Source organism: Actinoallomurus sp. NPDC050550, from assembly GCF_040655075.1.
In the GTDB taxonomy this organism is placed as follows: Bacteria; Actinomycetota; Actinomycetes; order Streptosporangiales; family Streptosporangiaceae; genus Actinoallomurus.
Window position 1 is genome coordinate 1 of sequence record NZ_JBFAJC010000013.1, and the last position, 56,157, is coordinate 56,157.

Genomic DNA, 56,157 nt, shown 5'->3' on the forward strand with positions numbered 1-56,157 from the left:
GACCAACCCCGAAAGATCAGCCCAGCCAAGCGAGGACCAAAAGGCACTGGCTTTTAGCACACTGTTGAGTTCTCAAGAAACGGACACACACCGTCCGGAACCCGACTCTCGCCGGACCCCGTCTGGGGCAACCCTTCTATCTTACCGTTCCCGCTCCGTTTGTCAACCCCCAGATCCGAAGATCTTGAAACCGACAAGCAAAAAGCCAGAACAGGCCCCTCCAGACAACAGTCACCCCGACCGGCGAACCGGCCGCAGCAGCCACATCCAGAAGTTCCCCTACGGGCCGACCACCGCTCTCAGCAATGTTCCGCATCCCGTCTCAGGGCGACCACACCATGCTACCTCGCTCGGACCGTGGTCCGAACCAGAAGCACTCAGTGTGGGTTCCCCCTGGGCCGGCCACCTTCCGGCGTCCCGCTCCCCTGGGGGCGAAGAGAACATTACGGCCACCGGGAAACACCGTCAAATCGGCGGGCTCGATCGCGTAGGCGCAGATCGCAATCCGAGTCGATCTCTTCGTCATCGACTCAGAGGATTCGACGATTCGCAAAAAGCGTGCTCCCGGATCACCGGGATCTCTGCTCGGAACTGCTGTCGATCGCCGAGGCGATCGCCCCAACAGTCGCAGGCATCGCCGGGATCGCCCACCTCGCCCGCGTTCGTGGTCAACCGACGAGCGTTCCGGGGATATTCCCGGCGGCTCGATCGGGCGCTGGTGCCCAGGTTCCCCGTCCGTGTGGGAGCGGCCACGAGGCCAGTGCTTCTCGGCGGTCCGAGCGGACCGGTTCACATCCCGAGCTGTCCGCTCCCCGGTGTCGTCAGGAAGGGGCGGCCCGGCACGATCGCGCCGGAAGCGCCCTGCCCCCGGCACCGCGGACGGCCGGTCCCATAGCTCCGGCAGGCCTCCGAACGACAGGGTCCGCCGACGATCGCGCCGACCCCACGCCAAGCCACACCAAGCCACGTCAGGTCGCGGAGAGCGGCGTGGGCGGCGCCCGGCCAACCCGGGTGCCGCCCACGTGCGTTGGTTACGAGTCGACCGTCACTCCGCCGATGTTGCGCTTGCCGCGCCGCAGGACGAGGAAGCGGCCGTGGAGCAGGTCGCTCTGGTCGGGCACTGCCGCCTCGTCGGTGACCTTGACGTTGTTGACGTAGGCCCCGCCCTGCGCGACCGTACGGCGTGCCTCGGACTTGCTGCCCACCAGGCCCGTCGCCGCGAGGAGGTCCACGACCGGCGGCAGCGGTCCGGAGGCCGTTGTGGACGGCACCTCGGCCAGCGCGCTGGCCAGCGTGCGCTCGTCCAGCTCGCCGAGGTCGCCCTGGCCGAACAGCGCACGGGACGCGGCGATCACCCGCTGTGTCTCCTCCGCCCCGTGGACGAGCGTGGTGAGCTCCTCGGCGAGGGCTCGCTGTGCGGCGCGAGCGGCAGGGCGTTCGCTGGTCGCCTTCTCCAGCTCCTCGATCTCCTCGTGGCTCCGGAAGCTGAAGTACTTCAGGTACGTCACGACGTCACGGTCGTCGGCGTTCAGCCAGAACTGGTAGAAGGCGTACGGCGAGGTCAGCTCGGGATCGAGCCAGTAGGTCTCGCCTCCGGCCGTCTTGCCGAACTTCGTGCCGTCGGCCCGTGTCACGAGCGGGGTCGTGAGCGCGTGGGCGCTTCCGCCCTCCACCCGGCGGATGAGGTCGACGCCGGCGGTGAGGTTGCCCCACTGGTCGCTGCCGCCGGTCTGCAGGCGGCAGCCGTACCTGCGGTACAGCTCGAGGAAGTCCAGGGACTGCAGCAGCACGTAGCTGAACTCGGTGTAGCTCATTCCGGTGGTGTCCAGCCGCGACTTGACCGTCTCCCGCGCGAGCATGCGGTTGACGGGGAAGTGCTTGCCGATGTCGCGCAGGAACTCGATGGCCGACATGGGCCCGGTCCAGTCGAGGTTGCTGACGATGAGGCCGCGGTCGTCGGCCAGGTCGACGAAGCGGGAGACCTGCCTCCGGATGCGCTCGACCCAGCCGGCGACGACCTCCTCGGAGTTGAGCGTACGCTCGGCGCTCTTGCCGCTGGGGTCGCCGATGAGTCCGGTGGCGCCGCCGACCAGCCCGATCGTGCGGTGGCCCGCCTGCTGGAACCGGCGGAGCGTCAGGAGTTGCATCAGGCTCCCGACGTGCAGTGAAGGCGCGGTCGGATCGAAACCGCAATAGAGCGTGACCGGCCCCGAGGCGAGCATGGCCCGCAGTTCGTCCAGGTCGGTGGACTGTGTGATCAGGCCTCGCCAGGCGAGATCGTCCAGTATGTCGGTCACGTTCTTCCTCGTCTCGTACGTACGTCCGGTCCCTTCCAAGGATGCCGGACCGGTTCGGCATCAAGGTAACGGGTCGTCCGGTGGGTCTCCCACCGATTTGCCGCCAGGCACCGCCGCGCCTGGCCGACCTCTCAGGCCGGGAGGCCCTCGGCGTCCGCGACGGCGGCGAGCAGACCTTCGAGCGTGGCGCGCTGTCCGGCGTCGAGCGCGGCGGTCTCTCTCGTCACCGACGCGGCGCTGACCCGGGCCGGGAGCATGCTCCTGCGGCCCCGACCACCGTAGCTGCGCGCCGATCGCGCAGCGGCCCGCCACCCGCGTCGCGATCCGGGACTCACGTAGCGATCCGCCACCCACCGGCACTCACATAGCGATCCGCCACCCGCGTCGCGATCCGTCGCTCACGTAGCGATCCGCCACCCGCGTGGGATCCGCAACCCGCGTCGCGATCCGGCGCTCGCGTCGCAGTCCGCTGGGCGATCGACCCGTCGCGGCGGGCCGCGGACGGCCTAGCGGCGCGTCTCCGGCGTCGGCCGCCGGCGGGCCGTGTGCAAGCGGTACGCGGAGACGCTCGGATCCCCGTCGATCCAGAACCGCCAGGGCACGTCCTTGGCGCTGGTCACCCCCGTACGGGGCCCGGTGCGCACCTCCGCCGACGACGTCCCGGGCAGCACGCGCAGAGGGCTCTCCGGGTCACAGACGTCGGCGCCGTAGAGAGCCCGGTCGATCGCCAGGGCCTCGCAGAGCCGGGCGGGGCCCCGCGCTAGATCGCGGACCGAAGAGCGCGGACGGCGGACCATGGCCAGCTCCCGGCCCTCGATGATCTCACCGGCGCGGATCAGGACGGCCGCCGCGGTGCCCTCCCCCAGGCACACGAGGTTCACGCAGTAGTGCATGCCGTACGTGAAGTACACGTACGCGTGGCCGGGCGGACCGAACATCACGGCGTTGCGGTCCGTCCGGCCCCGGAAGGCGTGCGAGGCCGGATCGAGGGGGCCGGCGTACGCCTCCACCTCCGTCAGGCGCACCGCGACCGTCCCCTCCGGCGACGAGCGTTCGAGGACGCAGCCGAGCAGGTCCGGTGCGACCTCCTCGGGCAAGCGGTCGAAGAACGCGCGCGGGAGCGGAGCGCTCATCAGATTCCCGAGGCCGCCCAGGCGGCGTGGCCGTCGACGAGCGAGCGCAGCGTCGTCAGCTGCTCGGTGACGCGCTCCGGAGAGGTGCCGCCGTACGCCTTGCGAGCGGCGAGCGCGCCCTGGACGGAGAAGACGTCGCGTACGTCCGGGGTCAGGTGCGGGGAGACCTTGGCCAGCTCGTCGTCGGTGAGGTCGCCGAAGTCCTTGTCGTTGACCTGGCACCACACGACGAGGTGGCCGACGACCTCGTGCGCGTCACGGAACGCCACGCCCTTGCGGACCAGCAGCTCGGCGACGTCGGTGGCGAGGGCGAAGCCCTCGGGCGCGAGGGACTCCAGGCGTTCGGTGTTGACGCGCATGGTGGCGATCAGGCCGGACACCGCGGGCAGGACGAGCAGCAGGGTGTCGACGGCGTCGAACACGCCCTCCTTGTCCTCCTGCAGGTCGCGGTTGTAGGTGAGCGGCAGGCCCTTCAGGGTGGTCAGCAGCGCGGTGAGGTGCCCGATGAGCCGGCCGGACTTGCCGCGGGCCAGCTCGGCGACGTCCGGGTTCTTCTTCTGCGGCATGATCGACGACCCGGTCGCGTAGGTGTCGTCCATCTCGATCCAGCGGAACTCCTGGGACGCCCAGAGCACGACCTCCTCGCCCAGCCGCGACAGGTGGACGCCGATCAGCGCGGCCGCGGCGAGGAACTCGACGGCGAAGTCGCGGTCGCTCACGGCGTCCATCGAGTTGGGCGCGGCGGCGGTGAAGCCCAGCTCCTCCGCGACCGCCTCCGGGTCCAGCGGCAGCGAGGACCCGGCGAGCGCGCCGGAGCCCAGCGGGCTGATCGCGGCGCGCTTGTCCCAGTCGCGCAGCCGGTCGACGTCGCGGGCGAATGCGTGCACGTGCGCCAGCAGCTGGTGCGAGAACAGCACCGGCTGGGCGTGCTGCAGGTGGGTCATGCCCGGAGCCGCGACACCGAGGTTGTGGTCGGCCTGGGCGATCAGCGCGGTCTCCAGCTCCACGAGCCGGGACACGACCTGCCGGACGTGGTCCCGCAGGTAGAGCCGCATGTCCGTGGCGACCTGGTCGTTACGGCTGCGGCCGGCGCGCAGCTTGCCGCCGAGGGCGCCGAGCCGTTCGAGCAGGCCGCGCTCCAGCGCGGTGTGGACGTCCTCGTCGGCGACCGTCGGTCGGAACTCGCCGGCGCGGCAGGCGTTGTCCAGGTCGTCGAGCGCGTCGAGCATGCGGCGCAACTCGTCGTCGGTGAGCAGGCCCGCGCGGTGCAGGACCCGGGCGTGGGCTCGCGACCCCAGCAGGTCGTACGGGGCGAGCCGCCAGTCGAACTGCACGCTGACCGACAGGCGGGCGAGGGCCTCGGACGGACCGCCCTCGAACCGGGCGCCCCACAGCCTGGTCGGCGTCTTGTGCTGCTGGTCGTCCGTCACGCTGTTCTTCTCCCCTGGAAACTGTCGGCAGGCGTCCGCGACCTGACCGGCCGCCGATGCGAAACTACTGCATGGCGGCCCGGCCGTGTCGGCGGGTGCCGCCCGGGCCGTCGGGCCCGGAGCATTGATGATGGACATGTGCCGGCCGGTCCCGCGTGGCCGACGGCGGCCGGGAGACCGACCGGCCGAGGTGGTTCAGCCGAGTCGGCGGTCCCGCTTGGCCGCGATCTTGCTCGGCAGGCTCCACAGCTCGACGAAGCCCTTGGCGAGGCTCTGGTCGAACGTGTCACCGGTGTCGTACGTGGCGAGGTCGTAGTCGTACAGGGACGCGGCGCTGCGCCGTCCCGTGACGACCGCCCGGCCGCCGTGCAGGGTCATCCGGACGTCGCCGGACACGTGCTTCTGGGCCTCGCTGATGAAGACGTCGAGCGCCTCCATCAGCGGCGAGAACCACAGGCCGTCGTAGGCCAGCTCGCTCCAGCGCTGGTCCACGCCGCGCTTGAAGCGGGCGAGGTCGCGTTCGACCGTGACGTTCTCCAGCTCCTGATGGGCGGTGATCAGCGTGATCGCGGCCGGTGCCTCGTAGACCTCGCGGCTCTTGATGCCGACCAGGCGGTCCTCGACCATGTCGAGGCGGCCGACGCCCTGGGCGCCGGCCCGCTTGTTGAGCTCGGCGACGAGCCGGTACGGGCTGAGCGCCCGGCCGTCCAGCGCGATGGGGACGCCTTCCTCGAAGGTGATGATCACCTCGTCGGCCTCGCGCGGCTGCGCCGGGTCCGACGTGTAGGCGTAGACGTCCTCGATCGGAGCGTTCCAGATGTCCTCGAGGAAGCCGGTCTCGATGGCGCGGCCCCAGAGGTTCTGATCGATGGAGTACGGCGACTTGGACGTGACGTCGATCGGCAGGCTCTTCTCCTCGGCGAAGGCAATGGCCTTGTCCCGCGTCCAGGCGAAGTCACGGGCGGGCGCGATCACCTTGAGCTCGGGAGCGAGGGCCGACAGGCCGGCTTCGAAGCGGACCTGGTCGTTGCCCTTGCCGGTGCAGCCGTGTGACACCGTCGTCCCGCCGTACTCCTTCGCGGCGGCGACGAGGTGCTTGACGATCAGCGGGCGGGACAGCGCGGAAACCAGCGGGTACCGGTCCATGTAGAGGGCGTTGGCCTTGAGGGCGGGGAAGCAGAAGTCCGCCGCGAACTCCTCCTTGGCGTCGACGACGACCGCTTCGGCGGCGCCGCAGGCGAGAGCGCGCTCCCGGATGACCTCGAGGTCCTCTCCGCCCTGCCCGAGGTCCACGGCGACGGCGACGACCTCACCGCCGGTCTGCTCGGCGAGGTACGGGATGGCGACGGAGGTATCGAGACCTCCGGAATACGCGAGTACGACGCGTTCGGTCATGACGATGGCTCCAGTATTCGAAAGTCTGACGCTGACGGCGGGCGCCGCCTGAACGGCGCCCTGGGGGTGCCCGGTGGATCTCCGACCGGACACCCCTAGGCTCGTCGCTCGGCCTTCTCGGGGGCCGCCGACATGATCGGGGCGGTGCTGCGGGGGACCTGGACGGTGCCGCCGTCGGGGTCGGCCGCCGGGTCCCAGGAGGAGTCGGTGGGCGCGCCGCCCACGCCGCCGCGCGCGACTCGTGGGGCCCGGTCGTCCGGGCGCCGCTCGGTCAGCGCCAGCAGCGCGGCCGCGAGTTCGTCGCCGCCCGCGGGGTCACGCGCGATGACGAGGACCGTGTCATCGCCGGCCACGGTGCCGAGCACGGTGGGCCAGTCGGCGTGGTCGATGGCCGAGGCGAGGAACTGCGCGCCGCCGGCCGGGGTGCGCACGATCACCAGGTTCGCGGAGGCCTCGGCGGAGACCAGCAGCTCCTGGGCGAGCCGGGCCAGCCGGCCGCCGAACGTCTCGGCGGCGCCGGTCCGGGCCCGGCGGATGCGCTCGCCGCCCTCCCCCGGCACCGCGTAGATCAGCGTGCCGTCCGCGGCCCGCAGTTTCACCGCGCCGATGTCGACGAGGTCACGCGACAGGGTGGCCTGGGTGACGTCGACGCCGGCGTCGGCGAGCAGCCGGGCCAGCTCGCTCTGGGAGTGCACGGCGTTGCGGCCGAGCAGCTCGATGATCCGCGACTGCCGCGCCGTCTTCGTCAGCGGTGTGGTCATGACGTCGCCCCCAGGATTCCCGGCAGGGCCGTGACGAAGGAGGCGGCCTCGTCCGGCGTGATGATCAGCGGTGGGGCGAGCCGGACCGCCTGGGGCGCGACCGCGTTGACGAGGAAGCCCGCGTCGCGGGCGGCGGCCTCGACGGCGGCGGACTTGGGCTCGGTGAGGACGATCGCCCGCCACAGCCCCCGGCCGCGTACGCCCGCCAGGAGCGGATGGTCGATCGCTTCGATGCCGGCGGCGAGCTGGTCGCCGACCTTGGTGACGTGCTCGAGGAGGCCCTCGCGCTCGATGGTGTCCAGCACGGCCAGCGCGGCGGCGCAGGCGACGGGGTTGCCGCCGAACGTGGAGCCGTGATCGCCCTTGCCGAACGCCGTGGCGTACGGGCCGAAGCCGACGCAGGCGCCGATCGGCAGCCCACCGCCCAGCCCCTTCGCCAGGGTGATCACGTCGGGCCGTACGCCCTCGTGCTGGTGCTGGAACCAGGTGCCGGTGCGGCCGATGCCGCTCTGGATCTCGTCGAGGACGAGCGCCGCTCCGGTCTCGTCGCAGATCGCCCGCGCGGCCGCGAGGTAGCCCTCCGGCGCGGGGATCACGCCCGCCTCGCCCTGGGTCGGCTCGAGGAAGACGGCCGCGCAGTCGCCGGTGACGGCGGCCCGCAGCTCGTCGACCGAGCCGTACGTCACGAACCGTACGTCGGTGGCGAACGGGCCGAACGGCTCGCGGATCGACGCCTTGCCGGTCAGTGCCAGCGCACCCATCGTCCGGCCGTGGAAGCTGCTGTCCGCCGCGACGACGTAGCTACGGCCGGGACCGACCTGCCGCCGGACGAGCTTGTAGGCCGCCTCGTTGGCCTCGGTGCCGGAGTTGGCGAAGAAGACGCGCCCGTCGCCGCCCAGCAGCGCGAGCAAGCGCTCGGCGAGCAGCACCTCCGGCTCGTGCAGGAACAGGTTGGAGGTGTGCGCGAGGGCGCCGACCTGCGCGGAGACCGCCTGGACCAGCGCCGGATGGCCGTGCCCGAGCGCGGAGACCGCGATGCCGCCGATGAGGTCGAGGTAGGGGTTGCCGTCGGTGTCCCAGACCCGGCAGCCCTCGCCGCGGGCGAGCGCGAGCGGCGGGACGCCGTAGTTGGGCATCAGCGCGGCCTCGAACCGTGTCCGCAAGTCGTTCATGCCGGCACCACCATGGTTCCGATTCCCTCGTCGGTGAAGATCTCCAGCAGCAGCGCGTGCGGCACCCGGCCGTCGAGCACGTGGGCCTGCGGGACCCCGCCGCGCACCGCGCGCAGGCAGGCCTCCATCTTGGGCACCATGCCCGCTGACAGTTCGGGCAAAAGTTTCTCCAGGTCGTCGGCGGTGATCTGGTCGATGACCTCCGAGGGGTCCCCGGAACCGTCGGCCGGCCAGTCGGAGTACAGACCCTCCACGTCGGTCAGCACGATCAGCTTGCTGGCCTGGAGGGCGGCGGCCAGCGCGCCCGCCGCGGTGTCGGCGTTGACGTTGTAGACCTCGCCGTCCTCGCCGCGGGCGATGCTGGAGATCACCGGGATGCGGCCGTCGTCGAGGAGGCTGCGGACCGCTCCGGCGTCGACGTCGACGATCTCGCCGACCTGGCCGATGTCGATCTGCTCGCCGTCCACCACGGCGGCCTTGCGCTCGGCGGTGAACAGCCGGGCGTCCTCCCCCGACATGCCGACACCGAACGCGCCGTGCTGGTTGAGCAGGCCAACGACGTCGGGGCCGACCTGGCCGACCAGGACCATGCGGACGACGTCCATGGTCTCCGGCGTGGTCACCCGGAGACCGGCCTTGAACGTGCTCTTCAGGCCCAGCCGGTCCAGGTGCGCGTTGATCTGCGGGCCGCCACCGTGCACCACCACCGGGCGCAGCCCGGCGTACCGGAGGAAGGCGACGTCACGGGCGAAGGCCAGCCGCAGGTCGTCGTCGACCATGGCATGCCCGCCGTACTTGATCACGACGGTCTTGCCGTGAAACTCCTCCAGCCACGGCAGCGCCTCGATGAGCGTGGCGGCCTTCTGCAGGGCGGCCTCGCTGGCGGCCGTGCGGATCTGTGGTTTGGGGCTCATGAGGAGTACGCCGAATTCTCGTGCACGTAGTCGGCGGTGAGGTCGGTGGTGTGCACGGTCGCGGTGTGAGGGCCGGCGCTGAGGTCGACGGTGATGGTCACGTCGCGGGGCCGCATATCGACCTTGGAGCGGTCGTCGCCGAAGGATCCGTTGCGGCACACCCAGACGCCGTTGATCGCGACGTTGAGGCGGTCGGGGTCGAAGACGGCCTCGGTGGTGCCGACGGCGGACAGCACGCGGCCCCAGTTGGGGTCCTCGCCGTGGATCGCGCACTTGAGCAGGTTGCTGCGGGACACCGCGCGCCCGACCAGGACCGCGTCGTGGTCGTTGGCCGCGCCGACGACCTCGATCGCGATCGCCTTGGTGGCGCCCTCGGCGTCGAGCAGCAGCTGCCGGGCGAGGTCGGCGCAGATGTCGGTGACGGTCTCGGCGAGCTCGTCCTCGGACGGGCTGACGCCGCTCGCCCCGCTGGCCAGCAGCAGGACGGTGTCGTTGGTGGACATGCAGCCGTCGGTGTCGAGCCGCTCGAAGGTCACCTCGCAGGCCCGCCGCAGCACCCGGTCGAGGGTCGCCTCGTCGACGTCGGCGTCGGTCGTGATCACGCAGAGCATGGTGGCGAGGGCCGGCGCGAGCATGCCCGCGCCCTTGGCCATGCCGCCGACGGTGTAGCCGCGGGTCGCCCGGCGGAAGGCGATCTTGGCGACGGTGTCCGTGGTCCGGATCGCGTCGGCCGCCGGCAGGCCGCCGTCGCGCGACAGCTCGCGGGCGGCCTTGTCGACGCCGCTGAGCAGAGCGTCCATCGGCAGCCGCTCGCCGATGAGACCGGTGGAGCAGACCGCGACCTCGCCGGCCGAGTCGCCGAGGACGTCCGCGACCTTCTCGGCCGTCTGGTGCGTGTCCTGGAAGCCCGCCGGGCCGGTGCAGGCGTTGGCCCCACCGGAGTTGAGGATGACGGCGCGCACGTGGCCGCCGCGCAGCACCTGCTCCGACCACAGCACCGGCGCGGCCTTCACGCGGTTGCGGGTGAAGACGCCGGCCGCCGCGCGGGACGGACCGTCGTTGACGACGAGGGCGAGGTCGCGCTCACCGCCCTTCTTGATGCCTGCGGCGAGCCCGGCCGCTCTGAATCCAAGGGGGGCGGTGACGCTCACGGGGCGACTCCGATCATGGTGAGACCCATTGCTTCTGGCAGACCGAGGGCGAGGTTCGTGCTCTGCACGGCACCGCCGGCGGTGCCCTTGGTCAGGTTGTCGATGGCGGCCACCGCGACGACGCGCCCGGCGCGCTCGTCGAGGGCGACCTGGACGACGGCGGTGTTCGCGCCGAGCGTCATCGCGGTCGCGGGCCACTGGCCCTCGGGCAGGAGGCGGACGAACGGCTCGTCGGCGTAGGCGGCGGCGTACGCCTCCCGCAGGCCCTGGGCGGTGACGCCGGGCGCGGCCCTGGCCGAGCAGGTGGCGAGGATGCCGCGGCTCATCGGCGCGAGGGTCGGCGTGAACGACACGGTGACGGGGTGCCCCGCCACCGCGGACAGCTGTTGGGTGATCTCCGGGGTGTGGCGGTGGACGCCGCCGACGCCGTACGCGCTCATCGAGCCCATGACCTCGCTGCCGAGCAGGTTGGGCTTGGGTGCCCGGCCCGCGCCGGAGGTGCCGGACGCCGCGACGATCACGGCGTCGGGCTCGGCCAGCCCGGCGGCGTACGCGGGGAACAGCGCGAGCAGCGACACGGTCGGGTAGCACCCCGGCACCGCGATGCGCCGCGTGGCGCGGAGCCGCTCGCGGTTGCCGGGCAGCTCCGGCAGGCCGTACGGCCAGGTGCCCGCGTGCGCGCCGCCGTAGTAGTGCTCCCAGTCCGAGGCGTCGGCGAGCCGGAAGTCGGCGCCGCAGTCGACGACGAGCACGTCGTCGCCCAACTGCTCCGCGATCGGCCCGGACTGGCCGTGAGGCAGGGCGAGGAAGACGATGTCGTGACCGGCCAGGGCCTCGGGTGTCGTCTCGGCGAGGATCCGGTCGGCCAGCGGGTGCAGATGCGGCTGGTGCGCGCCGAGTGGTGTGCCCGCGCTCGCATTCGCGGTCAGCGCGCCGATCTCGAGCTCGGGGTGCCCGGCCAGCACACGCAGCAGCTCACCTCCCGCATAGCCGCTCGCTCCGGCGATCGCCGCACGCGTGCCCATCGTCTCCTCCTCCGTGGCGCTGTGTTAAGTATGCATTTCGCTGCATCATCATGCAAGCGCCTTTCCGGTTCCCGGGAAACCGCTAAGGTCCCGTCCATGCGCCGGATCGCCCTGCTCTCCCTGCCCCTGGCCGCCCTGCTCGCCGTCACCGGATGCGGCTCCGGTTCCACGCCGAAGGCCGCCAAGACGACGGCGGCCGGCCAGGCCGACTGCGGGAAGGTCGACGCCGCCGGCGGCGCCCCGGCGTACCTCAAGGTGACCAAGGGTTCGGCGTCCTGCGCCGAGGCGGTCTCGGTGTACAAGGCGTTCTTCGCCGAGATCGCCGAGGGCAAGGCGCCGGGCCAGGGCAGCGGCGGCGAGCTCTCGGTCCAGGGCTGGTCGTGCGTCATCTACCCGCCCGACCAGATCCAGCAGAACGGCCGCGGCGCCGACTGCACGAAGAGCGGCGCCACCGTCACCGCGTTCCAGAAGGCGGGCTGACCCCGCGTCGGGCCCGCCCCGGCCCTGACGCTCACGGAAGCTCACCCCCGGTCCTGACGCTCGCGGAGGACTTCCCGGCGAATCTTCAACGGCGTATATCTGGGTATGCCGTTTTGCCCCGATATATACATGTTTTGAGGGAGATTCGCCGTGGCTCACCACACGGAACTCGAGCGCAAGTACGACGCCGACGCCGACTTCGTGCTTCCCGACCTGCGGGAAGCCCGCGTAAAGGTCGGCGAACCCGCCACGCACACCCTTCAGGCCCGGTACTTCGACACGGAGGACCTGCGGCTCGCCGCCCACGGGATCACGCTGCGCCGCCGGCGCGGCGGCGATGACGCCGGATGGCACCTCAAGCTGCCGGCGGGCAAGAACACCAGGCGAGAGATCCAGCTGCCGCTCGGCGACGGCGGTGAGCAGGCTGTGCCCGCGGAACTCGCCACGCTCGTCACCGTCCGCACGCGCGGGAGGCCGCTCGTGCCCGTGGCCGAGGTGGAGACCCGCCGGATCGAACGCCCCCTCCTGGGCAAGAACGGCCGGGTGCTGGCGAAACTGGCCGACGACACGGTGCACGCGCACCCCTTCGGCGGGAGCGGCGGCGAGGTCCGCCTGATGGCGTGGCGCGAGATCGAGATCGAGGCCGTCACCGCGTCCGACGACTTCCTGTCGGCCGTCGGCGACCACCTGCTCGGCGCCGGCGCCCGGGAGTCGGCGGCCCGATCCAAGCTGGCCCGCACGCTGGAAGCGGTCCCCTCCTCCGACCGGCGCGCGGACACCCGCACCGCCGGAGGGGTCCTCGTAACCTATCTCGCCAAGCATTTCGACAAGATGCTGGCGTACGACCCGCTCGTCCGCCTGGCCGACCACGACGACGACACGGTGCACAGGATGCGCGTGAGCGTACGGCGGATGCGCAGCCTCCTCCGCACCCATCGGCGCATGATCGATCCGGCCCGCGTCGCCGGCCTCGACGCCGAGCTGAAGTGGCTGGCCGACGTGCTGGGCGAGGTCCGTGACCTGGAGGTGCTCCGCGCGCGGTTCGAGCGGCGCCTGGCGGACCTGCCCGACGCCGATCAGCGGCCGACGTGGCTGGCCGCGATGGCAGCGGAGGAGCTCCGCGCTCGCGACCGGCTGCGCGCGAGCCTGTTGGCACCGCGGTACCTCGCTCTCCTCGACGCGGTCGACGCCTTCCTGGCCTCCCCGCCCCTCATCCGCGGACACGCCCGCCGACCGACCCGGCGCGAGACGGCCAAGGCCGTCGACAAGGCCTGGCGGACGATGCTGCGCCGCCATGCCCGCTCCGCCGAACTGCCCCCGAGCACGGCCCACGACGTCGCCCTCCACGGCACCCGTAAGGCCGCCAAGCGGGCCCGCTACACCGCCGAGGCCGCCGTGCCCGCCCTGGGCTCCCCCGCGAAGAAGCTGGCCCGCCGCGCGGAGCGGCTGCAGGAGGTGCTCGGCGCCTACCAGGACGGCGTGGTCGCCGCCGAGCGGCTCGGTGATTTCGCCCGCCGGCCCGGGACACCGGCCGCCGAGGCCTTCACCGCCGGCCGGCTCGCCGAGCGGGAGGAACACGATAGGGAACGCGAGCTGCGGAATCTGCCCGCCGCCGTGAAGAAGGCCGCCAAGCGCGGGCCGCGCCGCGCCCTCCGGAAGAAGTGACCCGCGCGGGCCCACCTCCGTCTTCAGGCCGCGACCGCCCGGTCGACGTCCCCGGGCGTGTCCGGTGGATCCACCTCCGGCTGCGCGGCGACTCGGGTTGGCCAAGGCTTCTCCCCGATTTCCCCCATGCGCCGTGGAGCGTTGCTGATCGCTTGAGAACACTGTCCTGCCCCGCTGATCCGACCCCGAGGCAGGCCATTCATGACCGACATCAACCGTCGACGATTCATGCAACTCGCCGGTGGGACGGCCGCGATGACCGCGCTGTCCACGAGCATCGCCCGGGCCGCTGAGGTCCCCGCGGCCCGTCGCACCGGCACTCTGCGGGACATCGAGCACATCGTGGTCCTCATGCAGGAGAACCGGTCCTTCGACCACTACTTCGGCACGCTGCGCGGTGTGCGCGGATTCGGCGATCCGCATCCCGTGACGCTGCCCAGCGGCAAGCCGGTCTGGAACCAGTCCGACGGGACCAAGGACGTCCTCCCGTTCCACCCGGACGCGACCGACCTCGGCCTGCGGTTCCTCCAGGACCTCGACCACAGCTGGAACGGCGGGCACGCCGCCTGGAACGGCGGCGCGTACGACAAGTGGGTGCCGGCCAAGACCGCCACCACGATGGCGTACCTCACGCGTAAGGACATCCCGTTCCACTACGCGCTGGCCGACGCCTTCACGATCTGCGACGCCTACCACTGCTCGATGATCGGCCCCACCGACCCGAACCGCTACTACATGTGGACCGGCTACACCGGCAACGACGGCACCGGCGGCGGCCCCGTCCTCGGCAACGACGAGGTGGGCTACTCCTGGACGACCTATCCCGAGCGCCTGGAGAAGGCCGGGGTCTCCTGGAAGATCTACCAGGATGCCGGCGACGGCCTCGACGGCCCGGGCTCCTGGGGGTGGACGAACGACGCCTACATCGGCAACTACGGCGACAACTCACTGCTCTACTTCAACCAGTACCGGAACGCCAAGCCCGGCGATCCGCTCTACGACAAGGCACGGACCGGCACCGACGCCAAGCACGGCCAGGGATTCTTCGACATCCTCAAGGCCGATGTTCAGGCCGGCCGGCTGCCGCAGATCTCGTGGATCGCCGCGCCCGAGGCCTTCACCGAGCACCCGAACTGGCCCGTCAACTACGGCGCCTGGTACATCTCCCAGGTCCTGAACGCGCTGACGGCCAACCCGGACGTGTGGAGCAAGACGGCGCTGTTCATCACCTACGACGAGAACGACGGCTTCTTCGACCACGCCGTGCCGCCGTACCCGCCGTCGTCCTCGGCGCAGGGCCGTTCGACGGTCGACGTCGCCGGCGAGATCTTCCCGGGTTCCGGCCAGAGCGTCGCCGGTCCGTACGGCCTGGGGCAGCGCGTCCCGATGTTCGTCGTGTCGCCCTGGAGCAAGGGCGGCTGGGTGTGCTCCGAGGTCTTCGACCACACCTCGATCATCCGGTTCATGGAGCAGCGCTTCGGAGTTCACGAGCCGAACATCTCGGGCTGGCGCAGGGCCGTCTGCGGCGACCTGACCTCGGCGTTCGACTTCGGCCACACCGCCGCCCGGATGCCCGCGCTCCCCGACACCAGCGGCTATGTCCCGCCGGACCGCGACCGGCACCCCGACTACATTCCGACCCCGCCGGCGAACCCGGCGCTGCCGAAGCAGGAGCGCGGGCTGCGCCCCGCCCGGCCGCTGCCGTACGACCTGGCCGCCGACGGCCGGGTGGGAGCCGACGGTCTGGCGATCGACTTCGCCGATCACGGCGAGGCGGCCGCGACCTTCTACGTCACCTCCACGACCCACGCGAACGGGCCCTGGACCTACACCGTGGGCGCGGGCCGACGGCTCTCCGCGACGTGGAGCGGGACGGGCGCGTACGACGTCCGGGTGCACGGTCCGAACGGCTTCTTCCGGCGACTCGCCGGTCACGGTGGCAGTGCCGGCCCCGAGGTGGCCGCGCGCCACGACGGCGGCCGTGAGGAGGTCCAGCTGGTGCTGACCAACGGCGGCAAGGACCCCGTACGGCTCACGGTCAAGGACGCCTACGGCAACGGGCGCACGGCCACGTACCGGGTCCAGCCGGGCGCACGCGTCGTACACGTGGCATCGGCGGGTCGCAGCCACGGCTGGTACGACCTGTCGGTCGTCTCCGACCACGACGACACGTTCCTGCGGCGGCTGGCCGGCCACGTCGAGACCGGACGCCCGAGCACGAGCGACCCCGCGATCGCCACGAGCTGAGCACGGGGACACCCCGGCCTCGCCCTCACTGCCGCCGAGCGTCGTGGGCGAGGCCGACCGGGTCCGCTGATCCCTCGGCGACCGATATCGCCGGCATCTCGTGCGCGGGCCGATGTGACACGACCGCGCCGTGATCACGCTTGCGTGATCACGGCGCGGTGTTGGGGCGTATCCGGTGGATCTCCGTCCGGATGGCTCCTGGGTCAGGCTCCGCGAAGGACGGCGCCGACCCGCTCGGCCGCCGCGGCGACGGCGGCGTCCCGGACGGCGGTGGTCTCCTCGGCCGTGAGCGTACGGTCGGACGCGCGGAACCGGAGCGTGTAGGCGAGCGACTTGTTCCCCTCGCCGACCTGCTCACCGGTGTACACGTCGAAGAGCCGGATCGACTCGAGAAGGTCCCCGGCGCCCTGCGCCTCGACGCCCGCCCGGAGCGCGGCCTCCACCTCGGCGGCGGGGACGGGCCCGGCCACGGTCAGGGCGATGTCCTGGGTGGCCACCGGGTACGTCGCGACGTGCGGCGCGACCACGGTGCCGGACGCCTTCGGCTCCAGCAGGCTCAGGTCGAGCTCCATGGCGCAGGCGCGGGACGGCAGGTCGTACGCCTTGGTCACCCGAGGGTGCAGCTCCCCCGCGTGGCCGACGAGGGTCCCGTCGGCGAACAGCGCGGCGCAGCGGCCGGGGTGCCAGGGCGCGTGCTGGTCCGCCTTGACCTCCAGCTCGACGCCCGCCTCGGCCGCGACGATCCGGGCGGCCTCGATGGCGTCGGCCCAGGTCGCCGGGCGGCCCTCGCCCCACCAACCGGCCGGCTCCCGGGCCCCGGCCAGGACCGCGGCGACGCGCAGCGGCTGGTCGGGCAGCGCCGCCTGGATGGCGGCGAGCTCCTCCGCCGTGGGCGCGCGGTCGACCGGCGGCCGCGGCGGGGTCGGGGCGTCCGGACGGGGCCGGTAGACGAGGCCCGTCTCAAACAGGGCGACGTCGGCGAAGCCGCGCCCGACGTTGCGGCCCAGCGTGCGCAGCAGCGCCGGGAGCAGCGTCGTGCGGAGGAGCGGCTCGTCCTCGGTGAGCGGGTTGGCCAGCCGCAGCGCGCGCCGGCGGGCGTCGTCGGCGGGCAGCTGCAGGGCGTCCCAGTCGCCTGCGGACACGAACGGGTAGTTGATCACCTCGTCGTAGCCGGCCGCGGCCAGGGCCCGGCCGACGCGGCGGCGCAGCCGCTGCGCCGGGGTGAGACCCCGCCCGGCGACCGAACGCGGGGCGCGCGCGGGGATGTTCTCGTAGCCCTCGAGCCGGATGACCTCTTCGGCGAGGTCGTTCGGGTCGCGCAGGTCGGGCCGCCAGGACGGCGGCGTCACGGTGAGGACGTCGTCGTCATCGGGGACCCACCGGCCCGGCATCACAATGACCTCGCAGCCGACGTCACGCAGCCGCTTGACCACCGTGTCACGGCCGTACGCGACGCCCGCGACGCGGTCCGGGTGGCCGGCCGGGATGGTGATCGTGACGTTCTCCGCCGGCGCCTCGGCGTGCGTCACGCCGGGCAGCACCTCGGCGCCGCCGAGCTCGGCCAGCATCCGCGCGGCCTTGTACGTCGCCACCAGCGGCAGGTCACGGTCGACGCCGCGCTCGAAGCGGTACAGCGCCTCGCTCCTGAGCTTGTGGCGGCGGCCCTGCCGCGCCAGGTCGCTCGCCGAGAAGTGCGCACCCTCGATCACCATGTCGGCCGACTTCTCGTCGATCTCGGTGTGCAGGCCGCCCATCGTGCCGGCCATCGAGATCGGGCCCGACCCGTCGGTGATCAGAACGTCGTCCGGGTGCAGGTCCCGTACGACGTGGTCGAGGGTCTCCAGCCGCTCGCCCGGCTCGGCCCGGCGGACGACGATCTGGCCGGTCAGCTTCGCCCGGTCGAACGCGTGCAGCGGCTGGCCCAGCTCGAGCATCAGGTAGTTGGTGACGTCGACGGCCAGGGACACCGAGCGCATACCGGCGCGGGCCAGCCGGACCCGCATCCACAGCGGCGACGGCGCGTCCGGCGCGAAGCCGCGCACCTCCCGGAGGACGAAGCGGTCGCAGCCGGTCGGGTCCGCGATGCTCGCCGGGTACGACTCGCCGGTCTCGGCCGGGAGCTCGACGTCGGCGGGGTCGCGGAACGGCACGTCGTACGCCGTCGCGACCTCGCGGGCGACGCCGCGGATCGAGGCGGTGTAGCCGCGGTCCGGCGTGATCGCGAGGTCGAGCACCTCGTCGCGGAGCCCGGTCAGCTCGACGAAGTCGGCCCCGAGGGGCGTGTCCGCCGGCAGGATGAGGATGCCGGGACTGCTCTCGGCCAGGCCGAGCTCGGCCTCGGAGCAGATCATGCCGTCGGACACCCGCCCGTACGTCTTGCGCGCGGCGATCGCGAACCCGCCGGGCAGCGCGGCGCCCGGCAGCGCGACCGGCACGCGGTCGCCGGCGACGAAGTTGGTCGCGCCGCAGACGATGCCGCGCGGCTCGCCTTCGCCGACGTCGACCTGGCAGAAGCGGATCGGCTTCTTGAAACCGCTGAGCTCCTCGATCTCCAGGACCTGCCCGGTGATCACGCCGGTCACGTCGTGCCCGACGGCGTCGACGGACTCGACCTCCATACCGGCGGCGATCAGCTTCTGGGCGATGTCACGCGCGGTGACCTCGGCGGGCAGCTCGGCGTACTCCCGCAGCCACGAAACAGGGGCGCGCATCAGATCTCCATCCCGAATGCCTGGGTGAAGCGCACGTCACCCTCGAACATGTCGTGCATGTCCTCGACCCCGTGCCGGAACATCAGCGTGCGCTCGACGCCCAGGCCGAACGCCCAGCCGCTGTAGCGCTCCGGGTCGACCCCGGCGGCGATCAGCACGCGCGGGTTGACCATGCCGCAGCCGCCCAGCTCGATCCAGCCCTCCGACCGGCAGGTGCGGCAGGGCTCGCCGCCGGGCTCGGCCGAGGCGCCGCGGCAGACGAAGCACTGCATGTCGACCTCGGCGGACGGCTCGGTGAACGGGAAGTAGTACGGGCGGAAGCGGGTCTTGAGCCCTTCGCCGAACATCCCCGTGACGAACGCGCCGATGGCGCCGCGCAGGTCGGCCATGGTGATGCCCTCGTCGACGACCAGGCCCTCCATCTGGTGAAAGACGGGGCTGTGCGTCGCGTCGAGCTCGTCGGTGCGGAAGGTGCGGCCGGTGCAGACGACGTAGACCGGAAGCTCACGGGTCAGCAGAGCGCGGATCTGGACCGGCGAGGTGTGGGTCCGCAGAACGAGGCCCGAGTCCTCCGACTCGACGAAGAAGGTGTCCTGCATCTCCCGCGCCGGGTGGGCGGGCGGGAAGTTCAGCGCGTCGAAGTTGAACCACTCGGCCTCGACCTCCGGCCCCTCGGCCAGTTCGAAGCCCATGGAGACGAAGACATCGGCCATGCGCTCGGCGATGGTCGTCACCGGGTGCCGGGCGCCGCGCGGCGTGCGGTCCCACGGCAGGGTTACGTCGACGGCCTCCTCGACGAGGACGCGCTGGTCGCGCTCCTCCTCCAGCTCGACCTGACGCGCCTTGAGCGCGTCGGAGACCTCACGGCGGGCGGTGCCGACGCGCTTGCCGGCCTCGGCCTTGGCCTGCGGCGGCAGGGCGCCGATCTCCCGGTTGGCGAGCGCGAGCGGCGAACGGTCGCCGGCGTGGGCCAGACGGACCTGCTTCAACTCGTCGAGGCTCGCGGCCGCCGCGATCGCGGCGAGCGCCTCGTCGCGCGCGCGGGCCACCTCGTCCGGGTGGAGCGCGGTGACCTCGACGGGGTCATATGACTTATTAGGTGCGGACATGTTCGGATTACTCCAGCAGTGGCGGAACGGCGATCGAGTCTAGTCGGCGCACGGCCTCCAGCCCGGGATCCGGGCCATTACACGATCATGGCGGACCCGTGCCGGTCGGGAAGCCCGCGGCGCTCTCAGGCGAAGTCTGGAGCCCCTGCGGGCAGGCTAAATCGGAACTCGGCGCCGCCGCCGGGGGCGCGCCGCACGTCGATGGTGCCGCCGTGCGCCTCGACGAGGCCCTTCACGATGTAGAGACCGAGGCCGGTGCCCCCGCGGGGCTGGCCGTGGCCGCGCCAGAACTGGCGGAAGACGCGCTGGGCCGCCTCGGGCGGGATGCCCTCGCCCTCGTCGCGCACCGCGACGACGGCTCCCCGCGTGCTCGCGTCCGGCTCCACCACGATCGTCACAGTACCAGCACCGTGCCGGACGGCGTTCTCCACGAGGTTGCCGAGGATCTGGTCGATCTTGTCGGGATCGAGCCACATCTCCGGCAACTCGCCCGGCACCTCCAGTACGAACCGGTCCGGCGACTCACCCGCGGCCACCCGGCCGGCGATGATCTTGCGGGCCTCCTCGACCACGTCGACGACCTGGCGGCGCATCTCCAGCCGGCCCGCCTCGATGCGGGAGACGTCCAGCAGCTCGGTGATCAGCCGGGTCACCCGGTCGGCGTCGGAGTTGACCGTCTCGAGCATGACGCGCTTCTGGTCGTCGTTGAACCGGTGCCACTTGGCCAGCAGGGTGGCGGTGAAGCCCTTGACGCTGGTCAGCGGCGACCGCAGCTCGTGCGCGACAGTGGAGACGAGGTCCGCTCGGCCGCGCTCGTGACGGGCGCGCTCGGCCGCGTCGCGCAGGGCGACGGTGAACGAGCGCACGGTGCCGTCCCGCTCGCGGTCGTAGGACGCGGTGACGAGCAGCTCGGGCCCGTCGCCGAGGTAGAGCGGCCGCTCCGGGTGACGGGTGCGGATCGCCAGACCGCCGTACGGGTCGAGGCACTTCCACCAGTCCCGGCCGTCGGCGTCGCGCAGCGGCAGGACGTCGGTGAAGTCGCGGCCGAGCGCCCTGGCCTTCGGCATGCCGGTCAACCGCACCGCGGCGCGGTTGAACACGACGACCCTCCGGTCGGCGTCGGCCACGAGCAGCCCGTCGGGCAGCGAATCGGGGCAGACCCCGTACGACGCCGCCCGCCCGGCGGAGGGCTCAGAGCCACCTGGAACCGGTCCGCCCACGACCCCCGCCACCTCCCCCGGCTCCATATTTACCGCGACAGCCTGACTCTAGTGCGGACGGCGGAAATCCCGCCACGCCGGAGTTGTTAACGTCCGGTGTTCCCGGCATGTCGCCTAGTACGAGTCAGTGCTGAAACGCCTCGTCGACGGTGTCATATGTGGGGAACAGCGCGTCGAGCCGGGTGATTCGCAGAATCCTCCGCTGAGCGGGCCGCACCCCCGCGAGACAGAGCGTGCCGCCCTTCTCCCGGAGCCGGTTGCCCACCGCGACCAGCGCGCCGAGCCCGGCGGCGTCACAGAAGCTCACGGCCCCGAAGTCGACGACGAGGTGGATGTGGCCGCTGTCGGCCAGCCTCAGGAGATCCGCGCGCAGCCGCCCCGCCGTCTGCACGTCGATCTCACCGCCGATCGCAACGACCGCGACGGCGCCGGCGCGCCGCACCACCGTGGCGGCCATCGCGCGGCCGGCCATCTGGCACCGGTGTGCGCCCCCGCGCGCCATCGGAGACCTGCTCGAGAGCCGCTCGCAGCTCATCGCCGATCGTCGGCGAGGCAGCGGAATGCCCTTTATGTTCGTATTCAACCGTTTTGCCCCGTTCATCGGAATCTTCGTTGATACCGTGACGGCCGCCCCGAAGCGCGAACCGCCGTCCGGCCGGTTCACCGATCCGGCACGGCGGAATCAACAGCATCGATCATGTCGGCTTTTGTTCGATTGAACGAATCGGGACGCCGATTTGTTACAGCGGGAAGACATCCTTGTTGCGTTCGGTATCGGATGCCTGCTCCCATGGCCGCAATCACCTTTTGCCGCCGGGCCGGATGGCGAGCTACGTGCGATCCGGGTCTCAGGAGGGGGTGCCGGAACGCTGTGCCCGGGCCGAGGCGTACAGGCACACGGCGGCCGCGGTGGCGAGGTTGAGGCTCTCGGCCCCTCCGTAGATGGGAACGCGCACGACCTCGTCGACCGCGCCCAGGATCTCCTCCGGCAACCCCCACGCCTCGTTGCCGAACACCCAGGCCGTGGGGCCGGCGAGCGTTCCCGAGTCGAGCGCGGCGTCCAGGGAGCACGTGCCGGCCCCGTCCGCCGCCAGGACCCTCAGGCCGGACTCCTTGAGCGCCGGGATCAGCATGTCGAAGCGCGGCCCGACCACGACCGGCAGATGGAACAGGCTGCCGGCCGAGGCGCGCACGCACTTGCCGTTGTACGGGTCGACGGAGGCATCCGTGAAGATCACCGAGTCGGAGCCGGCGGCGTCGGCGGTGCGCAGGACGGTGCCGGCGTTCCCGGGATCGCGAACGTGCGCCAGCACGGTCACCAGACGCGGAGGCGGCGCGAGCACGCCCTCGAGGTCGACGTCGACGAACGCGCAGACGGCCAGCAGGCCCTGCGGGGTGACGGTCTGGGCGAGTTCGGCCATGACCTCGCCGCTCACCCGGAAGATCGGGACGCCGGAGCGCTCCGCCTGGACGACCAGGTCGTGGTGGCGGTTCTCCGCCTCGGCGGTGGTGAACAGCTCCGCGAGGACGCCGTCGAGCGCCAGGGCCTCCCGTACCGCCTGGGGGCCCTCGGCGAGAAACCGCCGCTCGCGGCGGCGGAACGCGCGTTTGGCGAGCCGACGAGCCGCCTTCACCCGTGGTGATCGAGTGGAGATCAGGTCGCGGCCCGCCATCAGCGTCGTTATCTGCGCGGTCAGGCGGCCGCGCTGCCCTCGGCGGGCAGCGCCTTCTTGGCCGTCTCGACGAGGACCGTGAACGCCGCGGCGTCGTTGACCGCGAGCTCGGCGAGCATGCGACGGTCGACCTCGACGCCGGCCTCGCGCAGGCCCTGGATGAACCGGTTGTACGTCATGCCGTTCGCGCGGGCCGCCGCGTTGATCCGCTGGATCCACAGGCGACGGAACTGGCCCTTGCGGTCCTTCCGGTCACGGAAGGCGTACGTCATCGAGTGGAGCTGCTGCTCCTTGGCCTTGCGGTACAGCCTGGACCGCTGGCCACGGTAGCCACTCGCCCGCTCGAGGACGACCCGGCGCTTCTTGGCGGCGTTGACCGCCCGCTTCACGCGTGCCACGTCTTGAACTCCTTCGTGGAGGCCGTGCCTTGTGAGCTCCGGCCGGTCGTTCGACTAACGGGTCTGCCGGCACCGAAGGGGTGCCGGAGCCCGGCGATCAGGTGGTGCCGGGCTTACTCGCCGAGCAGCTTCTTGATCTTGGTCTCGTCGTTCTTGGACACCACGACCGCTCCGTCGAGCCGGCGCGTGCGCTTCGTCGGCTTGTGCTCGAGCAGGTGGTTGCGGTTGGCGCGGCGGCGCATGACCTTGCCGGTGCCCGTCAGCTTGAACCTCTTCTTGGCACCACTGTGCGTCTTCATCTTCGGCATGGTCGCCGACGTCTCCCTAAGTCCGAGCGCCTCGATCCGGGCATACGGCGGCTCCACGCGGAGCGCCGTACGCCTGAGAGGCGCGTGTGCTTACCTCTTCGCGAGACGACCCCGCTCGGTGAGCAGGGTCGTGGCGGAGCGGGCCCGGTCAGGCCGGGGAACCGTGCTCCTCCTGCTGCCGTCGCGCACGACTTCCCGTCGCGGTGCGCGTTTCGGCCTTTGCCTCGCTCTTCTTCTTGTGCGGTCCGAGGACCATGATCATGTTGCGGCCGTCCTGCTTGGGACGGGACTCGACGAAGCCGAGCTCCTCGACGTCCTCCGCCAGCCGCTGCAACAGCCGGAACCCCAGCTCCGGCCGGGACTGCTCGCGGCCACGGAACATGATCGTGACCTTGACCTTGTCACCTGCCTTGAGGAACCGCTCGACGTGGCCCTTCTTCGTGCCATAGTCGTGCGGATCGATCTTCGGCCGGAGTTTGATCTCCTTGATGACCGTGTGCGCCTGGTTACGTCGCGCATCGCGGGCCTTCATCGCGGACTCGTACTTGAACTTGCCGTAGTCCATGAGCTTGGCCACGGGCGGCCTCGCGGTCGGGGCGACCTCGACGAGATCAAGGTCGGACTCCCGGGCAAGGTCGAGTGCCTTGGCGATCGGTACGATGCCGACCTGTTCGCCGTTCGGACCGACGAGCCGGACCTCGGGCACGCGAATGCGCTCGTTGATACGCGGTTCGGCGCTGATGGGACCTCCTTGGGGCTTCCGAGCTGTCCTGACCGGCCATGCCCTGGGCTCTTCATAGGAAAAGCCCCGCATGACTCGCATGCGGGGCCATCGCCATTACCGGACGCCCCGGCGGCCGGAGCCGACGAGGCGGGCACGCCTGAAACGTGCCTGACCGGAACCCATCAGCCTCTCGTCTCCCGAAGGAGCGCAGCCGATCAGGTGGGAGATGACCTCCGCTTGCGCGCCCGGCGCGTACACGCCAGGCCAGTCAAAGGTCAAAGATATCAGCTTTCCGGCCGTACGTCGAAAGCGCGCACGTCGAACGCCGCGGTGACCTTCACCGGCTCCGCGAGCGCGGCGATGCGCGCCCGCAGGATCTCCGGTTCGGTGTGCCGGGCGCTGGGGCCCATCGTCACGAGCGACGCGACGTCGGCATGAGTGAGGGACAGCGGAAGGTCCAGGGACCAGGCGCCCGCGGGGGCGAAGCGCTCACCGACCGAGTCGGCCACGCGGTCGGCCTTCCGCTCGTCCACGGACAGCAGCCCGAGCCGTTCGATCAGCTCGCCCAGGTGGTGCGGGGCCGGAGTGACGACGATCAGCGCGCCGTCCGCCCTGAGCACCCGGTGAAACTCCGCCCCACTCCGCGGGGCGAACACGTCGATGAGGACCCCGACCTCGCCCGTGCGCACGGGCAGCGGACGCCAGACGTCCCACGCCAGGGCGCCGATCCGCGGATGCGCCCGCGCGGCGCGGCGCAGCGCGTGCTTGGAGATGTCGAGGGCCACGCCGGGCCGTCCGGGCAGCCGGTCGAGCACGGCCGCGAGGTAGTGGCCTGTGCCCGCGCCGGCGTCCAGCACGCAGCCCTCGCCCGGGTCGAGGGCCGCAGCACGCTCGGCGACCAGCTCGGCGAGCGGGGCGAAGTGGCCGCCGCCGAGGAAGTCCGCGCGGGCGGCGACCATCTCCGGGGTGTCGGCCGTGCCGAGGTGCGCCTTGCCGGTCAGCAGGTTGGCGTAGCCCTGCCTGGCGATGTCGAACGCGTGCCCGGCCGGGCAGCGCAGGGCCGTCGCCGCGACGGCCAGATCGCCGGCGCAGATCGGGCAGCGGAGGTACGGGACGACGTCGGCGAGCACCCTCCCATGATGGTGCAGGCGAACGGGCACTTCGTCTCGTTCGGTGGCGATATATCGATCATCAGTATATAAAGATCACATGAAACAAAGGTCGCTGCAGGAACCCACGTTCCTCATCCTCACGGCGTTGGCGGCCGGGCCCCAGCACGGGTACGGCATCATCGGCGACGTCGAGCGGATCTCCGACGGGCGCGTGCGCCTCCGGGCCGGGACGCTCTACGCCGCCCTCGACCGGCTGACCGCCGACGGCCTCGCGGAGATCGACCGCGAGGACGTCGTCGAGGGCCGGCTACGCCGCTACTACCGGCTCACGGACACGGGCGCCGCGCGCCTCGCCGCCGAGGCCGAACACCTGCGCCGCAACGCCGAGACCGCCACGACCCGCCTGCGCCTGGCCGGAGGATCCGCATGAGCCCCCTCGAACACCGGCTGGGACGCTGGCTACGGCTCTACCCGGTCGACCAGCGCGAGGAGATGCTCGGCGTCCTGCTCGCCACGGCCGGCCCTGGCCGGGAACGGCCCAGCCCCCGGGACGCCGCCGACCTCGTCGGAGGAGCCGTTCGCGTCCGTCTTCGCCGCGAGATCCGTTCCCTCGGCGGGCCGGTGTGGAGCGACGCGTTCGCGGTGCTCGGCCTGGTAACGATCCTGGCCCTCTTCACTTGCCTGGCAGCCACCCTGCTGGACCTCATCGGCGTCTACGTCCTCGTTCAGACGCCGCCCGCACACATCTGGCCGATGTGGGCGCCGTGGCCGCTCGTCGCCGCGTTGAGCCTGCTGGGCCTGCGGCGCACCTCGATCGGCCTCGCATGGGCCGCGGCGCTGGCTCAGATGCCCTGGCTCGCCGTCTGCGAGATGGACGCCTTCTCTGACCGGCTGGGCCAGAACCTCTACTGGTTCGTTCTGGCGATCATCGCTGCCGCTGCCTTGTCCGTCTCGGACGGCCTCCGCCGGGCGCTGTCGCTCCTCGGATGGTGGCGGGTCGCCCTTCTCTTGGCCGGCCTCGGAGTCCTCGCCTACGCGCTGAGCATCCCCGCCGAGGAAGTCGACGCGTGGCGGAGAGCCATGCCGCCGTCGGCATGGTCGTTCCACGATCCCCAATGGTGGCTGACCATCGCGCCGTTGGCGTTGTTCGCCGTGGCGTGCACCCGGCCGACGACGGCCGCCGGCCGTAGGTGGATGACGATGCTGATACTGAGCCTGGTGCCGACCGTCTACGTCGTGGGGTTCCAGATCGCGATCGACACCACACTCGAGCCCGTCGTCGACGCGATCCGTGTCATCGGTTGTCTGGCGGTCGTGACCGTCCTCATGGCGGCCGCGGCGTCCCGTCTTCGCGAGCGACGGCGCAGCACGTCATGACGCCACGGTCCGCATCACTCGAACACCGGCTGCGGCGGTGGCTACGGCTCTACCCGGTCGACCAGCGCGAGGAGATGCTCGGCGTCCTGCTCGCCACCGCCGGCCCCGGCCAGGAACGGACGAGCCCTCGCGACGCCGCCGACCTCGTCAGAGGAGCCGTCCGCGTCCGCCTGCAGCGCGAAGTCCGGTCCCTCGACGGCCCGGTGTGGCGAGACGCCTTCGCCGTCCTCAGCGTGGTCACGACCGCCCTCCTGGCCACCGGCCTGATCGCCTACTTCCGGGATGAAGCCGTACTGGCGGCCAACGGCGTCACCTCCTCCTCCATCGACCCCGGCTCCTCCTACATGGAGCTGATCCCGGAGCCGGCGCAGGTCTGGGCGATGTGGGCGCCATGGCCGGCCGTAGCTGCGTTGAGCCTGCTGCGCCTGAGCCGTACGGCGGCCATCCTGGCCTGGGCGGCGACGCTGTCTCAGATACCGTGGCTGGCCGTCGCCCAAGGCCGTGACGCCATCTCCACGGGCGTGGTGGAGGGCAACCTGCTCTGGTTCGGCCTGGCGATCCTGGCCGCGACGGCGTTGTCGCTTTCGGACGGGCTTCGTCCCGGCCTCTCGGTCCTCGGCCGATGGCGGGGGGTCGTCCTCTTGGCGGGCGTCACCGCGTTCGCCTATACGCTGGTCGGCCTTCCCACACCGGGGACCACTTTGCTGGGTGACAACGTCGTGCTGCTGCGGCCGGTGACGGTCCAGGATCCGGCATGGCTCCTGGGCGTCGAATCGCTGTTGCTGATCACCGCCGCCTGCGCCTGGCCACGGTCGGCGTCCGGTCGCCGATCGATCGCCGCGGTGCTCCTGGCCCTGTCGCCGTTCCTGTGGTCGATCGCACAATGGACCTCGCTCACCGGACTCCTCGCCGCGGCCATTGATGTCATCGGCGTGGCCGGTCCGCTGGTCCTGATCGCGCTCATGGGCGGGGCGCTGGCGTCACGCCTCCGTGGGCGGAGGCACAGCACGTCATGACACGGCGGCGCGCATCGCCTCGACGGGGGCCGGTGCGCGTCCCGTCATGAGCTCGACCTGGCGGGCGGCCTGGTGCACCAGCATGGGCAGGCCGCCCACCACGATGCCGCCGTGCTCGGCCACGGCCTCGGCGGCGGCCGTCGGCCAGGGCGCGTACACGACGTCGAAGAGCGCACCCGTCGCCCGCCCGACCACCTCGGCGTACGGGTCTGCGGCGTGGGCGGGAAGCGTCGAGATGATCAGATCGGCGGACGGCACCGTGTCGGCGAAGGTCTGCACCGACACCGACACGCCCAGCCGGTCGGCCGCCGACACCGCCTCGGCGGCCCGGGCCGGGCTCCGTACGACGACCACGGCCTTGGGCAGCCCCAGGTCGCGCAACGCGGCCAGGGCCGAGCACGCCGTCGCCCCGCCGCCGAGTACGACGGCGGAGCCCGGTGAGCGTACGCCGGCCTCGGTCAGCGCGGTGACCATGCCGTACACGTCGGTGTTGTACCCGAGCCGCCGCCCGCCCTCGTAGACGACGGTGTTGGCGCCGCCGACCGCCCGCGCGAGCCGGGAGACCTCATCGAGCAGGGGCAGCACCGCACGCTTCAGCGGCATGGTCAGGGACAGGCCCGCCCACGGCCGCCCGAGCTCCTCGGGAAGATCCTCCTCACGGCACTCGATCGCCTCGTACGTCCAGTCGAGCCCCAGGGCGGCGTACGCCGCCCGGTGCAGCGCCGGCGACAGCGAGTGCGCGATCGGCGACCCGAGGACGGCGGCGCGCGTCATCCGCGCCCCGTGTTGCGTGCGAGTTCCTGCTTGAACTTCTCGAACTCGCTGTTGCTGGAGGTGAACTTGGTGACATGGCTCTTCGGGTCGGTGGTCACGAAGTAGAGCCAGTTGCCCTGCGCGGGACTGAGTGCGGCCTTGAGCGCCACCTCGCCGGGGTTGTCGATCGCTCCAGGCGGCAGGCCGTAGACGCTGTAGGTGTTGTACGGACTCTTGACCTTGGTCTCCGCATAGGTGGCCACGATGTTGTACTTGCCCAAGGCGTACATCACGGTGCTGTCGAGCTGCAGTTTGCGCATCCACGGCTGCTGGCTGTGAACACGGTTGTCGATGACCCGGGCGATCTTCGGCATGTCCTCGTCCCGGCCGCTCTCGGCCTGGACCAGGCTGGCGATCGTCACCACGTCGCCCGGCGACATGCCCAGGTCGCGGGCCTTACCTTCCAGGTCGATGGAGGTCGCGACCGTCTTGAACTGGGCGACCATCGAGCGGAGCACCTGCGTGGCGGTGGCCTTCGGGTCCGGGTCGTACGTGAAGGGATAGAGATACCCCTCCAGCTTGCCCTTGGCGTACGAGGGCAAGCCCAGGTTGCCGGGGTGTTTGGCGGCCTTCTCGAAGTCCTTGAGCGGGATCTTGGTCTTCTTGGAGAGCATCTCCAGGACCTGGACGACCCGCTTGCCTTCGGGGATGGTGACACGGCCGGCGCGTGAGGCGTCGCTGAGCAGCAGCGCGAGCGCGGACTTCACCGACATCTGGCTGCGCAGATGGTAGTAGCCGGGCTGGATACTCATCGCCCTCGGGTCCTTGCCCGCGAGTTTGACGTACGCGTCCACGGACTTGACGACGCCGGCCTGCTTCAGCCGCTCGGCCATCTGGCTGACCGAGTCGCCCTCGTGGATCCAGACGGTGACCGCGCCGGTGCCATCGCCCTTGTAGTCGGGCGGGTTGAGCATGCCGTTCAGCATGGTGAAACCGACGTATCCGCCGCCGCACACGACCGCGAGGAGAAAGACGACCGCGAGGAGCGGCGCGAGCTTACGGCCCTTACGGCTCTTCTTGCGACGCCGTCCGCGTCCGCCCCGGGCGGCGCGCGGAGGAACGCCTGGAGACTCCGAGCGGTGTTGGCGCTCGGACAGTTGTCTCAGAAAGTCGAGATCTGCGTCGCTCATGAGCCCCCCTGGACAGTCTCCCCCGGAGGGCGACCCGTCAAGCGCTCGGCGTCGAGCGCAGCCTGCAGGAGCACGGCCGCCGCCGCTTGGTCGACGACCTTGCGCCGCGCCTGTCCGCGTACGCCTTGTGCCCGAAGTCCGGTTTCGGCTGTCACGGTGGTGAGTCTCTCATCGAACAGTCGAACCGTCTCGGGATCCATGCGTCGTGCGATCCTCACCGCCAACCGGCGGGCCGCCTCGGCCGCCGGCCCCTCTCTGCCGGAGAGAGAGGTCGGCAGACCCACGATCACCTCGACGGCGTCGTTCTCAGCGACCAGCTGGACGATCCGGTCGACATCGCCCTTCCCTGCACGCACGGTCTCCAGCGGAGACGCCAGGATGCCGCCGGGATCACTGCGCGCGACGCCGATGCGGACGCTGCCCGCATCGACGCCGATGCGCACGCCTTGTCTCACGCGGCCGCCACGGCCCGGCGGACGGCGCCCAGGGCCTCGTCGATGGCGCTCGCGTTCGCGCCACCGCCCTGCGCCAGGTCGTCCTTGCCGCCGCCACCGCCGCCGAGGACCTTGGCGGCGACGCCGACGAGCGCGCCCGCGCGGAGCCCGCGGGTGCGGGCCTCCTCGCTGGTCGCGACGACGATCACCGGACGGTCCTTGGGGACGCCGGCGATGATGACCACGGCCGGGCGTCCCGACAGGCGCCCGCGGACGTCCATGGCGAGCCTGCGCAGGTCGTCGGCGCTGGTGCCGTCGGGCACACGGTGGGCGACGAAGGCGATGCCGCCGACATCCTCGGCGCCGCCAGCCAGCTCGCCGGCGATCTGGAGGACCTGCTGCGAACGCACTCGCTCGAGTTCCTTCTCGGCCTCGCGGAGCCGGGTGACGACTCCGGAGATCCGCTCCGGGAGCTCCTCGCGGCGGGTCTTCAGCTGCTCGGACAGCTGTGCGACCAGGACGCTCTCCTTGGCGAGGTACCGGAAGGCGTCGATGCCGACGAGCGCCTCGACCCGGCGCACGCCGGCGCCGATCGACTGCTCGCCGAGGACCTTGATCAGGCCGAGCTGGCCGGACCGGGCCACGTGGGTGCCGCCGCACAGCTCGCGGGAGTACTCGCCGATCTCGACGACGCGGACCTCGTCGCCGTACTTCTCGCCGAAGAGCGCCAGCGCTCCCATCTTGCGCGCCTCGTCGATCGGGTGGACCGAGGCGTGCACGCCCAGGTCGTCGATGAGGATGGCGTTGACCTCGTCCTCGACGTCGCGCAGCACGTTCAGGGGCACGGCGCCGGAGGCGGTGAAGTCGAACCGGAAGCGGCCGGGGGCGTTCTCCGAACCGGCCTGCGCCGCCGACTCGCCGAGCGCGTTGCGGAACCCGCGGTGCACCATGTGCGTCGCGGTGTGGGACCGGGAGATCGCCCGGCGCCGCTCGATGTCGATCTCTGCGTAGGCGGTGTCCCCGGCCTGCGCCTCGCCGCTGCGGACCCGGCCACGGTGCACGATCAGGCCGGCCAGCGGCGTCTGCACGTCGAGGACCTCGATCTCGGCCCCGTTGCCCAGCCGGATGACGCCCTGGTCGGCGAGCTGGCCGCCGCCCTCGGCGTAGAACGGCGTGCGGTCGAGCACGACCTCGACCTCACTGCGCTCCCCCGCCGACGGCACGCTGGCGCCGCCGACCAGGAGGCCGACCACGCGGGCCTCGCCGGTGACCGCGTCGTAGCCGGTGAACCGCACCGAGCCGGTCTGCTCCAGCAGGCTGCCGAGCACGGACACGTCGAGGTTGCCGGTCTTCTTCGCGGCGGCGTCGGCCTTGGCCCGCTGCCGCTGCTCGTCCATGAGGCGCCGGAACTCGCCCTCGTCGACGGCCAGGCCCTGCTCGGCCGCCATCTCGAGGGTGAGGTCGATCGGGAAGCCGTAGGTGTCGTGCAGGGTGAACGCCTGCACGCCGGACACCGTCGACTCCTTACGGCGCTTGGTCTCCTCGACCGAGGCGTCGAAGATCGCGGTGCCGGTGCGGAGCGTCGTGAGGAAGGACTGCTCCTCGGCGTCGATCACCGTGTGGATGTGGGCGGCGTCGGAGCGCAGCTCCGGGTAGGTCTCGCCCATGCCCTCGATCGCGGCGGCGGTCAGCTCGTGCAGGTAGCGGTCGTCGCCGGCGCCGAGCAGGCGAAGGTGGCGGATGCTGCGGCGCAGGATGCGGCGCAGGACGTAGCCCCGGCCCTCGTTGGAGGGGACGACGCCGTCGGCGACCATCATCGTGCCGCTGCGGACGTGGTCGGTGATCACGCGCAGGGACACATCGGCCCGCGCGTCGCGACCGTACTTGGTCTTGGTGAGGTCGGCGGCGCGGTCGAGGATCCGCCACATGGTGTCGATCTCGTAGATGTTGTCGACGCCCTGGAGGATCGCGGCCATGCGCTCCAGGCCCATGCCGGTGTCGATGTTCTTGGCGGGCAGCTCGCCGAGGATCGGCCAGCCCTCCTTGCCCGCGCCCGGGCCCCGCTCGAACTGCATGAAGACGAGATTCCAGACCTCGAGGTAGCGGTCCTCATCGGCGACCGGGCCGCCCTCGCGGCCGTACTCGGAACCCCGGTCGTAGTAGATCTCCGAGCAGGGGCCGCAGGGGCCGGGCACGCCCATCGACCAGAAGTTGTCGGCCATCCCGCGGCGCTGAATGCGCTCCTCCGGCAGGCCGACCTTGTCACGCCAGATCGAGAAGGCCTCGTCGTCGTCGTGGTAGACGGTCGCCCAGAGCCGGTCCTCGGGGAACCCGAACCCGCCGTCGGCCTCCGACCGGGTCAGCAGGTCCCAGGCGAAGGGGATCGCCTGCTCCTTGAAATAGTCCCCGAAGGAGAAGTTGCCCAGCATCTGGAAGAACGTCCCGTGCCGGGTCGTCTTGCCCACCTCGTCGATGTCGGGCGTGCGGATGCACTTCTGCACGCTGGTCGCCCGACGGTACGGAGGCGTCCGCTGGCCGAGGAAATACGGCTTGAACGGCACCATGCCCGCGTTGACCAGCAACAGCGTGGGGTCCTCGGCGATCAGGCTCGCCGAGGGCACCACGGTATGGCCGCGTTCCTCGAAGAAGCGGAGGAAACGGCGGGCGATCTCTGCCGACTCCATCAGTGCAGGTCCTTGTCTATGTCGGCTTGTGCGTCGAGGCGCATGGCGTCGCGCAGCTCTTCCTCTCGGTGGTTCATCGCGACACGGACGTCGCCGGCGAACCCCCGTACGGTCCGGCCGAGTCCGGCGGCCTGGTTGGCGATGCTGCCCGGCAGGGCGGCCCGCACGGCGCGCTTGAGCCGGAAGGCCGACCAGGCACCGAACGCGGTGCCCAGGGACACCCAGAACAACCGCCGGATCATCGCTTGCCGTCCTGGCTGCCGTGGCCGCGGGAACCGATGGCCTTACGGACACCATAAGAGAACGCCGCGGCCTTCACGAGAGGGCCACCGACGATCGAGGTGACGGTGGTGCTGACCGCGGCGGCGTTCTGACTCACGCTGCCCATGTTCTTCGTGATCACATCGATCCGGTCCAGCTGCTCGTTGGCCCGCTCCACCGTGCCGGCCATGTCGTCGAGCAGCGGGGCGGTCCGATCACCCAGCTCGGCGACCGTCTTGGTGGCCTCGGTCACCAACCGGGCGAGCTTCAAGAGCACGTAGGCGAGGAAGGAGACCAGAATCGCCCAGAACATGGCCACGATCAGGCCGGCCAGCTGTTCACCCGTCAGCATCCGGCTTCCTCCTCCTCGTCGCGAAACTCGGTCGGACCGACCTTACCGTCCCGGGCCTCCGGAAACGCGCCGAGTCGGCCACGTCGGACGCGGGTGACGGCGTCCCCCGCGCCCGCCTCGGCCGGCGGCGCGCGTCCGGCTCAGTCGGCGGCGCGGGTCCGGATCGGTCCGCGGCGCACGTCCAGGTCAGTCGGCGGCGCGCGTCCGGGTCAGTTCGCGGCGCGCGTCCGGGTGGTCCGCAGCCCGCGCCCGGCTCAGTCGGCGCGTCTACCGCGCAGGACGGCGCGGAGCCGCTCGACGACGTCGGAGAAGCGGGCCTCCATCCCGTGCCGGGTCGGGTGGTAGTACTCGCGCCCGGCGACGGCGTCCGGAGCGTACTGCTGTTCGACCACGCCGCCGGGGAAGTCGTGGGCGTAGCGGTAGTCCTTGCCGTGGTCGAGCTTGGCCGCACCCTTGTAGTGCGCGTCACGCAGGTGCGCCGGCACCGGACCGACGAGCCCCTGCCGTACGTCGGCGGCCGCCTCCCCGATCGCGCGGACGACGGCGTTGGACTTCGGCGCCAGGGAGAGGTGGATGACGGCCTGCGCGAGGTTGATGCGCGCCTCCGGGAGGCCGACGAACTCGACGGCGTGCGCCGCGGCCGTCGCCGTCTGCAGCGCCGTCGGGTCGGCCATTCCGACGTCCTCGCTGGCGTGGACGATGAGCCGCCGGGCGATGAAGCGCGGATCCTCACCGGCCTCGATCATCCGGGCGAGGTAGTGGAGCGCCGCGTCGACGTCGGACCCGCGGATGCTCTTGATGAACGCGCTGATCACGTCGTAGTGCTGGTCGCCCTCGCGGTCGTAGCGGACGGCGGCCCGGTCGACGGCCTTCTCCAGGACGTCGACGTCGATCGGCGCACCGTTCGGGACGACGTACGCCGCGGCCTCCAGGTAGGTCAGCGCCCGGCGCGCGTCGCCGCCCGCGAGGCGTACGAGGTGGTCCTCGGCGGGCTCGGCGAGCTCGACCCCGCCGCGGAGGCCACGCTCGTCGGTGAGGGCGCGGCGGATCACCTCGCGAAGCTGGTCGTCGCCGAGCGGCTCTAGCGTCAGCAGGAGGGAGCGGGACAGCAGCGGGCTGATCACGGAGAAGAACGGGTTCTCCGTAGTGGCGCCGATGAAGGACACCCAGCGGTTCTCGACGGCGGGCAGCAGGGCGTCCTGCTGGGCCTTGTTGAACCGGTGCACCTCGTCGACGAACAGCACCGTCTGGCGGCCGCCCATGCCGAGCTCCCGCTTGGCGACGTCGATCGCGGCGCGGACCTGCTTGACACCGTCGGACACCGCCGAGATCTCCACGAACCGGCGCTCGGTCGCCTGACTGACGACGTACGCGAGGGTGGTCTTGCCGGTGCCGGGCGGCCCCCACAGCACCAGGGACATCGCGACGTCCCGCTCGACGAGCTGGCGCAGCGGCGTCCCGGGACCGAGCAGGTGCCCCTGGCCGACGACCTCGTCGAGCCCGCGGGGGCGCATCCGGACCGCCAGCGGGGCGTTCGCCTGCTGCGCCTCCTCGGCCGGCTCGTCGAAGAGGCTGTCGGCCTGCTCATGTTCCCTGCGCACCACGCCTTGACACTATCCGTTCCACACGGCCGCTCAGCGCGACGGAGACGATCACCACGACGATGCCGTCGAGCCAGTGGTGGTCGGCGGTGAGGACGGCGACGGAGGTGGTCGCGACCGGGTAGACCACCGCCGCCCACCGTGCCCCCGGACCCGGGGCCGTGATCAGGTCGCCGGGGTGCGCCGTTAACCTGTGCGGCGTGATCCCCTCCTCCATCGATGACATCCTGACGATGACGGAAGGCCATCCCCTGATCCGGAGCGTGGATCCGGCACGACGCGGTACGGCCTGGCGCGGCGACGAGGCCGCCGCCTTCCTCAACCTGAACCGCGACCGTACGATCTGGCGCGTCGTGGGGCTCGGCCCGCCCAGCGCGGTCACCGACCTGCTGACCTCGCTGCGCGGCGAACTGCCGCCGGACGCGTACGCGAACGTGCCGCACGGCACCCCGCTTCCTCTCGAGGACCCCGTCGACTGGGTCTACCGGGTGGCGTACGAGATGCCGCCGCCCCAGCCGGCAGAGGACCTGGTCGAATGGTCCGCCGACAGTGACGCGATCACGGAGCTGCTGAAGCGCACGAGTCCCGACTGGTCGGTGTGGCCGGGTGACGGTCACGCCCGCCGCTGGGCCGGCGTGCGGGACGGCGACAGCGGGCTCTCGGCCTGCCTCGCCGACATGACGACCTCCCCGGAGATCGGCCAGGTCGCGGCGATCGCCGTACGGCCCGAGGCCCGCCGGCGGGCACTGGGCGCGTCGATCACGGCGTGGGCGATGCGGCGGCTGTTCGCCGAGGGCTGCGACGGCGTGGGACTGGGCGTGTACGCCGAGAACACGGCGGCCATGCGGCTGTACGACCGGCTCGGCTTCACCCGAAACGAGTTCCGCACCAGCGGCCGCCTCCCTGCCCGGTGAAGCACGCGTATGACCACGACCGCATCGTGCGCGAATGCTCGGCGCATCGGCCGGTGACCTCCGGCTTCCACCGGCCGCCCGACCAGAACGGCACGGTCACGATCGGATATGGCCTGATCCCATCCGTGCGCGGTCAGGGCTACGCCGCCGAGGCACTTCGCGGCATCCTGGCGTTCGCCGAGGCGAACGGCGTCACCCACGTGAAGGGCGACGCCGACCTCGACAACATCGCCTCACAGCGCGTCATGATGGCCGCGGGCATGCGGCAGACCGGCGAGGACGACCGCGTCAAGTACTACGAGACCGCCTGGACCGACGCGGCAACGGATCACGCATCCACGCCGATGCGCCGAGCGACCGGCGGATCGAGGGGGTAGACGCGCTCGCGGGGCAGCAGGGCCTTGGCCTTGGCGGTCTCGCCGTCGTGGACCAGCCGGTGGATCTTGCGGGCGAGCGGCGTCACGTCCTGGATGCCCAGGACCCACTCGTCGGCGTACCGGTCGATGACGTGCCGGCTGAGACCGACCTGGATGCTGCGGGCGTCCAGCGGCTGCCCGCGCAGCGTCCGCTCCGGATCCCACTGGACGTGGACACGAGCGTGCTTGAACGCGGCGCGCCATTCCTGGCTGTCCCGATAGACCCGGCGGTCGGCGTGCGTCAGGACCGCCTGTGACAGGGCCTCCTCCCAGCCCTCGCGGCTGATGCGGACGGCGAGGATCGCCTCCTGGCCCGGCTTGCGCGCCCAGCCGCTGCGCGCCATGAGCCAGAGGAACGACGGCTTGATCCACGTCATCCGCGTCCGCGAGAACGGCGGCACAAAGCGGCCGTGCTCGGCCGCAGGCCGCCCGATCTCGGGTCGGTAGGCCTGGTAGACGACGACCGACGTCAGGTCGTGATCGGCCCTGATCTCGTGCATCCGCATGGGATCCCACGATCTCGGCCGCGCGCGACCCGATCAACCGATTTTCGCTTCGATCAGAAGGTGACCTCGAACCACACGGTCCGACCCGTCGCATCACCACTGACGCCGGAGTCGGCGGCGAGCATCCGGACGATGTGCAGGCCGCGCCCGCCCTCGACGAAGTCCAACGGCCCGTCGGCCAGGCACGGCTTGTTGACCGGGTGACCGCCATCGACGACCTCGACCCGGATCCGATCCGCGTCGACCTCGGACACGATGACGGAGACGCTCGTCGGGTCGGCGTACTTGATGGAGTTGGTGACGAGCTCACTGGTCAAAAGCTCGATGTCGCCAAAGGCCAGGTGCCCCGGGCCGAGCAGGCAGGCCAGCCAGTGGCGCGCCTCGGCCACGGATTCGGGGGCGCTGGGAAGGTCGGTGCGCCCGAGCGTACGCCTCATCGGCACGCCGCCTCGAGCCGGTCGGCTATCCATCGGGCCGCGCCGTGGACGTCCGCGATCGGACCGATGATCCACGGCGAGTCGCCGTGCCACCAGTAGTGGACCGCACCGGCCATGATGAGGCCACGCCGGGTGGCACTGATCGCTTCGAGCATCGGAAACGGCCGTCGCTGCTCCTGGACCAGGACGGTCAGCTGGTAGGCGCGGCGAAGCTCCGCCGCCAGACATTCCAAGCGTTGGATCATGAGCGCCGCCCGGTGCGGAGCCTCGGTCATCACGCCTCCTTCGCAGAATCCGTTCACTACAGATCGCAGTGGATGACAAACTCTCCGTAAGCATGCGCTCGCTCGCTCGTAAAGTGCAAGCCATGCGAACGCATGCCCTGCAAAGTGAACTAAGGCGCTAAAAGCCAGGTTTGGTCAGCGGTTTCGGTATTTCGGCACGAAGAAAGAGGACGAATGATGCAGAGCCGTCGACGCCCCACGCTCCGGTTGCGCCGTCTCGCCGCCGAGATGCGGCGCAGACGGGAGGAGGCGGGGCTCACCCAGGACGAGGTGTTCGAGCAGACCTCGATCAACCCAGCGACGCTCTACCGAGTGGAGAACGCGATCAGCCGCCCGCAGCTTCGGACGCTACGCGCCCTGCTCGATCTGTACGGCGTGAACGATGAACGCACGGCCTACCTGCTGACGTTGCTCCGGGAGTCCGACCAACGCGGCTGGCTGGAGACCATCGGCATCGACCTCCCCGAGCGCCTCACCACCTACGTGGAGTTCGAAGACGAGGCCCGCATCGTCTGGAATTACCAGCCCTCGTTCGTGCCGGGGCTTCTTCAGACCGAGGCGTACGCACGGGCGATCGTGCACGGACTGATGCCGGAGGCATCACGTGCGGCCGTCGACAGCCGGGTCGCCGTTCGCATGCACCGTCAGCGCCTGCTCACGAGAGAAAACCCGCTCCGGTTCTGGACCATCATGAGCGAAGGTGCCCTTCGGCACCGCGTAGGCGGCAGCGATGTCATGAGAGAGCAGATGACCCGGATTCTGGAAGCCGCCGATGCACCCAATGTGACCATGCAGGTCATCCCCTTCGATGCAGGCGCGCATCCGGGGATGCTGGGCTCCTTCGCCGTGCTCCGGTTCGGGCAGGAGGACCTTCCGGACGTCGTCTATGTCGATTCGATGGCGGGTGATCTCTTCCTGGACCAATCGGCGGACGTGGAACGCTGCGCATCGACCTTCGAATATCTGCGTGCAGTGGCTCTGAGCCCCGAGGCATCGGCTGCGTTCGTCGCTAAGCTGACGGAGCGGACATAAAGGAAGGACCGCCGGCTATGAGCGAGCGAGACCTGTCCCAGGCCGAATGGCGCACGAGCAGCCACAGCAGCGCGAACGGTGAGTGCGTCGAGGTCGCCATGGCCGACAGCGCGACCTGAGGCCTTCCGATCTGAAGCAAAGTGCTCGGTGAACGTCGACTCAGGCGCGCTGCCTTGGCCTTACGCGCCGGTTCGGCGGCGTCATTGCCGAGCGTTTGGTACGGCCGGTCCTGTCGGCGGTGGCTTCTACAGTCGGCCGCGTGACTGGAAGATCCTTTGCGGGTGCCTTCGCCCGTCTGCCCCCGGACCTGCCCCCGGGGCGCCTTGTCTCGGCGACCGACGGCGACTCGTCCGATGAGTACAGCGATCTCCCCGCGCTCTGGTGCAGTGATGAACCGTTGCAGGACGCCGCCGCCTGGTGGCGACTGGCCGCTTCGGCACACGCCTGATCGGCGTCGACGGGGGCACCGTCCATGTTTCGGTCGCCGCTCCCCCGCGACCGGAGGAGGCGAACCGGCTGGCACTGGAGCACTATCTGGTCTGCCCGGACAACATCGAGCAGGACTTCTTCGTCGTCTTCGCCACGTACGCCGAGAGGCTGGTCAGCGCTCCGAGGTGGAGCTTCTGGTGGGACTGACATGACGCACGGGGATCCCGTGCCGGGATTCCCGTCAGGTGACGTACAGCGACAGGGTCTCCGCGACGCAGGCGGGGTGTTTCTCGCCCTCGATCTCGACGGTGACTCGTACCGTCGACAGCTTGCCCGCCGGAGAGTTCTTCAGGTCGACCAGCTCCGCGCCGCCGCGTACCCGGGAGCCGACCTTGACCGGCGAGGGGAAGCGCACCTTGTTCAGCCCGATGTTGACGCCCATCTTCGGCCCGTCGATCCAGAAGATCTCCGGCATGAACGCGTTCACCAGCGACAGCGTGAGATAGCCGTGTGCGATGGTGGCTCCGAACGGTCCGTCGGCCGCACGCTCGGGGTCGACGTGGATCCACTGATGGTCGCCGGTCGCCTCCGCGAACAGGTCGATCTGCTGCTGCGACACCTCTCGCCACGGGCTGTGGCCCAGATGCTCACCCTTCGCGGCGGCGAACTCCGCAAGACTCGTGAAACGTCTCATGTCGATCATCGTCCCGATTCGATCACCAGCGGGACAACGCCGCGCACCGACAAGACACACCACCGGCCGTTTGTCCGCCCCGGCATCATGCGCTTCCGGTGAGACACGAACGGCGGGCGATCCCTAGCCGGGATCCCCGCCGTCGCGGACGTCAGTACTTCTCGGTGGAGGGGCGGACGATGTGGCCGGGCTCGTTGGGCTCGGTCGGCTTCTCGTCCTCTGGGCGGACGTCGATGCCCGCCTCCTTGCGCTGCGCCTCGGTGATCGGCGTGGGCGCGCCGGTCAGCGCGTCGTAGCCGGAGGCGGCCTTCGGGAAGGCGATGACGTCGCGGATCGTGTCGCGGCCGGCCAGCAGCATGACGATCCGGTCCCAGCCGAACGCGATGCCGCCGTGCGGCGGCGGGCCGTACTTGAACGCATCGAGGAGGAAGCCGAACTTGTCCTGGGCCTCCTCGCGGCTCAGGCCGAGGGTCTCGAAGACCCGCTCCTGCACGTCGGCGCGGTGGATACGGATCGAACCGCCGCCGATCTCGTTGCCGTTGCAGACGATGTCGTACGCGTTGGCGAGCGCCTCGCCCGGCTTGTCCTGGAAGGAGTCGACCCACTCGGGCTTGGGCGAGGTGAACGGGTGGTGCACGGCCGTCCAGCCGCCTTCGTCGGTCTCCTCGAACATGGGTGCGTCGACGACCCAGGTGAACGCCCACTCGGACTCGTCGATCAGGTCGCAGCGACGGCCGATCTCCAGGCGGGCCGCGCCGAGCAGCTCCTGCGTGGCGTGCGGCTTGCCGGCGCCGAAGAAGACGGCGTCGCCCGGCTTGGCGCCGGCCTTGGCGGCCAGGCCCTCCCGCTCCTGCTCCGAGAGGTTCTTGGCAACCGGGCCGCCTAGCGTGCCGTCCTCCTGCACGAGGACATACGCGAGGCCGCGCGCGCCGCGCGACTTGGCCCAGTCCTGCCAGCCGTCCAGCTCCTTGCGGGTCTGGGAGGCGCCGCCCGGCATGACGACCGCGCCGACGTACGGGGCCTGGAACACCCGGAAGGGCGTGTCGGAGAAGAACTCGGTCATGTCGACGAGCTCGTTACCGAAGCGCAGGTCCGGCTTGTCCGAGCCGTACCGGCTAAGGGCGTCGGCGTAGGTCATCCGCGGGATCGGGCGCGGGATCTCGTAGCCGACGATCTCCTTCCAGAGCCGTCCGACGAGGTCCTCGGCGACCTGGAGGATGTCCTCCTGCTCGACGAAGCTCATCTCGATGTCGATCTGGGTGAACTCCGGCTGCCGGTCGGCGCGGAAGTCCTCGTCGCGGTAGCAGCGGGCGAGCTGGTAGTAGCGCTCCAGGCCCGACACCATCAGCAGCTGCTTGAACAGCTGCGGCGACTGCGGCAGGGCGTACCAGTGGCCCGGCTTGAGGCGCACGGGGACCAGGAAGTCACGGGCGCCCTCCGGCGTGGACCGGGTGAGCGTCGGCGTCTCCACGTTGACGAACCGGTGCTCGCGCATCACGTCATGGACGAGGTAGGACGCCTGGGAGCGGATCCGCAGCGCCCGGGCGAGGGACTCGCGCCGGATGTCGAGGTAGCGGTGCTTGAGGCGCACCTCCTCGTTGACGTTGGCGTCCGTCTCGACCGGGAAGGGCAGCGGCGCGGCCTCGCTCAGCACGTCGATCTCGGAGGCGACCACCTCGATGTCGCCGGTCGGCAGCTCGGGGTTCTCGTTGCCCTCGGGCCGTACGCGGACCTCGCCGGTGATCTTGACGCAGAACTCGGAGCGCAGGTCGTGCGCGGTGTCCTCTTCGCGGAAGACGACCTGGGCGATCCCGGAGGCGTCGCGCAGGTCGATGAAGGTGACGCCCCCGTGGTCACGGCGGCGCGCCACCCAGCCGGCCAGTACGACCTGCTGCCCGGCGTGTTCCCGGCGCAGCGAGCCCGCCTCGTGTGTGCGGATCATCTTTGAGCAAGCCTTTCTTTCAACGTCGTCACGAGCTCGGCGAGCGGAACGGCGACCTGGTCGCCGCTTGCCAGGTCCTTCACCTGTGCGGACCCGGCGGCGATATCTCGCTCGCCGAGGATCACGGCGTACGCCGCTCCGGACCGGCCGGCACCCCGCATGGCGCCCTTGAGCTTCTTACCGTCGTAGGACATGTCGGCGGCGACGCCCGCACGGCGAAGCGCGGCGATCAGGCCGAAGATCGTACGCTCGGCGTCCTCGCCCAGCGGCACGCCGTACACGTCGACCGTCGGCTGGGTCACGGCGGCGACCTCCTCGGCCTCCATGGCCAGGACCGTACGGTCGAGGCCGAGGCCGAAGCCGATGCCGGGCAGGGACGGGCCGCCGATGTCCTCCGAGAGACCGTCGTAGCGGCCGCCGCCGCCGATGCCGGACTGGGCGCCGAGCAGCGGGTGGTCGAACTCGTACGTCGTGCGGGTGTAGTAGTCGAGGCCGCGGACGAGGCGCGGGTCGTCCACCCAGGGGACGGACAGGTCGGCCAGCAGCTCACGGACCCGGTCGTAGTGCGCCTTGCACGCGCCGCACAGGTGGTCGGTGACGAGCGGGGCGTCCTCGAGCTGGGCGCGCACCTCCGGCCGCTTGTCGTCCAGCACCCGCAGCGGGTTGATCTCGACGCGGGCCCGGGTGTCCTCATCGAGGTCGAGGCGGCGCAGGAACTCCTGCAGCGCGGCCCGGTAGACCGGACGGCACTCCCGGCAGCCCAGGGAGTTCAGCTTCAGGGCGATGCGCGTGAGGCCGAGGCCGCGGTAGAAGTCCCAGGCGAGAGCGATCGTCTCGACGTCGACCGCCGGGTCCTCGGAGCCGATCGCCTCGAGGTCGACCTGGTAGAACTGGCGGTACCGGCCCTTCTGCGCGCGCTCGTAGCGGAACGCCGGTCCGGTGGCCCAGACCTTGACCGGCAGCTCACCCTTGTTCAGGCCGTGCTGGAGCACCGACCGCAGCACCCCGACGGTGAACTCCGGCCGCAGCGTGATCGAGCGGTCCCCACGGTCCTCGAAGGTGTACATCTCCTTGGACACGACGTCGGTCGACTCGCCGACGCCCCGCGCGAACAGGCGGGTGTCCTCGAAGACCGGGAGTTCGAGGTAGGAGTAACCGGCCCGTGTCGCGGCCGCCGCGAACGCGTCACGCGCGGCGAGGAACGTCGCCGACTGCGGCGGGAAATACTCTTTGACCCCCTTGGGGGCCTGGAAGTTCGAGCTCATGGTGTCGTTTCTAAAGTCCCCTGTGCGGGCCGTCGACCGGAGCGATGTCCTTGAGGAACGGATTGGTCGCCCGTTCGCGGCCGATCGTCGTCTGCGTGCCGTGGCCGGGCAGCACGGTGGTCTCGTCCGGGAGCGGCAGGCACACGCGGGCCAGGCTCTCCAGGATCGCCGCGTGGTCACCGCCCGGCAGGTCGGTGCGGCCGATCGAGCCGGCGAACAGCAGGTCTCCGGAGAACATCACCTGCGTGTCCGCGAGCCGGAAGGTCACCGACCCGGTCGTATGGCCCGGGGCGTGATCGACGATCAGCTCCAGGCCGGCGAGCGACAGCGTCGCGCCGTCGGCGAGCTCGCGCACGTCGTCCGGCTCGCCGAACGTCAGCCCGCCCAGCAGCTGCTGTCCAACGCCGAGCGGGAAGCCCTTGGCCGGATCGGACAGCAGGTCCCGGTCGGCCGGGTGGATGTACGCGGGGACGTCGCGCGCGCCGCAGACCGGGGCCACCGACCAGATGTGGTCGATATGGCCGTGCGTGAGCACGACGGCGACCGGCTTGAGCCGGTGCTCGCGGAGCAGCTCCTCGACCCCGGACTCGGCGTCCTGGCCAGGATCGATGATCACGCATTCCTCCCCCGCCGCAGGCGCCACGACGTAACAGTTCGTGGCGAAGGACCCGGCGGGGAACCCGGCGATGAGCACGATCGTCCTCTCTGAAGGCGCCTGCTTCCGGCAGCTTGAGCGTACCGGCGGCACGCGGCCGACCGCGAACGACATACGCGGGAGCGCCGCAGGGTGTCCGGTCTTGGCGGGATTTGCGAGCCTCTGAGGGCCACGCAGAAAAATACCGGCCAGGACCGCTACGATGCGCAGCACGTTTCCCTGTTCATGACGCGAATCAATGAGGTGCGACACCGGTGGCGGGTAAAGACCGCAAGAAGCAGCTGGCCCGGCAGCGCTACGAGCGCCAGATGCAGCGCCGTGCGGCCCGGCAGGCGCAAGCGCGCAGGGTAAAGATCATCGGCACGGTCGCCGCCGTGGCAGTGATCGCCGGCGGCGGCGGTGCCATCGCGTTCGCGATGAACAAGTCAGACAAGAAGTCGACGACGACGGCCTCGGCGTCCAAAACGCCCAGTGCGCAGCCGAGCGTCACGGCGAAGCCCGGCGAATGCGCCTACCAGCCGCTGACGGATTCACAGAACGCCAAGGACGTCGGCACGCCGCCGGTCAAGCCGGTAAAGGGCACGTACGAGATGTCGATCGACACCAGCCAGGGCAAGATCGTCGCGAAGCTCGACGGCACGAAGGCCGCGTGCACCGTCAACTCCTTCGAATACCTCGCGTCGAAGAACTTCTTCGACAACACCAAGTGCCACCGGCTCGACACCGGCATCAAGGTGCTGCAGTGCGGCGACCCGACCGCCACCGGAAGCGGCGGCCCGAAGTACGGCTTCGGCAACGAGAACGTCCCCAAGGCCGGCGCCTCCGGGCAGGCGACCTACAAGCGGGGCATGATCGCCATGGCGCACAGTAGCCAGCCGAACAGCAACGGCAGCCAGTTCTTCATCATGTACGGCGACGCGCCGCTGCCCGCCGACTACACGGTCTTCGGCGAGATCACCCAGGGCCTGGACGTCGTCGACTCGGTCGCCAAGGCCGGAGCGACCGCTCCCGACCCCCAGTCCGGGATGACCGCGCCAAAGAAGAAAATTGAAATAAAACACCTCACCGTCACGAAGATGGGGTAATGCGGAAGGTTAGGGTGGCCTGCGGGAGCGAAGCTCCCAAGGTCGTCACGGTGGGCCCGGCGCCCGACGAGCGGCCCGGGCCTTGATACAGGAGGCAACGGTGTCCAGCGCCACCGATCCTTGGGGAATCCGGCGCCGGGGAGGCGGAGACGGCTCCGTCCGGGCCGTCCAGCCGCTCACGGCAGGCCCGCTCCACGACCGGGAGGCCGACGGTGACCACTGATCCCTGGGGCCGCGTCGACGAGAACGGGACCGTCTACGTCAAGACCGCCGAAGGCGAACGCACCGTCGGCTCCTGGCAGGCCGGTGCTCCGGAAGAGGCGCTCGCCTATTTCCGGCGCAAGTACGACGCGCTGGTCACCGAGATCGATCTGCTGGAACAGCGGATCAAGACGACGGACCTGGCACCCTCACAGGCCGAGCACAGCATCACCCGGCTGCGGGAGTCCGTGACCGAAGCACACGCGGTCGGCGACCTCGACAGCCTGGCACGGCGGCTGGACTCCCTCACCGGGCTGCTCGGCCGCCGCCGGGAGGAGATGAAGGTCGCCCGCGACCAGGCCCGCGGCCATGCGCGGGAGGTCAAGGAGCGCATCGTCGCCGAGGCCGAGCGGATCGCGACCGAGGAGACGCACTGGAAGAACGGCGGTGAGCGCCTCCGCCAGCTCGTCGATGAGTGGAAGGCCGCCGAGCGCGTCGACCGGCCCACCGAGACGGCGCTGTGGAAGCGGCTGTCGGCCGCGCGCAACGCCTTCACCAAGCGCCGCAAGGCGTATTTCTCCAACCTGGAGGAGGAGCGCGAGCACTCCCGTGCGGAGAAGGACCGCCTGGTCGCCGAGGCCGAGGCGCTGAGCAATTCGACCGACTGGGGGCCCACGGCCGCCGCCTACCGCGACCTGATGCGCCGCTGGAAGATTGCCGGACGCGCGTCCCGTGAGGTCGAGGACGAGCTGTGGGCGCGGTTCAAGGGCGCGCAGGACGTCTTCTTCGCCGCCCGCTCCACGGTCTTCGCCGAGCGTGACGCCGAGTTCCGGCAGAACGCCGAGCTCAAGGTGAAGGTCCTTGAGGACGCTGAGCGGCTGCTCCCCATCCGGGACGTGCGCGCCGCCCGCCAGGCCCTGCGGACGATCCAGGAGCGCTGGGAGTCCATCGGGATGGTGCCGCGCGACTCCCGGGAGCAGCTCGAAGGCCGCCTGCGCCGGATCGAGGAGGCGGTACGCGCCGCCGAGGAGTCGGAGTGGCGGCGCACCAACCCGGAGGCCCGGGCGCGCGCCGAGGCGACGGTGACGCAGCTGCGCGCCTCGATCCAGCAGCTCGAGGCGCGCCTGGAGAAGGCCCAGCGCGGCGGACGCGACAAGGACGTCAAGGACGCCGAAGAGGCCCTGACGGCGCGCCGCGCATGGCTGGAAGAGGCCGAGCGCACGCTCACCGAGTTCTCCTGACCACGATCGTCGGCCCGGCCCCTGCGGGGACCGGGCCGACGATCATGTAACGGGTCAGTTGGTGACGCGGTAGACGTCGTAGACGCCGTCGACGTTGCGGACCGCCTTGAGCACGTGGCCCAGGTGCTTCGGATCCCCCATCTCGAAGCTGAACCTGCTGATGGCGACCCGGTCGCGATTGGTGGCGACGGACGCCGACAGGATGTTCACGTGCTGGTCGGACAGCACCCGGGTGATGTCCGACAGCAGGCGGGTGCGGTCGAGCGCCTCGACCTGGATGGCCACCAGGAAGACCGAGTCCTCCCCCGGCGACCACTTGACGTCGACCATGCGGTCCGGCTGGGTGCGGAGGTTCGCCACGTTGACGCAGTCGGCCCGGTGCACCGAGACGCCGTTGCCGCGCGTCACGAACCCGACGATCTCATCGCCCGGCACCGGCGTGCAGCATCGGGACAGGCGCACCCACACGTCGGGGTCGCCGGCGACGACCACCCCGGGGTCGCCCGCGGGCCGCGACCGCCGCTTCTTGCTGGGGATGACGGTCTCGTCGAGGTCCTCGGCCGCGCTCTCGACCCCGCCGAGGGAGTCGACGAGCTTCTGCACGACGCTCTGCGCGGAGACGTGGCTCTCGCCGATCGCGGCGTACAGCGCCGAGACGTCGGAGTAGCGCAGGTCGTGGGCCAGCGCGACGAGGGCCTCCCCGGAGAGCATGCGCTGCAGCGGGAGGTTCTGCTTGCGCATCGCGCGGGCGAGGGCCTCCTTGCCCTGCTCGATGGCGGTCTCGCGGCGCTCCTTGGAGAACCAGTGCTTGATCTTGTTGCGGGCGCGGGCGCTCTTGACGAAGTTCAGCCAGTCGCGGCTGGGCCCGGCCTCGGGCGACTTGGAGGTGAAGATCTCCACCGTGTCGCCGTTGTCGAGCGTCGACTCCAGCGGCACGAGCCGGCCGTTGACCCGGGCGCCGATCGTACGGTGCCCGACCTCGGTGTGGATGGCGTAGGCGAAGTCGACCGGGGTGGCGCCCTGCGGGAGGGCCAGGACCTGGCCCTTCGGCGTGAAGACGAAGACCTCTGAGACCGACAGGTCGAAGCGCAGCGACTCGAGGAACTCCGCCGGGTCGGTGGTCTCCTTCTGCCAGTCGAGGAGCTGCCGGAGCCAGGCCATGTCGTTCGCCTTGCCGGGCGAGCCTGCGCCGACCGTCTCCTCCTTGTACTTCCAGTGCGCGGCGATGCCGTACTCCGCGCGGTTGTGCATCGCGCGGGTGCGGATCTGCAGCTCGACCGGCTTGCCCTCCGGGCCGATCACCGTCGTGTGCAGCGACTGGTACATGTTGAACTTCGGCATCGCGATGTAGTCCTTGAACCGGCCGGGGACCGGGTTCCATCGCGCGTGGATCGTGCCGAGGGCGGCGTAGCAGTCGCGGACGGTGTCGACGAGGACGCGGATGCCGACGAGGTCGTAGATCTCCTCGAAGCCGACCTCGCGGGCGATCATCTTCTGGTAGATCGAGTAGTAGTGCTTCGGGCGCCCCTTGACCGTCGCCTTGATCTTGGCCTCGCGCAGGTCGCCCGCGACGTTCTCGATCACTTCCTGGAGGTAGACGTCGCGCCGCGGCGCGCGCTCGGACACCAGGCGGGCGATCTCGTCGAACCGCTTGGGATACAGCGTCTGGAAGGCGAGGTCCTCCAGCTCCCACTTCAGCGTGTTCATGCCGAGGCGGTGCGCGAGCGGCGCGAAGATCTCGAGCGTCTCGCGGGCCTTGCGCTCCTGCTTAGGCCGGGGCAGGTAGCGGAGCGTGCGCATGTTGTGGAGCCGGTCCGCCAGCTTGATGACCAGCACCCGGATGTCGCGGGACATGGCCACGACCATCTTGCGGACGGTCTCGGCCTCCGCCGCATCGCCGTACTTGACCTTGTCTAGCTTGGTGACGCCGTCCACCAGGGCGGCGATCACGTCGCCGAAGTCGGCACGGAGCTGGTCGAGGGTGTAGGTGGTGTCCTCGACGGTGTCGTGCAGCAGCGCCGCGCACAGCGTCTCGGTGTTCATTCCCAGCTCGGCGAGGATCGTCGCCACGGCGAGCGGATGGGTGATGTAGGGGTCGCCGCTCTTGCGCTTCTGGTGACGATGATGGTGGGCGGCGACGTCGTACGCGCGCTCGACGAGACGCACATCCGCCTTGGGATGAGTGTTCCGGAGCGTCTTGATCAGCGGTTCGAGTACGGGATTCATCGTTGGACCACGCTGGGCGCCGAGCCGGGCGAGCCTTCTGCGGACCCGGGCGGCGGACGGCGCGGTCGCGCCCGACGGCGTCGCGTCGCCGTCATCCGGCACCGGCTCGGGGGCACCCACCGGCGCCGTCGGCGAAGAGGCCTCTGCCTGGGCCTGCGGGGTCAGCGCGGCATCGGCCACCGCGTCGGACGAGACCACCTCACCGGGCACCCAGCCTCCCCATTCATACGTCGGAACCACAGTTTATCCGTAGTCGTTTTCCAGTCGGTGCCCATCACCCATTCCGGTCACGACGCTAGGAGGGCAGGCGGGGGAAGGGGAGGATGCTGGGAGGGGCACCGGCGAAGGTTGGGGGCCGATGAACAAGACACTCCGCAGGGCGGCGGTCTTCTCGCTGCTGATGATCCTCGCGCTGCTGGTGAACGTCACCTACATCCAGGGCTCGCAGGAGCAGAAGCTCCGCGACGACCCGCTGAACGCCCGGCACTTCCTCGCGCAGTTCAACCGGAACCGCGGGCTGATCATGGCGGGCGGCACGATCATCGCCCGGTCCCGAGACACCGGCAACAAGGACTTCAAGTACCAGCGCGTGTACCCGGACTCGGAGATCTTCGCGCCGGTCACCGGCTACTTCGCGCCGAGCGGCTCCGTGACCGGCGTCGAGTCCGCGGCCGACGGCCTGCTGGCCGGAACCGACCCGAGACTGACCGTTCAGCACTGGTTCGACGCGATCGTCGGCAAGACGCCGCGGGGCGCCACCGTGCAGACGACCATCGACCCGGACGCCCAGCGCACCACCTATGACGCCCTGCGTTCGAGCACCTCGCGCCGCGCCGCCGCGATCGCCATCGACGTACGGACCGGCGCGATCAAGGTGATGGCGTCCTATCCGTCGTTCGACGCCAACACGGTCGCGGTGCACGACACCACCGCGTCGACGCGGGCGTACAACCGGCTGCTGAAGGCGTCCGGCAGCCCCCTCATCAACAAGGCGATCGGTGAAAGTTTCGCGCCGGGCTCGACATTCAAGATCATCACGTCGGCCGCGGGGATGGACAAGCAGGGCCTGACCAAGGACAGTCCCGTGGACACCCCGGGCGTGCTCACCCTCCCCTCCGGGAACCCGCTGCACAACGACGCCGACTCCGGGCCGTGCAACGGCGGGCAGCTGCCGCTCATCGAGGCCTTCGCGCAGTCGTGCAACAGCACGTTCGGCAAGCTCGCCCTGGACATGGGCCAGCGAAGCCTCGGCGCCGAGGCCGCAGGCTTCGGCTTCGGGCAGCGCATTCCGATCGAGAACGCCCTGAGCAGCGCCGCGAGCGTCTACCCGAAGAACATGGGCGGCGACGACGTCGGGCGCAGCGGCATCGGCCAGGGCAGCGTCTCGGCGACGCCGCTGCAGATGGCCCTCGCGGCCGCCGCCGTCGCCCACGGGGGCGTCGTGATGAAGCCGTACCTCATCCAGCGGGTCGTCTCGCCCGACCAGTCCGAGGTCGAGGCCGCGTCTCCCCGGGAGTTGCTCCGGGCGACGAACTCGCAGACGGCGAGCCAGCTGCAGGAGATGATGCGGGAGGTCGTACAGACCGGCACCGCGCGCGGCAAGGTGCCGACCGGCATCGCCGGTAAGACCGGCACCGCGGAGACCGGCCTGCCGTACAACGAACGGTGGTTCGCCGGGTTCGCGCCGGCCGACGACCCGAAGATCGCGTTCGCGGTGGTCACCGAGGGCAGCGGTTTCGGCGCCGACGCCGCCGGGCCGATCGCCACCAGCATGGTCCAGGCCCTCAAGGTGCTCTGACGCCCGCCGGGCCGGCGCGAACCCGCACGTCGCTCGGCGGCCGCCAGCGGACACGGACAAGCCCGTACGAGACCTGGATATCGCTCAGCAGCCGCTCGGGGCAACGAACGAGCCCGCACGACGCCTGAGGCGTCGTGCGGGCTCGTGAGAGAGGGTCAGCCCTGGATGAGGGCGTGGACGTCCAGGCCGGTCAGCCGGTCCCGGCCCTTGAGGAAGCCGAGCTCGATGAGCACGGACAGGCCCGCGACCTCGGCCCCCGAACGGCGGACGAGCTCGACGGTCGCCGCGGCCGTGCCTCCCGTGGCCAGTACGTCGTCGACGATCAGCACCTGCTCGCCCGGTGCGAGGGCGTCCTGGTGGACCTCGATGGTCTCGCTGCCGTACTCGAGGTCGTAGCTCTCGTCGTACGTCGCGGCCGGCAGCTTGCCCTTCTTGCGGACCGGCACGAACCCGGCGCCGAAGTGGTAGGCCACCGGGGCCGCCAGGATGAAGCCGCGGGCCTCGATCCCGACGACCTTGTCGATGGTGCCCCGCCCGTAGTAGGCCACGATGGCGTCGACGACGGCCGCGAACGCGGTGTGGTCGGCCAGGAGCGGACTGATGTCCTTGAAGATCACCCCGGGCTTGGGGTAGTCGGGAACCTCGCGGATCCGCTCGTTGATCAGTTTCGTCAGGTCGACCGGTCGCGAGGTCACGTTCCTCCTCAAAGACGCCATCCCGCGACGGATCACACGATCCGTCGCGGGATGGGCTCAGCGCTTCTTCTTGCCGCTGGGCCGGCCCTTCGTGCCACCCCGGCGCGGCTGTTGCCGCGGACCATTCTGCACGACCCGGACACCGGCCCCGACAGAGGATGCCTCGTCCTCGTCCACGTCCTCGGTGTCGCCGTCAGGCAGCTCCGCGACCTCGACGTCCGGCTTGGCCTTGCGCTTCGGGCTGTTGGCCTTGGCTGCCACCCGCTTGGCCAGCGTCTTGTACTTCTCCTGCCGCTCCTGCAGGTCGGCGACGATCGGCGTCGCGATGCAGATGGAGGAGTACGCGCCGGCCATCATGCCGACGAACAGGACGAGGGCCAGGTCCTTCAGCGTGCCGGCGCCGAGGACGCCCGCGCCGATGAACAGCAGGCCCGCCACCGGCAGCAGCGCGATGACCGAGGTGTTGATCGACCGGACCAGGGTCTGGTTGACCGCGAGGTTCGCCGCCTGGCTGTAGGTCATGGTGTTCGAGGTGGTCAGCGACCGGGTGTTCTCCCGGACCTTGTCGAACACGACGACCGTGTCGTACAGGGAGTAACCGAGGATGGTCAGCAGGCCGACGACCGAGGAGGGCGTCACCTCGAACTGCACGAGCGAGTAGACGCCGACCGTGATGAGGATGTCGTGTGCCAGCGCGATGATCGCCGCGACCGCCATCCGCCATTCGAAGGCGACCGACAGGTAGATGATGATCGCGACCAGGAAGATGAGCAGGCCTTGGAGCGCCTTCTGGGAGATGTCCTTACCCCAGCTCGCGCCGACGCTCTGCGGGCTGACGTCATCGGCCTTGGCCAGATGCAGCTTCTGCTGCACCGAGCTCTGCACCTTGGCGATGTCATCCGAGCCCAGGCTCTCGGTCTGGACGCGCCAGCCGGTGCCGGTCTTCTGGACGATGGGGTCCTCCTTGACGACCCCGGAGTCCTTGACCGCCGCGCGGGCGTCCGAGGTCGTCACGCCGGACCTCGTCGGGAACTGGAAGACCGTGCCGCCCTTGAACTCCACGCCGAAGTTCAGGCCGAGCGTGAGCAGCGACACGACGCTGACGACCAGGATGAGCCCGGAGATGGCGTACCAGGTCTTCTGCCGCCCGACGAAGTCGAGCGAGACCTCACCGCGGTGAAGGCGGCCGCCGATGTTGCCCAGCCGTGACATCAGGCCTCCTTGGTGCTGGCAGGACGGGCGGTGACGCGCTTCTTCACGCCCAGCGTCGTCGGATCGAGGCCGGACCATCGATGGCCGCGACCGAAGAACCTCGTGCGGGCCAGCAGCGTGACGAGCGGCTTGGTGAAGAAGAACACCACGGCCACGTCGATCAGAGTAGTGAGCCCGAGCGTGAACGCGAAGCCCTTCACCCCGCCGATGGCGAACCAGTACAGCAGCAGGGCCGCGATGAACGACACCGCGTCGGCGACGATGATCGTGCGCCGGGCGCGCACCCAGCCGCGTTCGACGGCGGTCCGGAGGGTGCGGCCCTCACGGACCTCATCCCGTAGCCGTTCGAAGAACACGACGAAGGAGTCCGCGGTGATACCGACCGCCACGATCGCACCGGCGATGCCGGCCAGGGACATCCGGAAGTCGATGAACTTGCCGAGCAGCACGATCGACTCGTACGTGATGATCCCCGCGATCGCCAGGCTGGAGATCGCGACGAAACCGAGACCGCGGTAGTACATCAGGCAGTAGAGCAGGACCAGGCCCAGGCCGATCGCGCCGGCGATCAGGCCGGCGGTCAGCTGGTCCTTGCCGAGCGTCGCCGAGACCGACTCGAGCGAGCCCTGCTTGAACTTCAGCGGCAGCGCGCCGAACTTCAGCACGTTGGCGAGGTCGGTGGCGTCCTGCTGGTTGAACTGGCCCTCGATCTGCGCGTTGCCGGAGTTGATCGCCTCCTTGACGCCCGGCCAGGAGTACACCGTGCCGTCGAGGACGATCGCGAAGTGGTTACGCGTGTTGTTCTCCCCGAGCGCGGCGGCCTGCTGGGTGAACTTGGCGAACGAGCTGGTCGCCTGGCCGTTGAGGTCGAGGTTGACGGTCCACTGCAGCTGGCCGTTCTGCGGGTTCGGCGGCAGCGCCTGCGCCTTGGTGACCTGGTTACCGGAGATCTTGGCCGGGCTCAGGATGAACTTGTAGTCGACCTTGTGGGTCTTGGGGTCGGGCCGGGCGCAGATCGCCACCTGCTTGTTCGCGTCGAGCGTCTGACCCTGGCCCACGTCGGCGCCGGTGCAGGTCAGCTTGTCGAACTGCGCCTTGACGGCCGGGTCGACGCCGGAGAAGTCCTCGCCCGTCTGCTGCTGTTGCTGCTGTTGCTGCTGCTGGAGCTGTTGCTGCAACTGCTGGAGCTGCTGGGGCGTGAGCGACTGCGTGGCCTTCGGGCTCGCGGCGGCCTTGCCCGACGTCGACGGCTTCGGCGTCGCCTTGGTGAGGGCCTGGGCGAGCGCCCGGCCCTTGGGCGTGGCGCTGGCCGAGCCCGACGGGCTGGCGCTGCCGGAGGGCTTCGCGCTCCCGGAGGGCTTGGCGCTGCCGGAGGGCTTGGCGCCGCCCTTGGTCTTGCCCGTGCTCGTCGGGCTGGGTGTGGGCGTCGGCGTCGACTTCGGGACGCCCACCGGCTCGGCCACGAGCACCTGGCGGAACTCCAGCTTGGCCGTGGTGCCGACGAGCTTGGCGACACGCTCCTGGCCCTTGCCGGGGACCTGGACGACGATGACGTTACTGCCCTGCTTGGTGACCTCCGCCTCGGAGACACCCAGGCTGTTCACGCGCTCACGCATGATGTTGAGCGCCTGACCCATCTCGCCCTCGCCGATCTTGGCACCGGGCTTCGTAGGCTCCGCCGTCAGTGTCACGGTGGTGCCACCGGCGAGGTCAAGAGCCAGTTTGGGCGTCTTTTGGCCCTGCCAGAACATCACGCCCACCAGGGCTGCGACGATCACGAACAGCGCGAGAAGAGTGCGCCCAGGTCTTGGAACGTTTCTGCTAGGCGGAGCCACGGTCGTCTTTCGTCCTTTTTCTGCGGGTCAGGTGTAGGTCAAGCCGACGGCTTCTTGTCGGCCTTCTGCTCGCCGTCCTTCACCGTTTCTGCGGGCTTGGTGTCGTCGACGACGGTCTTCGCCTCGGTCTTCGGCTCGATGTCGTCCTGCGCGACCTCCGCCTCGGCGCCGTCCTTCGGCTCCTCGGCGGCCGCCTCGGTCTCCTCGACCTCGTCGGTCTCCTCCTCCTCTTCCTCATCGGAGGGGTCGTCGATCACCTGGCCGACGGCCTGCTTGACGAAGCGGGCCTCGACGCCCGGGGCGATCTCCAGGACGATCGCGTCGTCCTCCACGGCGACGACCGTCGCGATCATGCCCGCGGTCGTCATGACCCGCTGGCCCGGCTCGATCTGGTTCTGCAGCTGGGCCTGCTGCTGCTGCCGCTTGCGCTGCGGGCGGATCAGCAGGAAATAGAAGACCACGACGATGAGGATCAGCGGTAGCAGCGACACCAATGGATTGCTGCCGCTCTTCGCCGCGGTGACATGAGTGAGCGCTGTGAGTGTTGTGTTGCCCTGCACCGGGGCGTCCTTCCGATGTGATGTGTTGAGCTCGCCGCCGACCATTTCGCGCCGCGAAGGCGCGTCATCTACTGACGGCGACCAAGCTCCGGAGTGTAAAGGAGTACCTGAAACTCCGGCAACGACGTGACGAACCCGTGCGCCGAGAAGTTCCCGTCACTCCTCCTCCACTTCGAAAAGCGTACCTGCCGCCGTGGGCGGCGGGGCGAGTCCGAGGTACCGCCAGGCGGCCGGTGTCGCGATCCGCCCCCGCGGGGTCCGGGCGATGAGGCCTTTCCGTACGAGGAAGGGCTCGGCGACGACCTCGACCGTCTCCGGCTCTTCGCCGACCGCCACGGCGAGGGTCGACAGGCCGACGGGGCCGCCGCCGAACTTCGTCAGCAGCGCGTCCAGCACCGACCGGTCGAGCCGGTCCAGCCCGTCGGCGTCCACCTCGTACAACGTGAGCGCCTGCCGTGCTATCTCCTCGGTGATCACACCGTCGGCGCGCACCTCGGCGTAGTCACGGACGCGACGAAGCAGCCGGTTGGCGATCCGGGGCGTGCCCCGGGCCCGCCGGGCGATCTCGGCCGCGCCGTGTTCGTCCATCCGCACGTCGAGCAGCCGGGCCGACCGGTGGATGATCCGCTCCAGGTCGGCCGGCTCGTAGAAGTCCATGTGGGCGACGAAGCCGAACCGGTCGCGCAGCGGCGCGGGCAGCAGCCCGGCCCGGGTCGTCGCGCCCACGAGGGTGAACGGCGCGATGTCGAGCGGGATCGCGGTCGCGCCCGGCCCCTTGCCGACGACGACGTCGACCCGGAAGTCCTCCATCGCGACGTACAGCATCTCCTCGGCGGGGCGGGCCATCCGGTGGATCTCGTCGAGGAACAGCACCTCGCCCTCGGAGAGGGTGGACAGCACGGCCGCGAGGTCGCCGGCGCGCTCGATCGCCGGGCCGGAGGAGATCCGCAGCGGCATGCCGAGCTCGCTCGAGATGATCATGGCGAGGGTGGTCTTGCCGAGGCCGGGCGGCCCGGACATCAGCAGGTGATCCGGCGGGCGGCCGCGCCGCAGGGCGCTGTGCAGGACGAGGGAGAGCTGCTCGCGGACCCGTGCCTGGCCGATGAACTCGTCCAGGCGCTTGGGCCGCAGCGCCGCCTCGATGACCTTCTCCTCGCCGTCGGCGACCGGCGAGACGAAGCGCTCGTCGCTCACGCGACCCCCCTGAGGCTCATCGGCTCAGCCTCCGCATGGCCATCCTGAGCAGGGTGGCGATGTCGGGGATGTCCTGCCCGTCGATGTCGGCGGCCACCGCGTCGACGGCGGCGTCGGCGTCCTTGCCCGTCCAGCCGAGGTTGGTGAGCCCCGCGTGGACCTGGTCGCGCCAGGGCAGTACGCGGGTCGCGAACACGGGCACATCCGTGTCGTCGTCGATCGGCGTGCCGAGGCGGTCCTTGAGCTCCAGCACGATGCGCTGGGCGCCTTTCTTACCGATGCCCGGCACCTTGGTCAGCGCGTTCACGTCCTCGGTGGCGACGGCGCGGCGCAGGGCGTTCGGTGGGTGGACGGCGAGCATGGCCAGCGCCAGCCGGGGTCCGACGCCGCTGGCGGTCTGCAGCAGCTCGAAGATCGCGCGTTCGTCGTCGTCGGCGAAGCCGTACAGCGTGAGCGAGTCCTCGCGGACGATGAGCGAGGTGGGGACGTGGGCCTGGTCGCCCACCCGCAGGCCTGCGAGCGTGGCCGGGGTGCACTGCACCGACAGGCCGACGCCGCCGACGTCGATGACGGCGCCGTCCGGCCCCGCACCGGCGACCTTCCCGCTGACGAATGCGATCACTGCCCTGTCCCTCCGCGCACCGTGGAGCCGCCGGCCGATGGCATCTGCGGGCGGCGGCGGCCGCCGCTCACCTGTCGACTCCGTACTGTCTCATCCTGGCCGCCTGGATGCGCGCCTGCGCGCCGCCACGCCAGACGTGGCAGATCGCGAGCGCCAGCGCGTCGGCCGCGTCGGCGGGCTTGGGCGGCGTGTCCAGCCGCAGCAGCCGGGTCACCATGCTGGTCACCTGGGCCTTGTCGGCACGGCCGTTGCCGGTGACGGCGGCCTTGGCCTCGCTCGGGGTGTGCAGCGCTACCGGCAGTCCGCGCCGTGCGCCGCAGG

Annotated in this window: 54 protein-coding genes and 1 pseudogene (1 of these 55 only partly in view); 14 read left to right on the plus strand and 41 right to left on the minus strand. The window is 70.6% G+C overall.

The annotated features are described in order from the left end of the window. Positions 1 to 1,031: 1,031 nt before the first annotated feature. The 9 genes and pseudogenes from tyrS to argC form a co-directional block, all read right to left on the minus strand. Positions 1,032 to 2,297, minus strand: coding sequence for a tyrosine--tRNA ligase (tyrS, locus tag AB0I04_RS19450; RefSeq protein WP_360886181.1), 1,266 nt, complete (start codon positions 2,295 to 2,297; stop codon positions 1,032 to 1,034). A gap of 506 nt (positions 2,298 to 2,803) precedes the next feature. Further along, positions 2,804 to 3,430 carry a DNA-3-methyladenine glycosylase gene (locus AB0I04_RS19455; protein ID WP_360886183.1) on the minus strand — a complete coding sequence of 209 codons (627 nt, stop codon included), beginning with the start codon at positions 3,428 to 3,430 and terminating at the stop codon, positions 2,804 to 2,806. Continuing rightward, positions 3,430 to 4,860, minus strand: a complete 1,431-nt coding sequence (gene argH, locus AB0I04_RS19460; RefSeq protein ID WP_360886185.1) for an argininosuccinate lyase — start codon at positions 4,858 to 4,860, stop codon at positions 3,430 to 3,432. Before argH ends, AB0I04_RS19455 begins: the two co-directional genes overlap by 1 nt. 195 nt (positions 4,861 to 5,055) lie before the next feature. Then, a complete protein-coding gene (locus tag AB0I04_RS19465; protein ID WP_360886187.1) occupies positions 5,056 to 6,255 on the minus strand; it encodes an argininosuccinate synthase in 1,200 nt (399 codons plus the stop codon). A gap of 257 nt (positions 6,256 to 6,512) precedes the next feature. Continuing rightward, positions 6,513 to 7,016, minus strand: a pseudogene (locus tag AB0I04_RS19470) (arginine repressor); the annotation flags it as partial. Next, positions 7,013 to 8,188, minus strand: a complete 1,176-nt coding sequence (locus AB0I04_RS19475) for an acetylornithine transaminase (RefSeq protein WP_360886189.1) — start codon at positions 8,186 to 8,188, stop codon at positions 7,013 to 7,015. The pseudogene AB0I04_RS19470 and the gene AB0I04_RS19475, both read right to left, overlap by 4 nt. After that, positions 8,185 to 9,102: an acetylglutamate kinase gene (gene argB, locus AB0I04_RS19480; protein WP_360886191.1), complete on the minus strand. Its 918-nt coding sequence runs from the start codon at positions 9,100 to 9,102 to the stop codon at positions 8,185 to 8,187. Before argB ends, AB0I04_RS19475 begins: the two co-directional genes overlap by 4 nt. After that, the gene (gene argJ, locus AB0I04_RS19485; RefSeq protein WP_360886193.1) at positions 9,099 to 10,253 is read right to left on the minus strand and encodes a bifunctional glutamate N-acetyltransferase/amino-acid acetyltransferase ArgJ; all 1,155 of its coding nucleotides are present in this window, start codon (positions 10,251 to 10,253) and stop codon (positions 9,099 to 9,101) included. Before argJ ends, argB begins: the two co-directional genes overlap by 4 nt. Beyond that, on the minus strand, positions 10,250 to 11,278 hold the full coding sequence (argC, locus tag AB0I04_RS19490; RefSeq protein WP_360886195.1) for an N-acetyl-gamma-glutamyl-phosphate reductase: 1,029 nt from the start codon (positions 11,276 to 11,278) through the stop codon (positions 10,250 to 10,252). Before argC ends, argJ begins: the two co-directional genes overlap by 4 nt. A 96-nt stretch (positions 11,279 to 11,374) precedes the next feature. Between argC and AB0I04_RS19495 the strand changes: the two genes are divergently transcribed. The 3 genes from AB0I04_RS19495 to AB0I04_RS19505 all read left to right on the plus strand — a co-directional run bounded on the left by AB0I04_RS19495 (position 11,375) and on the right by AB0I04_RS19505 (position 15,670). Next, complete coding sequence (locus AB0I04_RS19495; protein ID WP_360886197.1) at positions 11,375 to 11,758, plus strand: hypothetical protein; 384 nt, start codon at positions 11,375 to 11,377, stop codon at positions 11,756 to 11,758. A 150-nt stretch (positions 11,759 to 11,908) separates the two neighbouring features. Continuing rightward, complete coding sequence (locus AB0I04_RS19500; RefSeq protein ID WP_360886199.1) at positions 11,909 to 13,423, plus strand: CYTH and CHAD domain-containing protein; 1,515 nt, start codon at positions 11,909 to 11,911, stop codon at positions 13,421 to 13,423. Between the two features lie 201 nt (positions 13,424 to 13,624). Further along, positions 13,625 to 15,670 (plus strand): phosphocholine-specific phospholipase C, encoded by a 2,046-nt coding sequence (locus AB0I04_RS19505; protein ID WP_360886200.1) that lies wholly within the window; start codon positions 13,625 to 13,627, stop codon positions 15,668 to 15,670. 203 nt (positions 15,671 to 15,873) lie between these two features. On the opposite strand, the gene pheT is transcribed toward AB0I04_RS19505, so the two are convergent. From pheT to AB0I04_RS19550, 9 genes are all read right to left on the minus strand, one after another. Beyond that, a complete protein-coding gene (pheT, locus tag AB0I04_RS19510) occupies positions 15,874 to 18,381 on the minus strand; it encodes a phenylalanine--tRNA ligase subunit beta (RefSeq protein WP_360886202.1) in 2,508 nt (835 codons plus the stop codon). Then, positions 18,381 to 19,490, minus strand: coding sequence for a phenylalanine--tRNA ligase subunit alpha (gene pheS / locus AB0I04_RS19515; protein WP_360886203.1), 1,110 nt, complete (start codon positions 19,488 to 19,490; stop codon positions 18,381 to 18,383). The genes pheT and pheS overlap by 1 nt, the downstream gene beginning before the upstream one ends. A 125-nt stretch (positions 19,491 to 19,615) precedes the next feature. Then, on the minus strand, positions 19,616 to 20,635 hold the full coding sequence (locus tag AB0I04_RS19520; protein ID WP_360886552.1) for a HAMP domain-containing sensor histidine kinase: 1,020 nt from the start codon (positions 20,633 to 20,635) through the stop codon (positions 19,616 to 19,618). Positions 20,636 to 20,834: 199 nt separating this feature from the next. Next, positions 20,835 to 21,182: an STAS domain-containing protein gene (locus AB0I04_RS19525; protein ID WP_360886205.1), complete on the minus strand. Its 348-nt coding sequence runs from the start codon at positions 21,180 to 21,182 to the stop codon at positions 20,835 to 20,837. A gap of 376 nt (positions 21,183 to 21,558) precedes the next feature. Continuing rightward, a complete protein-coding gene (locus tag AB0I04_RS19530; protein ID WP_360886207.1) occupies positions 21,559 to 22,383 on the minus strand; it encodes an RNA methyltransferase in 825 nt (274 codons plus the stop codon). A 20-nt stretch (positions 22,384 to 22,403) separates the two neighbouring features. After that, on the minus strand, positions 22,404 to 22,781 hold the full coding sequence (gene rplT, locus AB0I04_RS19535) for a 50S ribosomal protein L20 (RefSeq protein WP_345356301.1): 378 nt from the start codon (positions 22,779 to 22,781) through the stop codon (positions 22,404 to 22,406). Between the two features lie 113 nt (positions 22,782 to 22,894). Beyond that, positions 22,895 to 23,089 carry a 50S ribosomal protein L35 gene (rpmI, locus tag AB0I04_RS19540; RefSeq protein ID WP_345438553.1) on the minus strand — a complete coding sequence of 65 codons (195 nt, stop codon included), beginning with the start codon at positions 23,087 to 23,089 and terminating at the stop codon, positions 22,895 to 22,897. Between the two features lie 148 nt (positions 23,090 to 23,237). Beyond that, complete coding sequence (gene infC, locus AB0I04_RS19545; RefSeq protein WP_360886209.1) at positions 23,238 to 23,903, minus strand: translation initiation factor IF-3; 666 nt, start codon at positions 23,901 to 23,903, stop codon at positions 23,238 to 23,240. Positions 23,904 to 24,097: 194 nt separating this feature from the next. Then, positions 24,098 to 24,943 carry a putative RNA methyltransferase gene (locus tag AB0I04_RS19550; protein WP_360886211.1) on the minus strand — a complete coding sequence of 282 codons (846 nt, stop codon included), beginning with the start codon at positions 24,941 to 24,943 and terminating at the stop codon, positions 24,098 to 24,100. 79 nt (positions 24,944 to 25,022) lie between these two features. On the opposite strand from AB0I04_RS19550, the gene AB0I04_RS19555 reads away from it, so the two are divergent. The 3 genes from AB0I04_RS19555 to AB0I04_RS19565 are packed head-to-tail and all read left to right on the plus strand — an operon-like array spanning position 25,023 to position 27,318. Further along, positions 25,023 to 25,355, plus strand: coding sequence for a PadR family transcriptional regulator (locus AB0I04_RS19555; RefSeq protein ID WP_360886213.1), 333 nt, complete (start codon positions 25,023 to 25,025; stop codon positions 25,353 to 25,355). Beyond that, positions 25,352 to 26,302, plus strand: a complete 951-nt coding sequence (locus AB0I04_RS19560; protein WP_360886215.1) for a hypothetical protein — start codon at positions 25,352 to 25,354, stop codon at positions 26,300 to 26,302. The genes AB0I04_RS19555 and AB0I04_RS19560 overlap by 4 nt, the downstream gene beginning before the upstream one ends. Continuing rightward, positions 26,299 to 27,318 carry a hypothetical protein gene (locus AB0I04_RS19565; protein ID WP_360886217.1) on the plus strand — a complete coding sequence of 340 codons (1,020 nt, stop codon included), beginning with the start codon at positions 26,299 to 26,301 and terminating at the stop codon, positions 27,316 to 27,318. Before AB0I04_RS19560 ends, AB0I04_RS19565 begins: the two co-directional genes overlap by 4 nt. Here AB0I04_RS19565 and AB0I04_RS19570 read toward each other — a convergent pair. From AB0I04_RS19570 to AB0I04_RS19605, 8 genes are all read right to left on the minus strand, one after another. Beyond that, positions 27,313 to 28,092: a shikimate dehydrogenase gene (locus tag AB0I04_RS19570; RefSeq protein ID WP_360886219.1), complete on the minus strand. Its 780-nt coding sequence runs from the start codon at positions 28,090 to 28,092 to the stop codon at positions 27,313 to 27,315. The genes AB0I04_RS19565 and AB0I04_RS19570 overlap by 6 nt on opposite strands. Further along, complete coding sequence (mltG, locus tag AB0I04_RS19575) at positions 28,089 to 29,261, minus strand: endolytic transglycosylase MltG (RefSeq protein ID WP_360886221.1); 1,173 nt, start codon at positions 29,259 to 29,261, stop codon at positions 28,089 to 28,091. The genes AB0I04_RS19570 and mltG overlap by 4 nt, the downstream gene beginning before the upstream one ends. Next, a complete protein-coding gene (gene ruvX / locus AB0I04_RS19580) occupies positions 29,258 to 29,716 on the minus strand; it encodes a Holliday junction resolvase RuvX (RefSeq protein ID WP_360886223.1) in 459 nt (152 codons plus the stop codon). Before ruvX ends, mltG begins: the two co-directional genes overlap by 4 nt. Then, complete coding sequence (gene alaS / locus AB0I04_RS19585) at positions 29,713 to 32,379, minus strand: alanine--tRNA ligase (RefSeq protein ID WP_360886225.1); 2,667 nt, start codon at positions 32,377 to 32,379, stop codon at positions 29,713 to 29,715. The genes ruvX and alaS overlap by 4 nt, the downstream gene beginning before the upstream one ends. Next, the gene (locus tag AB0I04_RS19590; RefSeq protein ID WP_360886227.1) at positions 32,379 to 32,621 is read right to left on the minus strand and encodes a hypothetical protein; all 243 of its coding nucleotides are present in this window, start codon (positions 32,619 to 32,621) and stop codon (positions 32,379 to 32,381) included. Before AB0I04_RS19590 ends, alaS begins: the two co-directional genes overlap by 1 nt. Next, the gene (locus AB0I04_RS19595; protein WP_360886228.1) at positions 32,618 to 32,992 is read right to left on the minus strand and encodes a DUF948 domain-containing protein; all 375 of its coding nucleotides are present in this window, start codon (positions 32,990 to 32,992) and stop codon (positions 32,618 to 32,620) included. Before AB0I04_RS19595 ends, AB0I04_RS19590 begins: the two co-directional genes overlap by 4 nt. A gap of 254 nt (positions 32,993 to 33,246) precedes the next feature. Continuing rightward, a complete protein-coding gene (locus AB0I04_RS19600) occupies positions 33,247 to 34,506 on the minus strand; it encodes a replication-associated recombination protein A (RefSeq protein ID WP_360886554.1) in 1,260 nt (419 codons plus the stop codon). A gap of 70 nt (positions 34,507 to 34,576) precedes the next feature. Beyond that, complete coding sequence (locus tag AB0I04_RS19605; RefSeq protein ID WP_360886230.1) at positions 34,577 to 34,810, minus strand: hypothetical protein; 234 nt, start codon at positions 34,808 to 34,810, stop codon at positions 34,577 to 34,579. Here AB0I04_RS19605 and AB0I04_RS19610 point away from each other — a divergent pair. Together AB0I04_RS19610 and AB0I04_RS19615 are read left to right on the plus strand one after the other, a co-directional pair. After that, on the plus strand, positions 34,794 to 35,507 hold the full coding sequence (locus AB0I04_RS19610) for an N-acetyltransferase (RefSeq protein ID WP_360886232.1): 714 nt from the start codon (positions 34,794 to 34,796) through the stop codon (positions 35,505 to 35,507). The two genes, AB0I04_RS19605 and AB0I04_RS19610, sit on opposite strands and share 17 nt — an antisense overlap. Then, complete coding sequence (locus tag AB0I04_RS19615) at positions 35,504 to 35,884, plus strand: GNAT family N-acetyltransferase (protein ID WP_360886233.1); 381 nt, start codon at positions 35,504 to 35,506, stop codon at positions 35,882 to 35,884. The genes AB0I04_RS19610 and AB0I04_RS19615 overlap by 4 nt, the downstream gene beginning before the upstream one ends. Here AB0I04_RS19615 and AB0I04_RS19620 read toward each other — a convergent pair. Genes AB0I04_RS19620 through AB0I04_RS19630 form a run of 3 tightly spaced genes read right to left on the minus strand, consistent with a single transcriptional unit; the run spans position 35,836 to position 37,141 of the window. Continuing rightward, a complete protein-coding gene (locus AB0I04_RS19620; protein WP_360886234.1) occupies positions 35,836 to 36,429 on the minus strand; it encodes a DUF4291 domain-containing protein in 594 nt (197 codons plus the stop codon). The genes AB0I04_RS19615 and AB0I04_RS19620 overlap by 49 nt on opposite strands. 53 nt (positions 36,430 to 36,482) lie before the next feature. Beyond that, a complete protein-coding gene (locus AB0I04_RS19625; protein ID WP_360886235.1) occupies positions 36,483 to 36,866 on the minus strand; it encodes an ATP-binding protein in 384 nt (127 codons plus the stop codon). Next, positions 36,863 to 37,141, minus strand: a complete 279-nt coding sequence (locus AB0I04_RS19630) for a hypothetical protein (protein ID WP_360886236.1) — start codon at positions 37,139 to 37,141, stop codon at positions 36,863 to 36,865. The genes AB0I04_RS19625 and AB0I04_RS19630 overlap by 4 nt, the downstream gene beginning before the upstream one ends. 183 nt (positions 37,142 to 37,324) lie before the next feature. Here AB0I04_RS19630 and AB0I04_RS19635 point away from each other — a divergent pair, with 183 nt between their 5' ends. From AB0I04_RS19635 to AB0I04_RS19645, 3 genes are all read left to right on the plus strand, one after another. Further along, positions 37,325 to 38,182 (plus strand): helix-turn-helix transcriptional regulator, encoded by an 858-nt coding sequence (locus AB0I04_RS19635; protein WP_360886237.1) that lies wholly within the window; start codon positions 37,325 to 37,327, stop codon positions 38,180 to 38,182. Between the two features lie 17 nt (positions 38,183 to 38,199). Next, on the plus strand, positions 38,200 to 38,301 hold the full coding sequence (locus AB0I04_RS19640) for a DUF397 domain-containing protein (RefSeq protein ID WP_360886239.1): 102 nt from the start codon (positions 38,200 to 38,202) through the stop codon (positions 38,299 to 38,301). A 298-nt stretch (positions 38,302 to 38,599) separates the two neighbouring features. Further along, complete coding sequence (locus tag AB0I04_RS19645; RefSeq protein WP_360886241.1) at positions 38,600 to 38,818, plus strand: DUF4253 domain-containing protein; 219 nt, start codon at positions 38,600 to 38,602, stop codon at positions 38,816 to 38,818. Between the two features lie 34 nt (positions 38,819 to 38,852). Here the strand turns inward: AB0I04_RS19645 and AB0I04_RS19650 are convergent, their stop codons facing one another. The 4 genes from AB0I04_RS19650 to AB0I04_RS19665 form a co-directional block, all read right to left on the minus strand. Then, entirely contained in the window at positions 38,853 to 39,305 is a 453-nt protein-coding gene (locus AB0I04_RS19650) for a MaoC family dehydratase (protein ID WP_360886243.1), read from the minus strand. Positions 39,306 to 39,456: 151 nt separating this feature from the next. Then, positions 39,457 to 41,247 carry an aspartate--tRNA ligase gene (gene aspS / locus AB0I04_RS19655; protein WP_360886245.1) on the minus strand — a complete coding sequence of 597 codons (1,791 nt, stop codon included), beginning with the start codon at positions 41,245 to 41,247 and terminating at the stop codon, positions 39,457 to 39,459. Then, positions 41,244 to 42,512, minus strand: coding sequence for a histidine--tRNA ligase (hisS, locus tag AB0I04_RS19660; RefSeq protein WP_360886247.1), 1,269 nt, complete (start codon positions 42,510 to 42,512; stop codon positions 41,244 to 41,246). Before hisS ends, aspS begins: the two co-directional genes overlap by 4 nt. Positions 42,513 to 42,522: 10 nt before the next feature. Then, positions 42,523 to 43,206 carry an MBL fold metallo-hydrolase gene (locus AB0I04_RS19665; protein ID WP_360886249.1) on the minus strand — a complete coding sequence of 228 codons (684 nt, stop codon included), beginning with the start codon at positions 43,204 to 43,206 and terminating at the stop codon, positions 42,523 to 42,525. A 215-nt stretch (positions 43,207 to 43,421) separates the two neighbouring features. On the opposite strand from AB0I04_RS19665, the gene AB0I04_RS19670 reads away from it, so the two are divergent. Together AB0I04_RS19670 and AB0I04_RS19675 are read left to right on the plus strand one after the other, a co-directional pair. Further along, positions 43,422 to 44,252, plus strand: coding sequence for a peptidylprolyl isomerase (locus AB0I04_RS19670; RefSeq protein WP_360886251.1), 831 nt, complete (start codon positions 43,422 to 43,424; stop codon positions 44,250 to 44,252). A gap of 212 nt (positions 44,253 to 44,464) precedes the next feature. Further along, the gene (locus AB0I04_RS19675) at positions 44,465 to 45,694 is read left to right on the plus strand and encodes a DUF349 domain-containing protein (RefSeq protein WP_360886253.1); all 1,230 of its coding nucleotides are present in this window, start codon (positions 44,465 to 44,467) and stop codon (positions 45,692 to 45,694) included. A gap of 54 nt (positions 45,695 to 45,748) precedes the next feature. Here AB0I04_RS19675 and AB0I04_RS19680 read toward each other — a convergent pair whose 3' ends face one another. Beyond that, complete coding sequence (locus AB0I04_RS19680; RefSeq protein WP_360886255.1) at positions 45,749 to 48,130, minus strand: bifunctional (p)ppGpp synthetase/guanosine-3',5'-bis(diphosphate) 3'-pyrophosphohydrolase; 2,382 nt, start codon at positions 48,128 to 48,130, stop codon at positions 45,749 to 45,751. 148 nt (positions 48,131 to 48,278) lie between these two features. Between AB0I04_RS19680 and AB0I04_RS19685 the strand changes: the two genes are divergently transcribed. Then, on the plus strand, positions 48,279 to 49,718 hold the full coding sequence (locus AB0I04_RS19685; RefSeq protein ID WP_360886257.1) for a penicillin-binding transpeptidase domain-containing protein: 1,440 nt from the start codon (positions 48,279 to 48,281) through the stop codon (positions 49,716 to 49,718). 155 nt (positions 49,719 to 49,873) lie between these two features. On the opposite strand, the gene AB0I04_RS19690 is transcribed toward AB0I04_RS19685, so the two are convergent. The 7 genes from AB0I04_RS19690 to ruvC form a co-directional block, all read right to left on the minus strand. Further along, positions 49,874 to 50,434: an adenine phosphoribosyltransferase gene (locus AB0I04_RS19690; protein WP_360886259.1), complete on the minus strand. Its 561-nt coding sequence runs from the start codon at positions 50,432 to 50,434 to the stop codon at positions 49,874 to 49,876. A 36-nt stretch (positions 50,435 to 50,470) separates the two neighbouring features. Continuing rightward, on the minus strand, positions 50,471 to 51,625 hold the full coding sequence (gene secF / locus AB0I04_RS19695; RefSeq protein WP_360886261.1) for a protein translocase subunit SecF: 1,155 nt from the start codon (positions 51,623 to 51,625) through the stop codon (positions 50,471 to 50,473). Then, the gene (gene secD / locus AB0I04_RS19700; protein WP_360886263.1) at positions 51,625 to 53,403 is read right to left on the minus strand and encodes a protein translocase subunit SecD; all 1,779 of its coding nucleotides are present in this window, start codon (positions 53,401 to 53,403) and stop codon (positions 51,625 to 51,627) included. The genes secF and secD overlap by 1 nt, the downstream gene beginning before the upstream one ends. A 95-nt stretch (positions 53,404 to 53,498) precedes the next feature. Then, a complete protein-coding gene (gene yajC, locus AB0I04_RS19705; protein WP_360886265.1) occupies positions 53,499 to 54,020 on the minus strand; it encodes a preprotein translocase subunit YajC in 522 nt (173 codons plus the stop codon). A gap of 156 nt (positions 54,021 to 54,176) precedes the next feature. Beyond that, on the minus strand, positions 54,177 to 55,214 hold the full coding sequence (gene ruvB / locus AB0I04_RS19710) for a Holliday junction branch migration DNA helicase RuvB (protein ID WP_360886267.1): 1,038 nt from the start codon (positions 55,212 to 55,214) through the stop codon (positions 54,177 to 54,179). Between the two features lie 16 nt (positions 55,215 to 55,230). Then, on the minus strand, positions 55,231 to 55,836 hold the full coding sequence (ruvA, locus tag AB0I04_RS19715) for a Holliday junction branch migration protein RuvA (protein WP_360886269.1): 606 nt from the start codon (positions 55,834 to 55,836) through the stop codon (positions 55,231 to 55,233). Between the two features lie 67 nt (positions 55,837 to 55,903). After that, positions 55,904 to 56,157, minus strand: the 3' end of a protein-coding gene (gene ruvC, locus AB0I04_RS19720; RefSeq protein ID WP_360886271.1) for a crossover junction endodeoxyribonuclease RuvC. It continues 271 nt past the right edge of the window; only the last 254 of its 525 coding nucleotides appear in the window; the start codon falls outside the window, past its right edge; its stop codon occupies positions 55,904 to 55,906.

Bases quoted from the DNA above. Each gene is read 5' to 3' on its own strand.
- AB0I04_RS19455 (WP_360886183.1), bottom strand. From the start codon at position 3,430: ATGAGCGCTCCGCTCCCGCGCGCGTTCTTCGACCGCTTGCCCGAGGAG.
- AB0I04_RS19465 (WP_360886187.1), bottom strand. From the start codon at position 6,255: ATGACCGAACGCGTCGTACTCGCGTATTCCGGAGGTCTCGATACCTCC.
- AB0I04_RS19475 (WP_360886189.1), bottom strand. From the start codon at position 8,188: ATGAACGACTTGCGGACACGGTTCGAGGCCGCGCTGATGCCCAACTAC.
- argB (WP_360886191.1), bottom strand. From the start codon at position 9,102: ATGAGCCCCAAACCACAGATCCGCACGGCCGCCAGCGAGGCCGCCCTG.
- argC (WP_360886195.1), bottom strand. From the start codon at position 11,278: ATGGGCACGCGTGCGGCGATCGCCGGAGCGAGCGGCTATGCGGGAGGT.
- AB0I04_RS19495 (WP_360886197.1), top strand. From the start codon at position 11,375: ATGCGCCGGATCGCCCTGCTCTCCCTGCCCCTGGCCGCCCTGCTCGCC.
- AB0I04_RS19505 (WP_360886200.1), top strand. From the start codon at position 13,625: ATGACCGACATCAACCGTCGACGATTCATGCAACTCGCCGGTGGGACG.
- pheT (WP_360886202.1), bottom strand. From the start codon at position 18,381: ATGCGCGCCCCTGTTTCGTGGCTGCGGGAGTACGCCGAGCTGCCCGCC.
- pheS (WP_360886203.1), bottom strand. From the start codon at position 19,490: ATGTCCGCACCTAATAAGTCATATGACCCCGTCGAGGTCACCGCGCTC.
- AB0I04_RS19525 (WP_360886205.1), bottom strand. From the start codon at position 21,182: ATGGCCGGCCGCGCGATGGCCGCCACGGTGGTGCGGCGCGCCGGCGCC.
- AB0I04_RS19530 (WP_360886207.1), bottom strand. From the start codon at position 22,383: ATGGCGGGCCGCGACCTGATCTCCACTCGATCACCACGGGTGAAGGCG.
- rpmI (WP_345438553.1), bottom strand. From the start codon at position 23,089: ATGCCGAAGATGAAGACGCACAGTGGTGCCAAGAAGAGGTTCAAGCTG.
- infC (WP_360886209.1), bottom strand. From the start codon at position 23,903: ATGCGGGGCTTTTCCTATGAAGAGCCCAGGGCATGGCCGGTCAGGACA.
- AB0I04_RS19555 (WP_360886213.1), top strand. From the start codon at position 25,023: ATGAAACAAAGGTCGCTGCAGGAACCCACGTTCCTCATCCTCACGGCG.
- AB0I04_RS19560 (WP_360886215.1), top strand. From the start codon at position 25,352: ATGAGCCCCCTCGAACACCGGCTGGGACGCTGGCTACGGCTCTACCCG.
- AB0I04_RS19565 (WP_360886217.1), top strand. From the start codon at position 26,299: ATGACGCCACGGTCCGCATCACTCGAACACCGGCTGCGGCGGTGGCTA.
- AB0I04_RS19570 (WP_360886219.1), bottom strand. From the start codon at position 28,092: ATGACGCGCGCCGCCGTCCTCGGGTCGCCGATCGCGCACTCGCTGTCG.
- mltG (WP_360886221.1), bottom strand. From the start codon at position 29,261: ATGAGCGACGCAGATCTCGACTTTCTGAGACAACTGTCCGAGCGCCAA.
- alaS (WP_360886225.1), bottom strand. From the start codon at position 32,379: ATGGAGTCGGCAGAGATCGCCCGCCGTTTCCTCCGCTTCTTCGAGGAA.
- AB0I04_RS19590 (WP_360886227.1), bottom strand. From the start codon at position 32,621: ATGATCCGGCGGTTGTTCTGGGTGTCCCTGGGCACCGCGTTCGGTGCC.
- AB0I04_RS19595 (WP_360886228.1), bottom strand. From the start codon at position 32,992: ATGCTGACGGGTGAACAGCTGGCCGGCCTGATCGTGGCCATGTTCTGG.
- AB0I04_RS19600 (WP_360886554.1), bottom strand. From the start codon at position 34,506: ATGCGCCCCCGCGGGCTCGACGAGGTCGTCGGCCAGGGGCACCTGCTC.
- AB0I04_RS19605 (WP_360886230.1), bottom strand. From the start codon at position 34,810: ATGGAGGAGGGGATCACGCCGCACAGGTTAACGGCGCACCCCGGCGAC.
- AB0I04_RS19620 (WP_360886234.1), bottom strand. From the start codon at position 36,429: ATGCGGATGCACGAGATCAGGGCCGATCACGACCTGACGTCGGTCGTC.
- AB0I04_RS19625 (WP_360886235.1), bottom strand. From the start codon at position 36,866: ATGAGGCGTACGCTCGGGCGCACCGACCTTCCCAGCGCCCCCGAATCC.
- AB0I04_RS19630 (WP_360886236.1), bottom strand. From the start codon at position 37,141: ATGACCGAGGCTCCGCACCGGGCGGCGCTCATGATCCAACGCTTGGAA.
- AB0I04_RS19635 (WP_360886237.1), top strand. From the start codon at position 37,325: ATGATGCAGAGCCGTCGACGCCCCACGCTCCGGTTGCGCCGTCTCGCC.
- AB0I04_RS19640 (WP_360886239.1), top strand. From the start codon at position 38,200: ATGAGCGAGCGAGACCTGTCCCAGGCCGAATGGCGCACGAGCAGCCAC.
- AB0I04_RS19650 (WP_360886243.1), bottom strand. From the start codon at position 39,305: ATGAGACGTTTCACGAGTCTTGCGGAGTTCGCCGCCGCGAAGGGTGAG.
- aspS (WP_360886245.1), bottom strand. From the start codon at position 41,247: ATGATCCGCACACACGAGGCGGGCTCGCTGCGCCGGGAACACGCCGGG.
- hisS (WP_360886247.1), bottom strand. From the start codon at position 42,512: ATGAGCTCGAACTTCCAGGCCCCCAAGGGGGTCAAAGAGTATTTCCCG.
- AB0I04_RS19685 (WP_360886257.1), top strand. From the start codon at position 48,279: ATGAACAAGACACTCCGCAGGGCGGCGGTCTTCTCGCTGCTGATGATC.
- AB0I04_RS19690 (WP_360886259.1), bottom strand. From the start codon at position 50,434: ATGGCGTCTTTGAGGAGGAACGTGACCTCGCGACCGGTCGACCTGACG.
- secF (WP_360886261.1), bottom strand. From the start codon at position 51,625: ATGTCACGGCTGGGCAACATCGGCGGCCGCCTTCACCGCGGTGAGGTC.